The 56,658-nt window shown below is 63.8% G+C and carries 54 protein-coding genes (2 of these 54 only partly in view); 23 read left to right on the top strand and 31 right to left on the bottom strand.

All coding sequences use genetic code 11. From position 1 onward, the window contains the following. The 3 genes from LB513_RS19610 to LB513_RS19600 all read left to right on the top strand — a co-directional run. Window positions 1–1,122: the 3' portion of a hypothetical protein gene (locus LB513_RS19610; protein ID WP_224665159.1), read on the top strand. It extends 2,640 nt beyond the left edge of the window; the window shows 1,122 of its 3,762 coding nt (coding positions 2,641–3,762); its start codon lies beyond the left edge, outside the window; the stop codon is at window positions 1,120–1,122. Between the two features lie 165 nt (window positions 1,123–1,287). Continuing rightward, window positions 1,288–1,965, top strand: coding sequence for a ribulose-phosphate 3-epimerase (gene rpe, locus LB513_RS19605; RefSeq protein WP_224665158.1), 678 nt, complete (start codon window positions 1,288–1,290; stop codon window positions 1,963–1,965). Window positions 1,966–1,983: 18 nt separating this feature from the next. Next, on the top strand, window positions 1,984–3,498 hold the full coding sequence (locus tag LB513_RS19600; protein WP_224665157.1) for a malonate--CoA ligase: 1,515 nt from the start codon (window positions 1,984–1,986) through the stop codon (window positions 3,496–3,498). A 39-nt stretch (window positions 3,499–3,537) separates the two neighbouring features. Here LB513_RS19600 and LB513_RS19595 read toward each other — a convergent pair whose 3' ends face one another. The 5 genes from LB513_RS19595 to LB513_RS19575 form a co-directional block, all read right to left on the bottom strand. Next, window positions 3,538–5,631: an ABC transporter ATP-binding protein/permease gene (locus LB513_RS19595; protein WP_224665156.1), complete on the bottom strand. Its 2,094-nt coding sequence runs from the start codon at window positions 5,629–5,631 to the stop codon at window positions 3,538–3,540. Window positions 5,632–5,728: 97 nt separating this feature from the next. Further along, window positions 5,729–6,901 (bottom strand): N-acetylglucosamine-6-phosphate deacetylase, encoded by a 1,173-nt coding sequence (gene nagA, locus LB513_RS19590; protein WP_224665155.1) that lies wholly within the window; start codon window positions 6,899–6,901, stop codon window positions 5,729–5,731. Further along, window positions 6,898–7,938, bottom strand: coding sequence for an SIS domain-containing protein (locus LB513_RS19585; RefSeq protein WP_224665154.1), 1,041 nt, complete (start codon window positions 7,936–7,938; stop codon window positions 6,898–6,900). Before LB513_RS19585 ends, nagA begins: the two co-directional genes overlap by 4 nt. Continuing rightward, window positions 7,935–8,717 carry a GntR family transcriptional regulator gene (locus LB513_RS19580; RefSeq protein ID WP_224665153.1) on the bottom strand — a complete coding sequence of 261 codons (783 nt, stop codon included), beginning with the start codon at window positions 8,715–8,717 and terminating at the stop codon, window positions 7,935–7,937. The genes LB513_RS19585 and LB513_RS19580 overlap by 4 nt, the downstream gene beginning before the upstream one ends. Further along, window positions 8,714–9,595 (bottom strand): BadF/BadG/BcrA/BcrD ATPase family protein, encoded by an 882-nt coding sequence (locus tag LB513_RS19575; protein ID WP_224665152.1) that lies wholly within the window; start codon window positions 9,593–9,595, stop codon window positions 8,714–8,716. Before LB513_RS19575 ends, LB513_RS19580 begins: the two co-directional genes overlap by 4 nt. 197 nt (window positions 9,596–9,792) lie before the next feature. Between LB513_RS19575 and LB513_RS19570 the strand changes: the two genes are divergently transcribed. From LB513_RS19570 to LB513_RS19545, 6 genes are all read left to right on the top strand, one after another. Beyond that, on the top strand, window positions 9,793–10,743 hold the full coding sequence (locus LB513_RS19570; RefSeq protein WP_224665151.1) for an N-acetylmuramic acid 6-phosphate etherase: 951 nt from the start codon (window positions 9,793–9,795) through the stop codon (window positions 10,741–10,743). 114 nt (window positions 10,744–10,857) lie between these two features. Beyond that, window positions 10,858–12,132 carry an ABC transporter substrate-binding protein gene (locus tag LB513_RS19565; RefSeq protein ID WP_224665150.1) on the top strand — a complete coding sequence of 425 codons (1,275 nt, stop codon included), beginning with the start codon at window positions 10,858–10,860 and terminating at the stop codon, window positions 12,130–12,132. A gap of 241 nt (window positions 12,133–12,373) precedes the next feature. After that, window positions 12,374–13,303: a carbohydrate ABC transporter permease gene (locus tag LB513_RS19560; RefSeq protein WP_224665149.1), complete on the top strand. Its 930-nt coding sequence runs from the start codon at window positions 12,374–12,376 to the stop codon at window positions 13,301–13,303. A gap of 226 nt (window positions 13,304–13,529) precedes the next feature. Further along, window positions 13,530–14,369 (top strand): carbohydrate ABC transporter permease, encoded by an 840-nt coding sequence (locus tag LB513_RS19555; RefSeq protein WP_224665148.1) that lies wholly within the window; start codon window positions 13,530–13,532, stop codon window positions 14,367–14,369. Then, window positions 14,366–15,424, top strand: coding sequence for a Gfo/Idh/MocA family protein (locus LB513_RS19550; protein ID WP_224665147.1), 1,059 nt, complete (start codon window positions 14,366–14,368; stop codon window positions 15,422–15,424). The genes LB513_RS19555 and LB513_RS19550 overlap by 4 nt, the downstream gene beginning before the upstream one ends. Before the next feature lie 67 nt (window positions 15,425–15,491). Then, the gene (locus tag LB513_RS19545) at window positions 15,492–16,490 is read left to right on the top strand and encodes an ABC transporter ATP-binding protein (protein WP_224665146.1); all 999 of its coding nucleotides are present in this window, start codon (window positions 15,492–15,494) and stop codon (window positions 16,488–16,490) included. Window positions 16,491–16,744: 254 nt separating this feature from the next. On the opposite strand, the gene LB513_RS19540 is transcribed toward LB513_RS19545, so the two are convergent. The 5 genes from LB513_RS19540 to LB513_RS19520 form a co-directional block, all read right to left on the bottom strand. Continuing rightward, window positions 16,745–17,590 (bottom strand): fumarylacetoacetate hydrolase family protein, encoded by an 846-nt coding sequence (locus LB513_RS19540; RefSeq protein ID WP_224665145.1) that lies wholly within the window; start codon window positions 17,588–17,590, stop codon window positions 16,745–16,747. 242 nt (window positions 17,591–17,832) lie between these two features. Then, entirely contained in the window at window positions 17,833–18,564 is a 732-nt protein-coding gene (locus tag LB513_RS19535) for an SDR family oxidoreductase (protein ID WP_224665144.1), read from the bottom strand. Between the two features lie 182 nt (window positions 18,565–18,746). Continuing rightward, window positions 18,747–21,119: an aldehyde dehydrogenase family protein gene (locus LB513_RS19530; RefSeq protein ID WP_224665143.1), complete on the bottom strand. Its 2,373-nt coding sequence runs from the start codon at window positions 21,117–21,119 to the stop codon at window positions 18,747–18,749. A gap of 237 nt (window positions 21,120–21,356) precedes the next feature. Further along, the gene (gene deoC, locus LB513_RS19525; protein ID WP_224665142.1) at window positions 21,357–22,406 is read right to left on the bottom strand and encodes a deoxyribose-phosphate aldolase; all 1,050 of its coding nucleotides are present in this window, start codon (window positions 22,404–22,406) and stop codon (window positions 21,357–21,359) included. A 153-nt stretch (window positions 22,407–22,559) separates the two neighbouring features. Further along, a complete protein-coding gene (locus LB513_RS19520; RefSeq protein WP_224665141.1) occupies window positions 22,560–23,387 on the bottom strand; it encodes a ferredoxin--NADP reductase in 828 nt (275 codons plus the stop codon). Window positions 23,388–23,598: 211 nt separating this feature from the next. On the opposite strand from LB513_RS19520, the gene LB513_RS19515 reads away from it, so the two are divergent. The 4 genes from LB513_RS19515 (at window position 23,599) to LB513_RS19500 (ending at window position 29,629) form a co-directional block, all read left to right on the top strand. Beyond that, complete coding sequence (locus LB513_RS19515; protein ID WP_224665140.1) at window positions 23,599–25,683, top strand: hydantoinase/oxoprolinase family protein; 2,085 nt, start codon at window positions 23,599–23,601, stop codon at window positions 25,681–25,683. 1 nt (window position 25,684) lies between these two features. Continuing rightward, the gene (locus LB513_RS19510) at window positions 25,685–27,454 is read left to right on the top strand and encodes a hydantoinase B/oxoprolinase family protein (RefSeq protein WP_224665139.1); all 1,770 of its coding nucleotides are present in this window, start codon (window positions 25,685–25,687) and stop codon (window positions 27,452–27,454) included. A 114-nt stretch (window positions 27,455–27,568) separates the two neighbouring features. Next, entirely contained in the window at window positions 27,569–28,345 is a 777-nt protein-coding gene (locus tag LB513_RS19505; protein WP_224665138.1) for an ABC transporter substrate-binding protein, read from the top strand. A 168-nt stretch (window positions 28,346–28,513) separates the two neighbouring features. After that, entirely contained in the window at window positions 28,514–29,629 is a 1,116-nt protein-coding gene (locus LB513_RS19500; protein ID WP_224665137.1) for an aminomethyltransferase family protein, read from the top strand. A gap of 276 nt (window positions 29,630–29,905) precedes the next feature. Here LB513_RS19500 and LB513_RS19495 read toward each other — a convergent pair whose 3' ends face one another. From LB513_RS19495 to LB513_RS19480, 4 genes are all read right to left on the bottom strand, one after another. Then, entirely contained in the window at window positions 29,906–30,562 is a 657-nt protein-coding gene (locus LB513_RS19495; RefSeq protein ID WP_224665136.1) for a methionine ABC transporter permease, read from the bottom strand. After that, window positions 30,543–31,640: a methionine ABC transporter ATP-binding protein gene (locus LB513_RS19490; protein WP_224665135.1), complete on the bottom strand. Its 1,098-nt coding sequence runs from the start codon at window positions 31,638–31,640 to the stop codon at window positions 30,543–30,545. The genes LB513_RS19495 and LB513_RS19490 overlap by 20 nt, the downstream gene beginning before the upstream one ends. Before the next feature lie 95 nt (window positions 31,641–31,735). Further along, window positions 31,736–32,587 (bottom strand): MetQ/NlpA family lipoprotein, encoded by an 852-nt coding sequence (locus LB513_RS19485; RefSeq protein WP_224665134.1) that lies wholly within the window; start codon window positions 32,585–32,587, stop codon window positions 31,736–31,738. Between the two features lie 188 nt (window positions 32,588–32,775). Continuing rightward, window positions 32,776–34,284 (bottom strand): winged helix-turn-helix domain-containing tetratricopeptide repeat protein, encoded by a 1,509-nt coding sequence (locus LB513_RS19480; protein WP_224665133.1) that lies wholly within the window; start codon window positions 34,282–34,284, stop codon window positions 32,776–32,778. A 154-nt stretch (window positions 34,285–34,438) separates the two neighbouring features. Between LB513_RS19480 and LB513_RS19475 the strand changes: the two genes are divergently transcribed. After that, the gene (locus LB513_RS19475) at window positions 34,439–34,699 is read left to right on the top strand and encodes a DUF1127 domain-containing protein (protein ID WP_411962726.1); all 261 of its coding nucleotides are present in this window, start codon (window positions 34,439–34,441) and stop codon (window positions 34,697–34,699) included. A gap of 152 nt (window positions 34,700–34,851) precedes the next feature. After that, entirely contained in the window at window positions 34,852–35,067 is a 216-nt protein-coding gene (locus LB513_RS19470; protein WP_224665132.1) for a hypothetical protein, read from the top strand. A 41-nt stretch (window positions 35,068–35,108) separates the two neighbouring features. Here the strand turns inward: LB513_RS19470 and LB513_RS19465 are convergent, their stop codons facing one another. Continuing rightward, entirely contained in the window at window positions 35,109–35,414 is a 306-nt protein-coding gene (locus LB513_RS19465) for a hypothetical protein (RefSeq protein ID WP_224665131.1), read from the bottom strand. A gap of 187 nt (window positions 35,415–35,601) precedes the next feature. Then, window positions 35,602–35,811, bottom strand: coding sequence for a hypothetical protein (locus LB513_RS19460; RefSeq protein ID WP_224665130.1), 210 nt, complete (start codon window positions 35,809–35,811; stop codon window positions 35,602–35,604). A gap of 1,228 nt (window positions 35,812–37,039) precedes the next feature. On the opposite strand from LB513_RS19460, the gene LB513_RS19455 reads away from it, so the two are divergent. Beyond that, the gene (locus LB513_RS19455) at window positions 37,040–37,777 is read left to right on the top strand and encodes a GGDEF domain-containing protein (protein ID WP_224665129.1); all 738 of its coding nucleotides are present in this window, start codon (window positions 37,040–37,042) and stop codon (window positions 37,775–37,777) included. 553 nt (window positions 37,778–38,330) lie between these two features. Here the strand turns inward: LB513_RS19455 and LB513_RS19450 are convergent. After that, window positions 38,331–38,723, bottom strand: coding sequence for a GFA family protein (locus tag LB513_RS19450; RefSeq protein WP_224665128.1), 393 nt, complete (start codon window positions 38,721–38,723; stop codon window positions 38,331–38,333). Window positions 38,724–39,007: 284 nt separating this feature from the next. On the opposite strand from LB513_RS19450, the gene LB513_RS19445 reads away from it, so the two are divergent. From LB513_RS19445 to LB513_RS19435, 3 genes are read left to right on the top strand one after another with little or no spacing between them, the layout of a single operon-like run. After that, entirely contained in the window at window positions 39,008–39,619 is a 612-nt protein-coding gene (locus tag LB513_RS19445; protein WP_224665127.1) for a hypothetical protein, read from the top strand. A gap of 26 nt (window positions 39,620–39,645) precedes the next feature. After that, complete coding sequence (locus LB513_RS19440; protein ID WP_224665214.1) at window positions 39,646–40,011, top strand: phage holin family protein; 366 nt, start codon at window positions 39,646–39,648, stop codon at window positions 40,009–40,011. 53 nt (window positions 40,012–40,064) lie between these two features. Then, a complete protein-coding gene (locus LB513_RS19435; RefSeq protein WP_224665126.1) occupies window positions 40,065–40,922 on the top strand; it encodes a hypothetical protein in 858 nt (285 codons plus the stop codon). A 116-nt stretch (window positions 40,923–41,038) separates the two neighbouring features. Here the strand turns inward: LB513_RS19435 and LB513_RS19430 are convergent, their stop codons facing one another. Further along, on the bottom strand, window positions 41,039–41,929 hold the full coding sequence (locus tag LB513_RS19430; protein ID WP_224665213.1) for a LysR family transcriptional regulator: 891 nt from the start codon (window positions 41,927–41,929) through the stop codon (window positions 41,039–41,041). A 117-nt stretch (window positions 41,930–42,046) separates the two neighbouring features. Between LB513_RS19430 and LB513_RS19425 the strand changes: the two genes are divergently transcribed. From LB513_RS19425 to LB513_RS19415, 3 genes are all read left to right on the top strand, one after another. After that, the gene (locus LB513_RS19425) at window positions 42,047–42,715 is read left to right on the top strand and encodes an NAD(P)-dependent oxidoreductase (RefSeq protein WP_224665125.1); all 669 of its coding nucleotides are present in this window, start codon (window positions 42,047–42,049) and stop codon (window positions 42,713–42,715) included. A 289-nt stretch (window positions 42,716–43,004) separates the two neighbouring features. Next, entirely contained in the window at window positions 43,005–43,868 is an 864-nt protein-coding gene (locus tag LB513_RS19420; RefSeq protein ID WP_224665124.1) for an SDR family oxidoreductase, read from the top strand. Between the two features lie 38 nt (window positions 43,869–43,906). After that, a complete protein-coding gene (locus LB513_RS19415) occupies window positions 43,907–44,386 on the top strand; it encodes an AtaL-like protein (protein ID WP_224665123.1) in 480 nt (159 codons plus the stop codon). 46 nt (window positions 44,387–44,432) lie between these two features. Here LB513_RS19415 and LB513_RS19410 read toward each other — a convergent pair whose 3' ends face one another. The 7 genes from LB513_RS19410 to LB513_RS19380 form a co-directional block, all read right to left on the bottom strand. Beyond that, window positions 44,433–45,722, bottom strand: a complete 1,290-nt coding sequence (locus tag LB513_RS19410) for an NAD(P)/FAD-dependent oxidoreductase (protein ID WP_224665122.1) — start codon at window positions 45,720–45,722, stop codon at window positions 44,433–44,435. After that, window positions 45,715–46,464, bottom strand: coding sequence for an ABC transporter ATP-binding protein (locus tag LB513_RS19405; protein WP_224665121.1), 750 nt, complete (start codon window positions 46,462–46,464; stop codon window positions 45,715–45,717). Before LB513_RS19405 ends, LB513_RS19410 begins: the two co-directional genes overlap by 8 nt. After that, a complete protein-coding gene (locus LB513_RS19400; RefSeq protein WP_224665120.1) occupies window positions 46,388–47,218 on the bottom strand; it encodes an ABC transporter ATP-binding protein in 831 nt (276 codons plus the stop codon). The genes LB513_RS19405 and LB513_RS19400 overlap by 77 nt, the downstream gene beginning before the upstream one ends. After that, window positions 47,215–48,210 (bottom strand): branched-chain amino acid ABC transporter permease, encoded by a 996-nt coding sequence (locus tag LB513_RS19395; protein ID WP_224665119.1) that lies wholly within the window; start codon window positions 48,208–48,210, stop codon window positions 47,215–47,217. Before LB513_RS19395 ends, LB513_RS19400 begins: the two co-directional genes overlap by 4 nt. Beyond that, window positions 48,210–49,160: a branched-chain amino acid ABC transporter permease gene (locus LB513_RS19390; protein ID WP_224665118.1), complete on the bottom strand. Its 951-nt coding sequence runs from the start codon at window positions 49,158–49,160 to the stop codon at window positions 48,210–48,212. Before LB513_RS19390 ends, LB513_RS19395 begins: the two co-directional genes overlap by 1 nt. Window positions 49,161–49,309: 149 nt before the next feature. Next, a complete protein-coding gene (locus LB513_RS19385; protein WP_224665117.1) occupies window positions 49,310–50,422 on the bottom strand; it encodes a branched-chain amino acid ABC transporter substrate-binding protein in 1,113 nt (370 codons plus the stop codon). A 141-nt stretch (window positions 50,423–50,563) separates the two neighbouring features. Then, the gene (locus LB513_RS19380; RefSeq protein WP_224665116.1) at window positions 50,564–51,337 is read right to left on the bottom strand and encodes a GntR family transcriptional regulator; all 774 of its coding nucleotides are present in this window, start codon (window positions 51,335–51,337) and stop codon (window positions 50,564–50,566) included. A 110-nt stretch (window positions 51,338–51,447) separates the two neighbouring features. On the opposite strand from LB513_RS19380, the gene LB513_RS19375 reads away from it, so the two are divergent. Next, window positions 51,448–52,200: a pyrroline-5-carboxylate reductase family protein gene (locus tag LB513_RS19375; protein WP_224665115.1), complete on the top strand. Its 753-nt coding sequence runs from the start codon at window positions 51,448–51,450 to the stop codon at window positions 52,198–52,200. 21 nt (window positions 52,201–52,221) lie between these two features. Here LB513_RS19375 and LB513_RS19370 read toward each other — a convergent pair whose 3' ends face one another. The 6 genes from LB513_RS19370 to LB513_RS19345 form a co-directional block, all read right to left on the bottom strand. Beyond that, entirely contained in the window at window positions 52,222–52,971 is a 750-nt protein-coding gene (locus LB513_RS19370; protein WP_224665114.1) for an SDR family oxidoreductase, read from the bottom strand. 19 nt (window positions 52,972–52,990) lie between these two features. Then, window positions 52,991–53,914 (bottom strand): 3-hydroxyacyl-CoA dehydrogenase NAD-binding domain-containing protein, encoded by a 924-nt coding sequence (locus LB513_RS19365; RefSeq protein ID WP_224665113.1) that lies wholly within the window; start codon window positions 53,912–53,914, stop codon window positions 52,991–52,993. Then, a complete protein-coding gene (locus LB513_RS19360; protein ID WP_224665112.1) occupies window positions 53,914–54,780 on the bottom strand; it encodes a hypothetical protein in 867 nt (288 codons plus the stop codon). The genes LB513_RS19365 and LB513_RS19360 overlap by 1 nt, the downstream gene beginning before the upstream one ends. Before the next feature lies 1 nt (window position 54,781). Further along, window positions 54,782–55,105, bottom strand: coding sequence for an NIPSNAP family protein (locus LB513_RS19355; protein ID WP_224665111.1), 324 nt, complete (start codon window positions 55,103–55,105; stop codon window positions 54,782–54,784). A gap of 80 nt (window positions 55,106–55,185) precedes the next feature. Then, window positions 55,186–56,484: an acetoin dehydrogenase dihydrolipoyllysine-residue acetyltransferase subunit gene (locus LB513_RS19350; protein ID WP_224665110.1), complete on the bottom strand. Its 1,299-nt coding sequence runs from the start codon at window positions 56,482–56,484 to the stop codon at window positions 55,186–55,188. Between the two features lie 11 nt (window positions 56,485–56,495). Next, on the bottom strand, window positions 56,496–56,658 hold the final stretch of the coding sequence (locus LB513_RS19345; RefSeq protein ID WP_224665109.1) for an alpha-ketoacid dehydrogenase subunit beta. 812 nt of this gene lie beyond the right edge of the window; the window shows 163 of its 975 coding nt (coding positions 813–975); the start codon falls outside the window, past its right edge; the stop codon is at window positions 56,496–56,498.

The raw sequence follows: 56,658 nt of genomic DNA, 5'->3' as shown, positions 1-56,658 counted from the left end.
GCAAGCCAGTCGCACCACGTGACGGTGGTCATCCCCGACGATGGCCGCCTGGCCGATTTGCACGGCAAGGTGAATGGCCAGAACTGCGTCGGCGTGCTGTCTCCCGACACCAGGGTGCAGGGTGGCGTCGGCGACCTGCCAAAGGACGCAGCCAATGGGCAGGGCGACCGCGGCAAGGCCTATGCTTGCCATCCCTTCATCATCACGCATGAGGTGAAGAAGGAATGCTCGCCGGGCTTCGTCATGAACGACGCCGGTCGCTGCGTCTGCCCGGAAGGCACCAGCTTCCGCAACGGCCAGTGCACCGGTGGCGGTACCACCGTCCTGCCAACGCCGCCGCCACCGAAGCGCTGCGTTCTGCTCGAAGGCCAGATCCGCACCGAGGACGGACGCTGTGTCTGCCCGCGCAGCACGAGACTCGAGCATGGCGCCTGCGTCAGGACGGATAGGCCAGAGCAATGCACCATCCGCGGCCAGGTCCACAATTCGGACGGCGACTGCGTCTGCCCGAGGGGCACGGAAGTCCGGGGCAAAGCCTGCCGACCGATCCAGCCGAAACCGGACCAGTGCACCATCCGTGGACAGATCCACGACGCCGATGGCGACTGCGTCTGCCCGCAGGGGACGGAGCTGCGCAACGGGGCCTGCCGGCCGATTCGGCCGAAACCCGACCAGTGCACGATCCGTGGCCAGGTCCACGAATCCAACGGCGATTGTGTCTGCCCGAGGGGGACCGAGGTGCAGGGCAATGCCTGCCGTCGCAAGCAGCCGCCGCAGGAGCAGTGCGACATACGCGGCCAGGTCCACAACAAGCGCGGCGAGTGCGTCTGCCCGCGTGGAACCGAGGTGATCAATGGCGCATGCCGCAAGCCCCGACAGGATGCGGAATGCGCGCCGGGTTCGCTGATGATCGATGGCCAGTGCCAGCCGATCATCAGGCGGCGCTGCCCGGAAGGCACGATCGGGCGGTACCCGAACTGCCGTCCTGTCCGCCGCCAGCCCTCGCTGGAGCTTGACCCAGGGCTGCTGATGCAACAGGTCCTGCCGCGGCGCAGGCTGCAGACCGATCAGGACCAGGGCGCTGCTCCAAACAGGATCCTGAGGCTCCCGCAGCCGCAGTGACCATCTGCGCAACATCCGAAAGGGAGCCCGCTGGAGCAATCCGGCGGGTTTTCTCTACCCCCTGTAGAGCGGTCGAGTTCGCACTCTCGACAAGTTCCCCGCCGCGCATTAGGCAGTCGGTCGAGGGCGAGCGGTCACGCAAGGCGCGCCCGGAAAGGCCGCGAGATGAGCAAGCAGACCCTGATCGCACCATCGGTGCTGGCGTCGGACTTTTCCAGGCTCGGCGACGAGGTCGAGGCTGTGGTGGCGGCGGGAGCCGACTGGGTGCATCTCGACGTGATGGATGGCCATTTCGTGCCCAACATCACCTTCGGTCCGCCGGTGATCAAGGCGATCCGCAACCGCACCAAGGCCTTTTTCGACTGCCATCTGATGATTGCTCCGGCCGACCCCTACCTGGCCGCCTTCGCCGAGGCCGGCTGCGACGGCATGAGCGTGCATGCCGAGGCCGGGCCGCATCTCGACCGCTCGCTGCAGACGATCAGGAACCTTGGCAAGAAGGCGGGTGTGTCGCTCAATCCGGCAACGCCCGAAAGCGCCATCGAATATGTGCTCGACCGGCTCGACCTGATCCTGATCATGACCGTCAATCCGGGCTTCGGCGGTCAGGCCTTCATTCCGGGCATCGTCGACAAGGTTAAGCGGGTCAAGGCGCTGATCGGCGATCGTCCCATCCATATCGAGATCGACGGCGGCGTTTCGCCCGAGACCGCGCCGCTGGTCACGGCTGCCGGGGCGAACGTCCTGGTCGCCGGCGCCGCCATCTTCAAGGGCGGCAGTGTCGAGGCCTATCGCGCAAACATCGACGCCATCAGGTCGGCGGCCGACAGTAATGCCCGCTGAGGGCAGAGCGAGGGCGAGATGAGCAATCACCTGTTCGACGCTTTCCGCTCTCGCATGCCTGCCCAGGAGCGTCTTCTGCTGGAAGCCGACGATGGACGGCGCCTGACCTATGGCGACATGCTGGCGCGGTCGGCTCAATTCGCTCATGCCCTGCTGCAGCTGCATGTCAGACCGGGCGATCGCGTCGCCGTCCAGGTCGACAAGAGCCCCGAGGCTCTGCTGCTCTATCTCGCCTGCCTGCGTGCCGGCGCCGTCTTCCTGCCGCTCAACACCGCCTACACGCTGACCGAACTGGAGTATTTCTTCGGCGACGCCGAGCCACGGCTGGTGGTTTGCGATCCGGCCAAGGCAACGGAGATCGCTGCGCTAGCGGAGAAATCCGGCGCCGTGACCGTAACGCTGAACGGCAGCGGCCACGGCTCGTTGACGGAACAGGCGTCGCGGCTGCCCTCGGGCTTCCACGACGTCGCGCGCGGCCCCGAGGATCTCGCGGCGATCCTCTATACCTCGGGCACGACCGGCCGTTCGAAGGGCGCCATGCTCAGCCACGAGAACCTCGCCTCCAATGCGCGGGTGCTGGTCGATCACTGGCGGTTCACCCGCGACGACGTGCTCATCCACGCGCTGCCGATTTTCCACACCCACGGCCTGTTCGTCGCCACCAACGTCGTCCTGATGGCCGGCGCTTCTATGCTGTTCGAGCAGAAGTTCGATCCAACCCGCATCGTCTCGCTCCTGCCGCGCGCTACCGCGCTGATGGGCGTGCCGACCTTCTATGTGCGTCTGCTGCGGCAGCAGGGTCTCGACCGCCAGGCGGCGAAAAACATCCGCCTGTTCGTGTCCGGGTCGGCGCCGCTGCTGGCCGAGACGCACAAGGCCTGGCGTGAGCGGACCGGCCACGCCATCCTCGAACGCTATGGCATGACCGAGACCAATATGAACACGTCCAACCCCTATGAGGGGGAACGGCGAGCCGGCACGGTCGGCTTCGCCTTGCCGGGGGTCGCGCTCCGCATCGCGGATCCCGAGAGTGGCGAGCCCTTGGCGCAAGGCGAGATCGGCATGATCGAGATCAGCGGACCCAACGTGTTCGGCGGCTATTGGCGGATGCCGGAAAAGACCAAGGCCGAATTCCGCGCCGACGGCTTCTTCGTCACCGGCGATCTCGGCCGCGTCGACGCGGACGGCTATGTCCACATCGTCGGGCGCGGCAAGGATCTCATCATTTCGGGCGGCTACAACATCTATCCGAAGGAGCTCGAAAGCGAGATCGATGCGCTTGAAGGGGTCATGGAAAGCGCCGTCATCGGCGTTGCACATCCGGATTTCGGCGAGGGGGTGACCGCAATCGTCGTGCGCACGCCGGCTTCGGCCATCACCGCCGCCGAAATCCTCAGCGCCATCGCCGAACGCGTGGCGAGGTACAAGCACCCGAAGCGGGTGATCTTTGTCGACGAACTGCCGCGCAACACCATGGGCAAGGTGCAGAAGAATCTCTTGCGCGAGACCTATAGGGATCTTTACGCGTCCTGAGAATGCATCCGGAGATACGATCCCTGGAAAGGCATCGCTTCACTTGGGCTTGCGCGGGCTTTCGGCTCCCTTGCTGGAGCCCCACAAGGCGCGTTGCAGCATGTTGCGTCTGTGCTTGCGCGGCTCGAGGTCGATATCGCTGACCAGTTTCGCGCCGCCCTGCCGCCGCTCGAGCGTGATTTTGCGTGTGTGGAACGCCTCAAGCTCGGCGCGGTGAGCCACGCTGACGATGGTGACTTCAGGCAGGTCGCGGATCACCGTTTCCATCATCTGATCCTGGCTCTTTTCGTCGAGCGCCGACGTCGCCTCGTCCAGCACCACGATATCCGGGCGGTGCAGCAAGAGGCGCGCGAAGGCCACCCGCTGCTTCTCGCCACCCGACAAGGTCTGATCCCAAGGAGCGTCGTCCTCGATCTGTCCGGCGAGATGGCGCAGGCCGACCTTGTCGAGAGCTGCCTTGATCTGCTCCACACTCCAGCTGTCGGCGGCCGCCGGATAGGCGACGACGCGGCGCAGCGTGCCCGAAGGGACATACGGCCGTTGCGGCAGCATGAACAATCGGCGGTCGGGATGGAAATCGACGCCGCCGCTTCCCCATGGCCACAGGCCGGCGATCGCCCGCACCAGCGTCGACTTTCCCGAGCCTGATTCGCCTGAAACCATCAGGCGCTCGCCCGGTTCCACCACGACTTCGGTCTCTTTGACCACCGCAGTGCCGTCGTCGAGCGTCACGGACAGATCGTCGAGGGAGAGCATCGCATCGCCCTCGGTCTGGCCATGACGGATCCGCCCCAGATCATTGCTTTTTTCGGCGCGTTCCAGCCCGTCGAGCGACATCATCAGCGATGCGATGCGCCGGGCCGAGGCGTTCCAGTCGGCCAGCCGCGGATAGTTGTCGACCAGCCAGCCGAACGCGCCCTGCACGATGGCGAAGGCGGAAGCCGCCTGCATGACCTGCCCGAGCGACATCGACCCATCGAGAAACTTCGGCGCGCACAGGAGAACCGGCACGACCGGGGCGAACAGGCTCGAACCTTGCGAGACCACCGCCGTACGCATGTGCTGGCCGGTCAGCCGCGCCCATTGCCTGAGCACGCCGCCAAAGGTCTTGTCGATGCCGCTCCTTTCCTCCTCTTCGCCGCCCAGAAGCGCGATGCTCTCGCCGTTTTCCCGCACCCGCGTCAGCACGTAGCGGAATTCCGCTTCCGCCTGGTTCTTCTTTTCGGAGAGCGCGACAAAATCGCGGCCGATGAGGAACATGGAGGTCGAGGTGATCGCGGCATAGATGACGGCGGTGATGACAAGGAAGCCCGGCACGGTGAAGGTCGAGCCCGCCAAGGTGAAGCTCAGTGCACCGCCGATGGTCCACAGCACGACGATGAAGGTCGAGGCCGAGAGAAAAGCGTTGATGACCCCGGCGACGAAATCGACCGGCGATTCGGTGGCGACGCGAAGATCCTCCGAGATGCGGGCCTCCGGATTCTCATGGTCGCCCTTGACCAGGTTGAGCTGATAATAGCGGCCATTGGCGAGCCAGCGCGCGACGACCGACGTGGTCAGCCAGGCGCGCCAGCGGCGCTGCATGGTCATGCGCAGATAGACCTGCGCCACGACAAGGCTCATGCTGCCGAGCACGAGAGGCACGAACACGGCGCTCAGGAAATAGACCGTATGGGCGTCGCGCTTTTCGATGGCATCGAATATGTTGCGGTTCCAGACATTGATCCCGTACTGGAAACCGACATTGACGCAAATCAGGACCAGCAGGCCGATCGTCAGCGGCCAGGACAGCTTGTCGCCATGCCGGCTCCAATAGCCGCGCCCGCTGGTCCAGAACCGCCGCAACAGATATTTCTTGCGCGCCTGTTCGGCCTGCTCGGGCGTCAATTTCGAATCCGGTTCGACGACGTCCGGCGGCGGAGCCTCGCCAATGACTTCGGACGCCGCTGCTCCGGCGGCCACGGCCTCTGAGGCCACTGCCTTCTTGTCGTCCCGGTTCTTCTTCGGCGTGGCCGCGTCGCGCGATGTCTTGTCGGCTGGCGCTGTCCGTCGCGCCTTGGTCTGGCGCGGCTTGCCAGGGCCGCGCCGCTTGCGGGCATCGGCCGGTTTCGACCTGGGTTTCGCGTCGGACATGCGTCCCGACAACGGCCTCGAAATCAAAAGGTTTCATGGCGTTCGCTTGACTGAACGCACGGCAGCCCGCCCAAAGCGATCCTGCATCTTGGTCGTTCTAGCTTGAGGCGTTGACCCCGAAAACCTTTTTGCCGCCGATCCAGACGCTGCTTATGTCGAGACCATCCGACAACGCGACGATATCGGCCGCCGTGCCATTGGCGAAGCGGCCCAGCCTGTGCGACTGACCGATGGCTTGCGCGGGATAGAGCGAAGCCATGCGCAACACTTCCGACAGGTCCAGCCCGATGACCCGATGGACGTATCGAACGGCCGAGATCATGTCCAGATCGGCGCCCGCCAGCGTGCCGTCGGCAAGCCTGAGACTCCCCTCCTTGCGGTAAATGGTGCGGCCGTTCAACGTGAACGCAGTCATGTCGGTGCCGATGGTCGCCATGGCGTCGGTGACCAGCACGATCTTGCCCGGTCCCTGCTTGGCGCTGAGCGCGATCCTGATGGTGGCGGGGTCCACATGGATGCCGTCAGCGATCAGCCCGGCGAAGAAGGCGCCGATGTCGATGGCCGCACCGGCCAGGCCCGGCTCGCGGTTGCCGATCTGGCTCATCGCGTTGAACAGATGCGTGACCACGCTGGCGCCGGCTGCGGCGAAGGTGGTTGCAACGGCGTAGCCGCTGTCCGAATGGCCGAGGCTGACGATGACGCCGGCCTCGGTCAATGCCGAAACGCGCTGCGGGTCGACGGATTCCGGTGCCACGGTGGTGAGCAGCACCGGCAGTTTTTGGCGCGCCGCGATAAGCGCCGCCTGGTCGGCGTCGAGCATCGGCCGGATCAGCGCCGGATCATGCGCACCCTTGCGGGCGATCGACAGATGCGGCCCCTCGAGATGGAGGCCGAGGAAACCCGGCACCCGCCGCGAGGTGGCTTCTTCGCCGGCGGCGACGGCGGCGGCTGTGATTTCCGGCGTGTCGGTGATCAGCGTCACCAGCAGCGCCGTCGTGCCGAAAGGCGCGTGCGCCCTGCAGATGGTTTCGATCGAGGCGGCATCGGGATGATCGTTGAGCATCACCCCGCCGCCGCCATTGACCTGGATGTCGACGAACCCCGGCGCCAGCATGCCGCCGCCCATGTCGACAGCGCCAATGTCGGAAGGCATGGCGCCCGTGGGCAATATGGCCTCGACGAGGCCGTCGCGCACGACGAGCGCGTGGTCCTCGTGCCAGTCGTCGCCATCGAAGATCCTGGCGCCGGTCAGGGCAAAGCGATCGCTCATACCGTCTCCGTGACCTTACGGAGATTGGGCGGGGTGTCGGGGTCGAGGCCGCGATGGCGGGCAAAGGCCTCGACGAACATGTAGAAGGAGACGATGAGCGCCAGCGGATCGGTCAGCGGGTGGCCGGTGGCGACGTGAGGCAGGCGAACCGCGCGATCGGAGAGTGCCGAAGTCACGAACACCGGCGCGCCCTTGTCCGCCAGCCTGTCGGCGGCTTCGGCGACGGACGGCTCCGACGCATCGCGGGCGGCCAGCGCCAGCACCGGGAAATCCGGGCCGATCAGCGCCAGCGGGCCATGCATGACTTCGGCGGCGCTGTAGGCCTCGGCATGCATGCCGCATGTCTCCTTGAATTTCAGCGCGGCCTCATTGGCCATCGCCGCGGACGGGCCGCGGCCGAGGATGAAGAGCGACTGCTGCTTCTCGATAGTCGCGGCGAGCACGCTCATCCAGTCGCAGGCGATCGCGCTTCCGAAATGCTCCGGCAATCGGTCAAGCGCAGCAAGCAAGGCATCGTCGCCTGTGGAATGCGCCATCAGGGCGAGGCCCGCAACCGCGGAATTGATGAAGGTCTTGGTCGCCGCGACACTGCGTTCGGGCCCGGCCAGAATGTCGATCGCATGATCCGAGGCGCGCGCCAGCGGCGAATCGGCATTGTTGGTGATGGCGACGGTCAGTGCGCCGCCGGCACGTGCGGCTTCAGCCATCGCGACGATATCGGGGCTCTTGCCCGACTGCGAGATTGCCAGGCAGGCGGAGCCGCCGAGCCGGAGCTTCTTGCCATAGATGGAGGCAATGGACGGACCGACCGAGGCAACGGCCAGGCCGGCGGTCAGCTCGACGGCATACTTCATGAAGGTGGCGGCATGATCGGACGAGCCGCGCGCCACCGTAACGATAAAATGCGGATCGCGTTGGCGGATGCCGCGCCCGGCCTCGGCCAGCACGGCGCCCGAGCCGTCGAGTAGGCGGGCGACGGCTTGTGGGATCTCCTCGATCTCGCGCCGCATATGGGTGATGTTCGTTACTGTGCTCATGATCGGCCCTCGTCGCCTGGCCCCGTCAGCCGCAATTCGGCGACGAAGTCGTACGCATCGCCCCTGTAGATGGAGCGGGTAAACTCGATCACCTTGCCGCTCGCCAGATAGGAAATGCGCTCGATATGCAAACCGGCGCTGCCGGACGGGACCTCCAGCAGGCGCGCGTCGCTCTCACCCAGATTGGCGGCGGAAATGCGCTGCACCGCCCGTACCGGCCGGTTGCCGATCAGCTGCAGCGCCGCATAGAGCGAAGAACCGATGCCGTCAGGATCGGGCAGGACGCTGGCCGACAGCGAGGCGCGTTCGATCGCCAGCGGCGTGTCGTTGGCGATGCGCAGGCGCGCCACGCGCGCCACCAGTTCGTTGGACGACAGGCCGAGCACCATCATCTCGTCGGGCGAGGGCGCGTAGAGGCCGCGGTCCAGCCAGGTCGACCGCACCGCCATTCCGCGCCGCGCCATGTCCTCGGTGAAAGAGGTCAGCAGCGACAGCGATTGCTCGACACGCTCCATGCGCGGCGCCACGAAGGTGCCGGAGCCATGGCGTTGCACCAGTATGCCGCCCTTGACCAGGTCCTGAACCGCCTTGCGCACGGTGACCCGCGAAATATCGGCCTTGCTGGCGATGTCGCGCTCGGAGGGCAGCGCGTCGCCCGGGCCGATCAGGCCGCGATTGACGGCATCCTCTATGCTCTTGCGAAGCTGCAGGTAAAGCGGCGCGCCGCTTTGCGAGGATTGTTTCAGCGTGGCGAAGATCTGCTCGGCGGCATCGCTCATCGAGCCGCCTCCGCTGGTCTGGCAAACAGACGGACAGCCATCTGCACCGCTCCGCCCAGCGCATCGTCGAGTGGCTGCTTCAAGAGCGCCCGGTAGCGTGCCGACAGGCGTGGCGCGTAGAGCGACGCCAACCCACCAAGCAGGCAGAGCGGCGCATTGTCGGAGAGGTCGAGCGCGCCGAGCGAGGCTTCGACATCGGCGACCACCCGGTCGACGATCCAGTTGGCGACGGTATCGCCTTTTTCAGCGTGTTCGAACACCTTGGGCGCGAAGCCGCCGAAATCGCCCGGCTTCGCATTGGTGGTGAATTCCACCACGTCCTCCGGATTGTTTCGGAAGATTGCCATCATGGCATCGGTCAAGGGCGAGCCTTCGCGGACGCCGTCATAGGCAAGCAATGTCTGTTCGAGCAGGTCGCGGCCAATGCGCGCGCCGCTGCCCTGGTCACCGACCTGGAAGCCCCAGCCGCCAATGGCGCGCGATCTGCCGTTCCTGCGCGCCATATAGGCGGTGCCCGTGCCGAGGATCGCCATGGCGCCGTCACCGGAGCCGACTGCCCCTTCGAGCGCGATTTCAGCATCGGTCTCGACGCGACTGACGCTGAACGGCAGGATGGCTTCGAGCTGTTGCCTGTAGGTGCCGACATTGGCGCCGGCGAGACCGAGAATGGCCGGCGTGTTCGCGATCTGCTCGGGGTGCTGTCCAGCGGCGATGAACGCCTGCCGCGCGGCCTCGACGATGTTCGCGCGGGCGCCTGTGAGATCGGTGCGGATATTGGCGGCGCCGCTCTTGGCCCGAGCCAAGACAGTGCCGTCCGCCGTTGCCAGCGCCGCCTTGCAGCTTGTGCCGCCGCCGTCGATACCGAGCACGAAAGTCACAGATTGTCTCCTCGGGTCGGATGATACCAATAAAATACCAATAGCCAAGGGCTAATTTCCGATCGAAAAAGATCGAGGCGTATTTAATTGAAAACAAAGGGCTTTTGACGACGTTTTTAGTTCAGCGGGTTGTGGCCCGTTAATACGTGTGGACAAGTGGTATTTTTTTGGTATTGTTCGCAGATCGGAGGATAGCGATGGCCGAAACGCGCACCGAGGCGCTTCACCAAAATGCGACGGGGCTGGATATCCAGGCACCCGACGCCATCCTTTCCCATCTCGTCGGCGCGCAGGTCGAAGCCGCGAAAATCGTCCGCAACGCCATTCCCTCGATCGCTATCGCTGCCGAAATCATTGCCGACAGGCTGAGAAGCGGCGGCAAGCTTGCCTATGCCGCGGCCGGAAGCTCCGGCCTGATGGCGCTGGCCGATGCCCTGGAACTGCCGGGCACGTTCGGCATCCGGCGCGATCGCATCGCCATCCTGATTGCCGGCGGCGACGAGGCTTTCAAGACCATGGCAGGGGGGCCCGAGGACGATGGCGAAGAGGCAGCAAAGGCGGTCGCCAATGCGGGCCTGGGCGAGGGCGATTGCCTGATTGCGATTTCCGCCAGTGGCAGCACCCCTTACGCGGTGCGAGCCGTCGAGGAAGCCGCACGCCGGGGCGCAGCCACCATCGGCATCGCCAACAATCCAAATTCGGTTCTGCTGCGTAGGGCAGAAACCTCCATCCTGCTCGAAACACCGCCGGAGCTGATCGCCGGCTCGACCCGCATGGGGGCCGGCACCGCGCAGAAAATCGCGCTCAACATGCTGTCGACACTGACAGCCATCCATCTCGGCCACGTCCATGACGGCTATATGGTCAATCTCATGGCCGACAACATCAAGCTGCGCGACCGCGCTACGCGGATCGTCGCTGCCATCACAGGCCGCGGCAAGGACGAGGCGGCGCGGCTTCTCGAAAAGAGCCGCGGCGCGGTCAAGACAGCCATTCTGCTCGCCGCCGGCGCCGACAGCGCCGAAACGGCCGAGAAGATACTGGAAGAGGCAGGCCAGAAGCTGCGGCCGGCCCTTTCCGTGCTGGGGCACGATCCCGAAAAGTGGGAGCCGCCTTTCGGAACAGATCATGCCCGAACAAAGCAATAGGCCCGCATCATCTCGATTCAACGGGGTGGGACGGGCTTGCGAGGGGAGCAAGGGGCGCTAGGCCCCCGATCTCATCAAAACCGAACCTGAAAAAGGTCAACAGGGAGACTGAGCATGACAACGAAACGATTGACTGGGAAACTACTCACGGCACTGCTTCTGGGCACCAGCATTCTCGGCTCCGCCGGGGCGGCTTTTGCCGAAGACGTAACGCTCAACATCGAAAGCTGGCGCGGCGACGACCTTGCCATCTGGAAGGACAAGCTGATCCCCGCCTTCGAAGCCAAGAACCCCGGCATCAAGGTGGTGTTCGCGCCATCGGCGCCTACCGAGTACGACGCCGCCCTCGGCGCCAAGCTCGCCGCCGGCTCGGCGGGCGACCTGATCACCTGCCGCCCGTTCGACAAGTCGCTCGAACTGTTCAAGAAGGGCAACCTTGCCGACCTCTCGGCGCTGCCCGGCATGGAGAACTTCTCGCCCGTCGCCAAGTCAGCCTGGCAGACCGATGACGGCAAGGCGTCCTTCTGCGTGCCGATGGCCTCCGTCATCCACGGCTTCATCTACAACAAGGATGCTTTCGACAAGCTCGGCATCAAGGTGCCGGAGACCCGCGACGAGTTCTTTGCCGCGCTCGACAAGATCAAGGCCGACGGCACCTATATTCCGATGGCCATGGGCACCAAGGATCTCTGGGAAGCGGCGACGATGGGCTACCAGAACATCGGCCCCAACTACTGGAAAGGCGAGGATGGCCGCGCCGCGCTGATCAAAGGCGAGCAGAAGCTGACCGACAAGGATTGGGTCGCGCCCTATGAGGAACTGGCCAAGTGGAAGCCTTACCTGGGCGACGGTTTCGAAGCCCAGACCTATCCCGACAGCCAGAACCTGTTCACGCTCGGCCGCGCCGCCATCTATCCGGCCGGCTCATGGGAAATCGGCCTGTTCAATACCCAGGCCCAGTTCAAGATGGGCGCCTTCCCGCCGCCGGTCGAGAAGGCCGGCGACACCTGCTACATCTCGGACCATACCGACATCGGCATGGGCTTGAATGCGGCTTCGAAGAACGCCGACGCCGCCAAGACCTTCCTGTCCTGGGTCGCCTCGCCGGATTTCGCCACCATCTACGCCAACGCGCTGCCGGGCTTCTTCAGCCTGAACTCCTCGCCGGTGAAGATGGAAGACCCGTTGGCGCAGGAATTCGTCTCCTGGCGCGGCAAGTGCAAGTCGACGATCCGCTCGACCTATCAGATCCTGTCGCGCGGCACGCCGAACCTTGAGAACGAGACCTGGGTTGAATCGGCCAACGTGATCAACGGCACCGACACGCCGGAAGCCGCGGCCAAGAAGCTGCAGACCGGGCTCGACAGCTGGTACAAGCCGGCCAAGTAACATCCCGGCACCAGTGGGGCCGCCCAAGATCGGGCGGCTCCGCGTTTTTCGATAGCATCGACTGCGAACGACAGCGCCGCCCCTCACCGCCTGCCGGCACCTTCTCCCCGCAGGATCGCGGGGGAGAAGCAGCGCCGCAAGCCGGCGACCCCTTCCCGTCCCTGACGGACAGCGGGTAAGGCTCGCGGTGGCGCCGTCCTCGAAAGCACTTGCCAAGACCTGACCGGCGGGAACCGAACGCATGGCCGCAGATATCAGACCGAAAAGACCGTTTCGCTGGCACATCGGCGTCTTCCTGGCGCCGGCCGTGCTGGTCTATACGGCAATCATGATCCTGCCGCTGGCCGGCACGCTGCAGCTGTCGCTGTTCCGCAACGTCGAACAGCACCAGGTCTTCGTCGGGCTTGCCAATTTCCGCACCTTGTTCGGCGATCCCAACTGGTCGGTGGGCTTCTGGAACGCGCTTAGGAACAACACCTGGTTCTTCATCATCCACATGCTGGTGCAGAACCCGATCGGGGTCATGCTGGCGGCCCTGCTGTCCAGCCCGAGGTTGAGGTTCGCAGCCTTCTATCGCACGGCCATCTTCGTGCCGACCATCCTGTCCTTCGTCATCGTCGGCTTCGCCTGGAAGCTGATCCTGTCGCCGCTCTGGGGCGTGGCGCCGCATCTGATGGATCTCGTCGGGTTGAAAAGCCTGTTCACGCCATGGCTGGGCAAGGAGCAGTACGCGCTGACCGCGCTCAGCCTGATCTCGGTCTGGCAATTCGTCGGCATCCCGATGATGCTGATCTACGCGGCCTTGCTGTCGATCCCCGAAGAGGTGATCGAGGCCGCCGAATGCGACGGCATCACCGGCCTGGCGCAGTTCTGGAAGATCAAGCTGCCGCTCATCCTGCCGTCGATCGGCATCATCTCGATCCTTACCTTCGTCGGCAATTTCAACGCCTTTGACCTGATCTACACCGCGCAGGGCGCGCTGGCCGGGCCGAACTACTCGACCGATATTCTCGGCACCTTCCTCTACCGCGCCTTCTTCGGTTTCCAGCTGCAGACCGGCGACCCCAACATGGGCGCGGCCATTGCCACGATGATGTTCCTGATCATCCTCGGCGGCGTCTGCGTCTACCTCTTCCTCGTCCAGACGCGCCTGCGTCGCTACCAGTTCTGAGGGGGGAGATGTTACGGCTAAACACCCCCCTCTGGCCTGCCGGCCATCTCCCCCGCAAGGGGGGAGATTGGAGGTCATTTCGGCCTTCGCCAATCTCCACCGTCGCAGGATGTGCGGCAACGCCAGAGCTGCCAATCTCCCCCCTTGCGGGGGAGATGTCCGGCAGGACAGAGGGGGGTGCCTGGGCGCCGACCTCTCTGGCCGCTGCTCATCAGGAGACCTTCCAATGAGCACCGCCACCCGATCGCTCCCCCGCACCATCGGCGCCCACGCGATCTTGCTGACTTATACGGCGATCGCGCTTGCCCCTGTGATCCTGGTGATCATGAATTCCTTCAAATCCCGCGCCGGCATCTTCGGTGCGCCGCTGACGCCGCCGACGCCCAAGACATTCGACTTGATCGGCTATACCACCGTGATCGGCCAGGGCGATTTCATCCACTATTTCCAAAACAGCCTCGTGGTGACCGTCGCCTCGCTGTTCTTCGTCCTGCTGTTCGGCGCCATGGCCGCTTTCGCCCTGTCGGAATACCGGTTCCGCGGCAATTCGCTGATGGGGCTCTATCTGGCGCTGGGCATCATGATCCCGATCCGGCTCGGCACAGTCGCCATCCTGCAACTGATGGTGGCGAGCGGGCTGGTCAATACGCTGACGGCGCTGATCCTGGTCTACACCGCGCAAGGCCTGCCGCTCGCCGTCTTCATCCTGTCCGAATTCATGAAGCAGGTGTCCGACGATTTGAAGAATGCCGGCCGCATCGACGGGTTATCGGAATACACCATCTTCTTCCGCCTGGTGCTGCCGCTGGTCAGGCCGTCGATGGCAACCGTCGCCGTCTTCACCATGATCCCGATCTGGAACGATCTATGGTTTCCGCTGATCCTGGCGCCGTCGGAAGAGACCAAGACGGTCACGCTCGGCGCGCAGCTCTTCCTCGGCCAGTTCGTCACCAATTGGAACGCCATCCTGGCGGCGCTGTCGCTGGCGATCATGCCGGTGCTGATCCTCTACATCATCTTCTCGCGGCAGTTGATCCGCGGCATTACTTCCGGAGCCGTCAAGTGAGTTCAAATCCTCTTCGCGTTGTCGTGGCCGGTCTCGGCAATATGGGCCGCAGCCATGCGCTGGCCTATCACACCAATCCGGGCTTCGAGATCGCAGCACTGATCAACCGTTCCGACGTGCCATTGCCGGAGGGGCTTTCCGGCTATGGTATCGGGCGTTCCTTCGATGACGCACTGCGCGACGAAAAGCCTGACGTCGCCTGCATCGCCACCTATTCCGATAGCCATGCCGACTATGCGGTCAGGGCCTTCGAGGCAGGCTGCCACGTCTTCGTCGAGAAACCGCTGGCCACTACGGTGGCGGATGCCCAACGTGCCGTTGCCGCCGCCAAGGCCAATGGCCGGAAGCTGGTCATCGGCTACATACTGCGCCACCATCCGTCCTGGATCAGGCTGATCGCCGAGGCGCGCAAGCTCGGCGGCCCCTATGTCTTCCGCATGAACCTCAACCAGCAATCCTCGGGCCACACCTGGGAGACGCACAAGCAACTGATGCAGACGACCTCGCCGATTGTCGACTGCGGCGTGCATTATCTCGACGTCATGCTGCAGATCACCGACGCCAGACCGGTCGAGGTGCGCGGCATGGGCGTGCGGCTGACCGAAGAGGTTGCGCCGGCAATGTACAATTACGGCCATTTGCAGGTGCTGTTCGATGACGGTTCGGTCGGCTGGTACGAAGCCGGCTGGGGCCCGATGATCTCAGAGACAGCGTTCTTCGTGAAGGATGTCATCTCGCCCAAAGGCTGCGTGTCGATCGTCATGAAGGAAGGCGTCAAGTCCGACGACATCGACACCCACACCAAGACCTCGACCATCCGCCTGCACAGCGCCGCGACGGGCCCGGGCGGCAAATTCGTCAGGCCGGACGAGATGCTGTCGATGGAGGGCGAACCCGGACACCAGGACCTTTGCGACCTCGAACAGGCCTTCCTGCTCAAGGCGATCCGCGAGGATCTGGATCTCACCAAACATATGGACGACGCCGTGAAGTCGCTAGCCGTTTGCCTCGCCGCCGACGAGAGCGTGCGCAGCGGAAAGGCGGTGCGGCTGTGACCAGAAAATCGGAAAGGGTTGCCCGCATCCGGCCGGTCGCGCTCCCCTACGAACTCGGAGGACTGCCATGGGCTCGCTGAACATCGAGAGCGTGAAGAAGGCCTTCGGACCGGTCGAGGTGTTGAAGGGCATCAACCTCGAAGTCAACGATGGCGAATTCGTCGTCTTCGTCGGCCCTTCGGGCTGCGGCAAGTCGACCTTGCTCAGGGTCATCGCCGGGCTGGAGGATTCGACCTCGGGCCGGGTGGTCATCGACGGCCAGGACGTCTCCGCCACGCCGCCCGCCAAGCGCGGCATCGCCATGGTGTTTCAGACCTACGCGCTCTATCCGCATCTGACAGTCAGGAACAATATGGGCCTGGGCCTCAAGCAGGCCGGCACGCCCGGGGCCGAGATTGAGCGGCGGATCGGCATCGCCTCGTCCATGCTGTCGCTTGAACCCTATCTCGAGCGGCGCCCCGCCGAACTCTCCGGTGGCCAGCGCCAGCGCGTTGCTATCGGCCGCGCCGTGGTGCGCGAGCCGAAGCTGTTCCTGTTCGACGAGCCGCTGTCGAATCTCGACGCCGCACTGCGCGTCAACACAAGGCTGGAAATCGCACAATTGCATCGCCGGCTGAAAGCGACGATGATCTATGTCACACATGACCAGGTCGAGGCGATGACGCTGGCCGACAAGATCGTTGTTCTCAATGCCGGCCGCATTGAGCAGATCGGCGGTCCGATGGAGCTTTACAATTCGCCGGCAAACGAATTCGTCGCCGGCTTCATCGGCTCGCCGAAGATGAACTTCGTCGACGGCGCGCGGCTCGGCGAAACGGCCAAGACCATAGGCGTGCGGCCCGAACACCTGACGGTCGATCCGACATCAGGGAGCTGGAAGGGGACAGTCGTCCATGCCGAGCATCTCGGCGCCGACACCAACCTCTATCTCGACTGCGAAAAGGCGGGGCTGATCACGGTGCGCATTTTCGGGGTCTACGACGCCGAGCCGGGCGCGACACTATACGCGACGCCGGATCCGGCGAAGACCTATCGGTTCGGAGCCGATGGCAAGGTGTTGAAGTAGCCGCGGCGGCGCCTTCTTTCCTCTCCCTCCGGAGGGGGGAGAGGTGGCGCCGCGAAGCGGCGACGGAGTGGGGGAAGGCGCTCTTACAAGCGGAAGCATTGAAGGCAGGCCTACCACAGCGAATCCGTCCATCGCCGAGCAGTCGACCCCCACTCCGTCGAGCTGCGCTCGACACCTCTCCCCTGATCGACCGGGGAGAGGAAAGGTGCGACCGTCGTCCTTTCGGAGCACCACACGGAAAGATATAGTGCCGCCTACGCGTCCGCCTTGAATGTCTGCTTCTGCTGGCCGAGCCCCTCGATGCCGAGCTCCACCACGTCGCCAGCCTTCAGGAACACCGGTGGCTTCATGCCCAGCCCGACGCCAGGCGGCGTGCCGGTGGAGATGATGTCGCCGGGGTGCAGCGACATGAACTGGCTGAGATAGGACACCAGGTAAGCCACGCCATAGACCATCGTCTTGGTCGAGCCGTCCTGCATCGTCTTGCCGTTGACGGTCAGCCACATCTTGATGTTCTGCGGGTCCGGGACCTCGTCCTTGGTCACCAGCCACGGGCCGATCGGTCCGAACGTGTCGCAGGACTTGCCCTTGGTCCACTGGCCCTGCCGCTCGGCCTGGAAGGCGCGCTCGGAGACGTCGTGTGAAACGCAATAGCCGGCGACATAGTCCAGCGCGTCGGCCTCGCTGACATACTTCGCCGTCTTGCCGATGACGACGCCGAGCTCGACCTCCCAGTCGGTCTTGACCGAGCCGCGCGGGATCAGCACGTCGTCATCCGGCCCAACGATCGCCGAGCTTGCCTTCATGAAGATGATCGGCTCAGACGGCACGGTTGCGCCGGTTTCTGCGGCATGGTCGGAGTAATTGAGGCCGATGCAGATGAACTTGCCCGTCCCGGCGACGCAGGCGCCGATGCGCGGCTCGCCGGAAACTGCCGGCAGCGATTTCGGATCGAGCTTCGCCAGCATCTCGAGCGAGGCCGGATGCAGCGTGGTGCCCGCGATATCGCCGACATGGGCGGAGAGATCGCGGATGGTTCCGTCCGCGTCGAGCAGACCTGGGCGCTCGCTTCCCGCCTCGCCATAGCGCAGCAATTTCATTGATATCCTCCTGATTGCGGCCGAAAGCCGTTACAAATTCGCATCGCCGTTTCTGCGGCGGTCATGAACCGAGCGAAACCTAGCCAGTGAGGCACGGACCGGCAAGCGGATGCCGCGTCGTCCGGCGGCTGCGCCGTGATTTTCAGACCTTGGGAACGTACCGTCCCATACCGGTGCGTCCATACCGTGCGGTTTCCGGACGCGTTCGTCGCTGCTGTCACGTCGGTCGGCCGCAACGGTCCCTAGATCGACCAGCCGCCGTCGATATTATAGGCCTGCCCGGACGTATAGGTGGCGCCGGCCAGATAGACGGCGAGGTCGGCGATTTCCTCAGGCGTGCCCAGCCGGCCCATCGGCTGGCGGGCGATGAAGGCGGCGCGGGCGGCCTCATAGTCGCCTTGCGCATGCATGCGGTCCTGCAGCGACGGGCTCTCGACCGTGCCGGGGCAGATGGCGTTGCAGCGTATGCCCTTGCCGACATAGTCGGCGGCGACCGACTTGGTCAGCCCGATCACGGCGGCCTTGGTCAGGCCGTAGACGAAACGGTTCGGCACACCCTTGGTCGAGCTTGCCAGCGAAGCCATGTTGATGATCGAGCCGTCGCCGCGCTCCAGCATGCCCGGTAGCACGGCGCGAATGGTCCGCACCATGGCGCGGACATTGAGGTTCAGCGCGAAGTCGAGATCGCCGTCCTTCATGTCGAGGATCGAGCCGGCATGGACGAAGCCGGCGCAGTTGAACAGGACGTCGACGGTGCCGATCGCCGCGAAAGCCGCGTTCACCTCCGCGTCGTTGAGCACGTCGAGCTTGCGGGTCTTTACGCCTGGCGTGCGGGCGAGTTCGGCAAGCAACGTCTCGTTGATGTCGGTGGCATGGACGGTGGCTCCGGCCTTGGCGAAGGCCAGTGCGCTCGCCTTGCCTATGCCTTGCGCCGCCGCCGTGACGACGACGACCTTGCCTGCCAGATCCGCCATGCTGTTCTCCTCGCCCGTTTGGTTTGCAATTATCGGCCAATGGCCATGAAGTCATGGGCCAGTCGGCCGGCATTGTGCGGCCTGAATGCTGATCGGCCACCGAAAAATGTTTTTTCTCGTTAAAGAACACCCATTAGGGCGTCAAGTCCGACACCATCACCATCTAGATCAAAGTCGCCTGTTCAGTCGCCGTAAGGCACCCAGACATTCTTGACCTCCACGGCTCGGCGCAGAAAGACGTCGCCCGCCGCCTCGCTCGACGCCCAATCCAGCGTGTGCCCATTGCCGCTCCAGACCCGCTTGAGATTGCCGATCGACTCGGCTTCGGTCTTGGCGCAGGTGTCCGCATCGGCAAACACCCAGAGCCCGTCGACATCGTCATGCTTGGCCAGCACGGCGGCGAGTTCGGCCGTGCGGCCGGTGACGATGTTGATGGCGCCGGCCGGCACGTCGGAATATTCGATGACCTGGTAGAGATCGGTGGCCAGCAGCGGGTAGCGTTCGGACGGCACCGCGACCACCGTGTTGCCCATGGCCAGCGCCGGCGCGATCAGCGAGATCAGCCCCAGCAGCGGCGATCCGTAGGAGGCCACAATGCCGACGACGCCGACCGGCTCGTGCATCGCCAGGGTGACAGCGCGCGCCGGGGGCTGGTGCACCCGGCCTTCGAACTTGTCGGCCAACCCCGCATAGAGGAACAGCCGTTCAATCGACAGGTCCACTTCGTCGCGCGCCATTTTGGACGAGGCGCCGGTCAGTTCAGTCAGCCGGGCGGCGAACTCGCCGGCGCGGCCCGAAAGGTTCTCGGCCAAATAATAGAGCACCTGCGAGCGGTTATAGGCGGTCGCCTCCGGCCAGCCCTTGCAGGCGCGCGCCGCCGACACCGCGTCGCGGATATCCTTGCGGCTGCCGAGACCGACCTCGCCTGCCAGCCTGCCCTTGGCGTCAGCGATCGGCAGCGAGTAGTTGCCGTCGGGCCGCACCTGCTTGCCGCCAATGAACAACTTGGCCGTGCGGTCAATCGTATCGCCGTCCGGTTGCTCGACCGGTTCGGCCGAAAGCGTCGCCGGCTTGATCTCCGGGCCGAGCGGAAGGTTGGCGGCGAGATATTCGAACATGCCTTCGCGGCCGCCTTCCCGTCCGAAGCCGCTCTCGCGGTAGCCGCCGAAGCCGCAGGCCGCGTCGAACATGTTGGTACCGTTGATCCAGACCACGCCAGCCTTCAGCTGCGGCGCGACATGGAGCGCGAGGTTGACATTCTCGCTCCACACGCTCGCCGCAAGCCCATAGCGGGTGTTGTTGGCAAGCTCGATCGCCTCCTCGGTGTTGCGGAAGGTCATTGTCGCCAGCACCGGGCCAAAGACCTCTTCCTGCGCCAGGATGTTAGCCGGCGAAACGCCAGTGGCCAAGGTCGGCAGGTGGTAGTAGCCGGAGGACGGAAGCGTTGCATCGGGCTGCCAGCAGATTGCGCCTTGCTTGGCGCCTTCCGCGATCAGCCCCTTGACCCGGTCGAGCTGGGTCAGGTCGACCAGCGGCCCGATATCGGTATTCTTGTCGAGCGGGCTGCCGACGCGCAGCCGGCTCATCCGCGTCTTGACCTTGGCGATCAGGGCGTCGGCGATCCCTTCCTGCACCAGCAGCCGCGAGCCGGCGCAGCAGACCTGGCCCTGGTTGAACCAGATGCCGTCGACCAAACCCTCGACGGCGCTGTCGAGGTCGGCGTCCTCGAAGACGATGAAGGCCGACTTGCCGCCGAGTTCAAGCGACAGCTTCTTGCCGGACCCCGCGGTCGCCTTGCGGATGATCTTGCCGACCTCCGAGGACCCGGTGAAGGCGATTTTCTGGATGCCGGGATGGTTGACGATTGCCGCGCCCGCCTCTGGCCCGCCCTGGACGATGTTGACGACGCCTTTCGGCACGCCCGCGCGTTCGCAGATTTCAGCGAAAAGGATAGCGGTGAGCGGCGTGAACTCGGCCGGCTTCAGCACCACTGTGCAGCCGGCGGCCAGCGCCGGCGCGACCTTCCAGGCCAGCATCAGCAGCGGGAAGTTCCACGGTATGATCTGGCCGACGACGCCGACGCCTTTGTGGCCGGGGAAGTCCTTGTCCAGAGCCTGCGCCCAGCCGGCATGGTGGATGAAATGGCGGATCGCCAGCGGCACGTCGATGTCGCGGCTTTCACGGATCGGCTTGCCATTGTCGATTGTCTCAAGCACCGCGAACAGGCGTTGATGGCGCTGCATGGCGCGGCCGATGGCATAGAGCACCTTGGCGCGCTGATAGCCCGATGATGCCGACCATTTCGGCAGCGCCTTGGCGGCAGCCGCGACCGCCGCATCGATGTCGGCCGCATTGGCGTCGGATAACGTTGCCAGCGTCTTGCCGGAAGAGGGGTCGCTGGTCTCGAAAGTCTTGCCGCTAGAAGCGGCTTTCCAGCCACCGCCGATGAACAGCGCCTTGCCGAAATCGCGCGCAGCCAGCCACGCATCGGCTTCGTTGCGGGCTTCCGGCGCCGGACCGTATTCCATGGCGTGATAGCGTTCGAGGATGTTCATGGGACGCTCCGTTGGGAGGAGATAAGCTTTATCGGGAGTGCTGTACGGCGCCCCCCTCTGGCCTGCCGGCCATCTCCCCCACAAGGAGGGAGATTGGCTGGCGGCAATGACTTCGCCAATCGCCGACGTTGCGGAATGGCGGCCAACAGTCGTGAAGGCTGATCTCCCCCCTTGTGGGGGAGATGTCCGGCAGGACAGAGGGGGGCGCCGTAGAACTCCACGTTCAACCCCCCGCCATCACGCCATTGCGTGGCGATGGTTCGCCGAATAATGCCCGGTCAAATGATGCTCGAGCTGCCGTTCGATATCGGTCAACAGGCTCGACGCACCGAACCGGAAAAGCTCCGGTTCAAGCCAGGGTCGTCCGAGCTCTTCCTTCATCAGGACCAGCCAGTCTAACGAGGCCTTCGCGGTGGAAATGCCGCCGGCAGGCTTGAAGCCGATGAGATAGCCGGTCTCCTCGAAATAGGCGCGGATGGCGCGCACCATGGCGAGCCCGACCGGCAGGGTCGCATTGACACTTTCCTTGCCTGTCGAGGTCTTGATGAAATCCGCGCCCGCCATCATCGCCACCATCGAGGCCAGCATGACGTTGCGCAGCGTGGCGAGGTCGCCGGTGCCGAGAATGACCTTGAGATGCGCATCGCCGCAGGCGGCCCGCATCGAGACGATCTCATTGTAAAGCTCCCGCCATTTGGCGCCGAATACCAGACCGCGCGGAATGACGACGTCGATCTCGTCGGCGCCGTCCTTCACCGAGGCTTCGATCTCCTGCAGGCGGGTCGAGAGCGGCGCCAGTCCGTGCGGAAACGCGGTGGAAACGGCGGCGACATGGACGCCGGTGCCGCGCAGCGCTTCGACGGCTGTGGCGACAAAGGGGTGATAGACGCAGATCGCCGCCGGGCGGATCTTTTCGCCTGCAATGCCGAGCCCTTCGGCGATGTCGCGACGAAAAGGGTTCAGCGCCTTGGCGCAAAGCCGGCGCACGCGCTCCTCGGTGTCGTTCGAATTCAGCGTCGTCAGATCCATGCAGGCGACAGCGCGCAGCAGCCAGGCAGCCTGGTTATCGGCCTTGATCGAGCGCCGCTTGGTCAGGCTGGCGACGCGGCGCTCCAGCGCCGAACGGTTGACGCTGCGCACCGATTCCATGAAGCCGAGATCGAGCTTCATGCCGGGGTTGCGCGCGACGCGGTGGTCTATCGCAACGGGGGTGTTGGCGGCGGCACGCGCGGGCAGCGGCGTCACCTTGGACAAGCCGAGTTCGGCTTCGCGGATCGTGCTGCTCATCTCCTGCCCTTCCATTTCACCGACCTGCGTCGAAAGACCGTCCGTGAAGTGGCGTTTCGCGGACCTTTCGAACGTCATAACTGAAAATGGCGGCGAAAGCAGCCGACTTTTGGCTGCGTGGTCAAGACGCCGATGCCGGATGCCAGGCCGGCCTCAGCCGACGAAGGCGCGTTCGACGACGAAACTCGCCGGATGACTGAGCGAGCCTTCCTCGAAGCCGAGGCTTTCCGCCAGTTCTTTGACGTCCTTCAGCATATGCATCGAACCGCAGATCATGATGCGGTCCGTCTGCGGATCGAGCGTCTCGATACCGAGGTCGGCGTAGAACTTGCCCGAGCCGATCAGCGCGGTGATGCGGCCCATGCGCGCCGAGTCTTCGCGTGTCGTCGAGTTGTAGAGCGTGACGCGCCCGGTGGTCAGTTCGCCGATCAGCGGGTCGCTTTCGAGCGCCGCCACAAGCTCCTGGCCATAGGTGAGCTCGGCATTGTCGCGGCAGGTGTGGGTCAAGATCACCTGCTCAAATTTCTCGTAGGTGTCGGGGTCGCGCAGCAGGCTGGCGAACGGCGCGATGCCGGTGCCGGTCGAGATCATGAACAGCCGCTTTGCGGGCGTCAGTGCATCCAGCACCAGCGTGCCGGTCGACTTCTGGCGCATGATGACCGTAGCGCCGACCTGGATCTTCTGCAGTTCCGAGGTCAGCGGGCCATCCGGCACCTTGATCGAGAAGAATTCCAGCTCGTCGTCCCAGGCCGGGCTCGCCACCGAATAGGCGCGGAAGACAGGCTTCTCGGCATTGGGCAGCCCGATCATGACGAACTCGCCCGACCGGAAGCGCAGCGACTGCGGGCGCGTGATGCGAAACGAGAACAGCCGGTCGGTATAATGCTTCACCGAGACGACGGTTTCGGCATGGACATTGGCCGGAATGGGGAACTGCAACGGACGGGCGCCGGCGGTGTCGAGCGCGGGTGTGGTGTTCATAAAAATCCAACCTTCCGGCGCAAATTCCGGCTGTTTGCGTCACACAGTCTCTCGCGCGTCCTGGCCGTTGAAGTGCCCGGCACGCTTCGAAGTGCAAGCTCTTGTGTGCGGAATTTATTAGTATACAAACGATATTTGCGTCAAGATGCAGGCTTAAAACGCCTTTCCAAATGGCGCCGTATCCGTAGTCCGGGCATTTCGGGTTTCGACGATGAAAGAGAATTTTCCGGCGCATGCGCGTGATTCCCTTGGAAATGTCGTTGCCGGAATCGATGTCGGCGGCACCTTCACCGACCTGCTGCTGATCGATGGCCGAGACGGCGGCAAGGTTTACATCGCCAAGACGCCGACCACGGTCGAAAACCAGGCGTTCGGCGTCGTCTCGGCGCTTGGCGCCACCGGATTTCCTATCGCCGGCATTGACCTGATCGTGCACGGCACCACAACCACCACCAATGCGGTGCTGGAGCGTCGGCTGGCGAAAACCGGCATGATCACCACACGTGGCTTTCGCGACGTGATCGAGCTCGGGCGGCGCACGCGGCCGCAAGCCTATGGCATGACCGGCACCTTTGTCCCGATCATACCGCGCAATCTCCGGCTCGAAGTGTCGGAGCGCGTCGAAGCGTCCGGAACTGTCCGCACGGCGCTCGATGAAGCCGAAATGCGCGAGGCCGTGAAAGCACTGATCGCGGCCGGTTGCGAATCCCTCGTCATCCATTTCCTGCATTCCTATGCCAATCCCGCGCATGAGCGTCGCGCCGTCGAAATCGCCGCCGGTCTCTGGCCGAACGCCCACATCACGGCGGGCCACGAGCTGCTCTCGGAGGCGCGCGAATTCGAGCGCGGCGTCACCGCCTCGGTCAACGCCTCCGTGCAGCCGATCCTCGAGCGCTATGTCGAGCGGCTGCGCAAGGAGCTCGCAGCCAAGGGCTATATCAGAGATTTCCTGATCATGAACGGCAATGGCGGCATGATCTCGGCCCGCTTCGTCACACGTGAATCAGCCAAGACGGTCATGTCCGGTCCGGCGTCGGGGGTCATTGCCGCTGCCTACACCGGAAAACGCGCCGGCTTCGAAAACCTCGTTACCTATGACATGGGCGGCACCTCGACCGACGTGGCGCTGATCCGCAACGCCGAACCGGCGGTGTCGAACGAGATCGAGATCGAATATGCCATGCCGATCCATGTGCCAATGGTGGCGGTGCACACGGTCGGCGCCGGCGGCGGCTCGATCGCCCGTGTCGACGCGGCCGGCCTGATCCAGATCGGCCCGGAAAGTGCCGGCGCCAATCCGGGCCCGATCTGCTATGGGCGCGGCGGCTGCGAGCCGACCATCACCGATGCCAACCTTGTGCTCGGCCGGCTGGCGCCGAAGAAACTGCTTGCGGTCGACAATCCGGTCACGGTTGAGCGCGTCACCAATATCTTCGAGGATCGCATCGGCAAGGCAACGGGCCTGTCGGGCGTCGAGGCGGCCGGCGCTGTGCTCCGGCTAGGCAATATGAAGATGGCCGGCGCCATCCGCATGGTCTCGGTGTCGCGCGGCCATGACCCGCGCGATTTCGCGCTGTTCGCCTTCGGCGGCGCCGGGCCGCTGCACGCCACGGCGCTTGCGCGCGAACTCGGCCTGCCACGGGTTCTGGTGCCGGCACGTCCCGGCATCACCAACGCGCTCGGCTGCGTCGTCGCCGACCTTCGCCATGACTTCGTCAACACCATCAATCAGCCGGTGGCCATGCTCGATGAAGTCCAGCTCCATGCGGTTTTGAAACGGCACCGAATCGAAGGCGAGGAGCTGATCGCCAAGGAAGCGGTGAAGCCGGAGACCATCCGGGTCAGCCATTCAGCCGACATGCAGTTCGTCGGCCAGACACATATCATCAACGTGCCGCTGCCGTCTTCGTCGGTGGCCCGCAACGAGTTGCAGGCCCTGTTCGAGAAAGCCTATTTCGCCCGTTTCAAGGTCGAGTTGCCGGAAATCCGCGCCAACCTCGTCAACCTCAACACTTCGGTCACCGGTGTGCGGCCGGCGATCGACCTGTCCCGGCTTATCGACCCGGCGGGGCGGGCGGAGACGTTGGACGAAGCGCGGCGCGAGGTCCGGCCGGTCTGGTACGCCGGCCAGTGGCACGACACGCCGGTCTATATCAGGGAAAGGCTGCCGCTCGACGCCGTCATCGAGGGGCCGGCGGTCCTCGAACAGATGGACGCCACCACCGTGCTCGAGCCCGGCGACTGCGCACGCTCGGACGCCGACGGCAACATCATCATCGACATTGGCGAGGCCTGACATGCCTGATCTTGAGACCATCAAGCTCGACGCCATCACGCTTTCGGTCCTCCAGGCCGCGCTGCAGCAGGTCTGCGACGAGATGGACCTGACCTTTTCCCGCGCGGCCTTCTCGCCTGTCATTGCCGAAGCCAATGACCGCTCGGACGGCATCTATTCGGCCGTGGACGGTTCGCTGATCGCACAAGGAAGCCAGGGCCTGCCGGTTTTCGTCGGAGTCATGCAATATTCGACCAGGACCGTGATCGAAATGATTGCCGACGGTCGTTGCCTGCCGCCGGAGCCCGGCGACATCTACATCGTCAACGATCCCTATCTCGGTGGCACCCATTTGATGGATGTGCGCTTCGCCATGCCGGTCTATCGGGACGGGAAGATCTTCTGCTGGCTGTCCAACACAGGTCATTGGCCCGATATCGGCGGTTCGGTGCCGGGCGGCTTCTCCGCCTCCGCGACCGCGGTCGAGCAGGAAGGCCTGCGGCTGCCGCCGGTGAAACTGTTCAAGAAGGGCGTGCTCGATCCCGAAATCTACGCCATCATCTGTTCCAACATCCGCGTCGCCGACCAGCGCATCGGCGACATCAGGGCGCAGGCAGCCGCCCTGCTGATCGGCCAGGATCGGCTCAACAATATCCTGGATCGTTACGGTGACGAAACTGTCATGGAGGCAATCGCCGAACTGCGCCGCCGCGCCGCCGCGCAAATGCGCGCCAACATAGCGGCAATCCCCGACGGCGCCTACCGCTCGGAGGCCTTTGTCGATTCCGACGGCGTGGTCAACGAGCCGCTGACCATCGCGCTTGCCGTCGAGAAACAGGGCGATACGCTGACCTTCGATTTCTCCGGGTCGTCGAAGCCTTGCGCCGGCCCGATGAACAGCGTGCTGGCAACGACCCTGTCCTCCGTCTATCTCGCCATGCGTCATATCTTTCCGGATGTGCCGATCAGCGCCGGCGCCTTCGAGCCGCTGATCGTCAAGCGGCCGGAAGGCACGTTCCTGGATGCCCGGTACCCGCGTCCGGTCTCGGGCTGCGCGGCGGAAGTCTCGCAGCGTATCGCCGAGGCAGTGTTCGCGGCCATGGTGCAGGCATTGCCCGACAAGGTGACGGCCGCACCCGCCGGCTCCAGCGGCAATTTCGCGCTTGGCGGCAACGATCCCGCGCGCGGCCGCGACTATGTCATGTACCAGATCTCCGGCGGCGGTTATGGCGGCAATTCCGGTCATGACGGCCTGACCAATGGCTGCTCGACCATTGGCATCTCCAAGTCGCCTCCGGTCGAGATCATGGAACAGGCTTTTCCCGTGCTCTACCGGCACTACGCCCTGCGCGAAGGCTCCGGAGGCGCCGGCAGGCATCGCGGCGGTTTCGGCCTCGCCTACGAGGTGGAAATCCTGCGCGGCGAAGCGCGCGCGTCCTTCGTCATGGATCATGGCCGTTTCGGCCCGCAGGGCGCGCTCGGCGGCAGCGATGGGGCGGTCAATAGGGTGACCGTCTTCCGCAACGGCGAGGAACACGTGCCGCCGCATCTGTCCAAGGAGCAGGACATCGCCTTGAAGGCCGGGGACCGAGTGCGCGTCGGCACGCCGGGCGGCGGCGGCTATGGCGACCCGCGCGAGCGTGACGACGATCTGGTGTTGCGTGACGTCGCCATGGGGTATTACACGCCAGACGAGGCGGCGGAGAAATTCGGCGTTGTCCTGTCGGCTGGCGGGGTTGCCATCGACCGCAAGGCGACAGAGGCGCTGCGCGCCGGCCGGTCCATGGATTAGGCGGCGGCCGCGCCGATCACGCCTCGCGCCGTGATTGCCGCATCGCATGTCGTTTCCGTCTCCGCCGACTGGCCGAAAGCCCGTAGACTTCCGACATCAACGGAGGTCTGGATCATGCGCCTTTTCGGTCGTTTCGTGCTTGCCGCTTCCGTCGCTCTCACGCTGGCCACGGGTGCCGCGTCTGCCCAGGACAAGAAGCTCAGGATCGGCACCGAAGGCGCCTATCCCCCCTTCAACTACGCCAATTCGGACGGCACTCTGGGCGGCTTCGACATCGACCTCGGCAAGGCGCTGTGCGCTGAGATGAAGGCCGATTGCGAATTCATCGTGCAGGATTTCGATGGTTCGATCCCGGCCCTCCAGGCAGGAAAATTCGACGCCATCATCAACATCACCATCACGCCCGAGCGGGCCGAGAAGGTCGAGTTCACCCACAAATATTACCAGACACCGCCGGCCATCGCCGTGCCGAAGGAGTCGACCATCGCCGGTACCTCGCCGGATGATCTGAAGGGCAAGGCTCTCGGCGTCCAAACCGCGACGATCCACCAGAAATTCGCGGAGCAGAAATATGCGGGCTCGACCGTAAAAGCCTACCCGACCGGCGACGACGCCCGGGCCGACATGGCCAATGGCCGGCTCGACGCGGTGATGGACGGATCGATCATCCTCACCGAATGGCTGAAGAAACCCGACGGCGCCTGCTGCAAGCTGCTTGGCACGCTGACCGCCGATCCTGACATCCATGGTCCCGGCGTCGGCATTGCCTTGCAGAAGGGTAACAAGGAACTGACCGACAGGTTCAACGCCGCTATCGACGCGCTCCGCGCCAACGGAAAGTACAAGGAAATCAACGACAAGTACTTTGCCTTCGACGTCTACGGCAACTGAGACCGTTTGGAAACTCTACCCTGGCGGCCATCTGAAGGCGTTTTCTGCGCTTCCGGTGCTCACGGACCCGAATGTCCGCTGCGCTCCGGTTCTCGAAACCACCATCATATGACTCGCCAGAGCGAATTTCGAAACGGTCTCGGGACCGCACTAAAACAGGAGATTTTCTTGGCTGAGCGGCGTTCGCCCTTCTACAGCAGCATTGTCGGACTGGGCGCGACCATGGGGCGGGTCGGTGGCGATTTCATCTCTGCCAAATACTACTCTGGTATCGAAGACGAGCACCTGAACACGCGCGAGAATGTCGGCGTCCAGGACCTCAGCACCATGGGCAAGATGGACATCAAGGGGCCGGATGCCGAGGCGCTGGTCAACCATGTCATCGTCAATGATGCCTCGGCGATGAAACCGGGCCAGGTCCGGTACTCCACGGTCTGCCGTGAGGACGGCGGCATCATGGACGACCTCACCGTGTTTCGGCTCGGGCCGGAACATTTCATGCTGGTCACCGGCTCGGTCAACCGCCTGAAGATGCTGCCCTGGCTTCAGCATCATGCCCAGGGGCGCAAGGCCTATGTCACCGATATCACGGCGGCAATCGCCTTCCCGACCATCCAGGGTCCGCGCTCGCGCGAGTTGTTGAAGGCAATGATCGCCGATGCCGATCTCGATGGCTTGAGGCGCTGGGCGTTCACCTCGGGCCATGTCGGAGACACTCGGGTCTTGATCTCGCGCACCGGCGTCACCGGCGAACTCGGCTTCGAACTGTTCGTACCGGCCGACGAGGCGGTTTCGGTCTGGCAGGCGCTGATGCGGACAGGGGCGGATTTCGGCCTCAAGCCCTACGGCGTGCTGGCCATGTTCACGCTCGGCCTGGAAAAGGCCTATCCGGCGCATGGCATCGACATGGACGAGACCCGCACGCCGTTCCATGTCGGCCTCGACCGCTGGATCAAGTTCGACAAGGGCGACTTCGTCGGCCGCGAAGCCCTGCTCAAGACGCGCGACAAGGGGATCCACGAGCGCTGGACCGGGCTGATCCTGGACGGCGACAGGCCGGCCGCGATGAATGCGGATGTAACCGCCGACGGCGAGCATGCCGGCATCGTCACCTACAGCGACCACGGCTATTCCCTCGGCAAAGTGCTGGCGACGGCCCATCTGCGGCTGCCCTTCACGGCGGTCGGCACCGAACTCAGCATCGATGTCGACGGCGTTCCGACCCGCGCGGTCGTGTCACCGATCCCGTTCTTCGATCCGGAGGGGGTGAGGTTGCGGGGCTAGCCTGGTGTGTGCGAGTCCCACAGCGTCATAGCGGCCAACCCTCCGCGCTGCCCATCACCTGCCTGCCGGCATCCTCTCCCCGTATAGAGACGGGGAGAGGGGCGCTCCGTCGCAGATTTCGCCAATCATCGGCGTTGCAAGAAGGGCGCCGGCGTCACGGCCAGCTTCTCTCTCCCCGTTCTACGGGGAGAGATGTCCGGCAGGACAGTGAGGGGCGGCGCCAACGGTAAGATTGTCTAGTCAGAAGGTTCGGCCGGACCTGACTATTCACCCGCCTCACCCCCGCCGGTCGAGCCGCGCCACAAGACGATCCCCCACCCACTGGATGCCGCAGACCAGCACAATCAGCACGATCACCACGGCGATCATCACCGACGTCTCGAAACGCTGGTAGCCGTACCGTATGGCGAGGTCGCCCAAGCCTCCGGCGCCGATGGCTCCGGCCATCGCCGAGGCGCCGATCAGCGTCACCAGGGTCACGGTGAAGCCGGCGACGATGCCGGGCAGGGCTTCCGGCACCAGCACCTCGCGGATGATGGTCCAGCGGTTGCCGCCCATGGCGCGCGCCGCCTCGATTAACCCGTGGTCGACCTCGCGCAGCGACACTTCGGCGATGCGTGCGTAATAGGGTGTGGCGGCGATCGACAGCGGCACGATCGCGGCCCATGTGCCGATCGAGGTGCCGACGATCAGCCGCGTCACCGGGACCAGCGCCACCAGGAGGATGATGAACGGCACCGATCGGAAGCCGTTGATGACGGCACCGAGCGCGCTATTCACCCACCGGCTTTCGGCGATGCCGCCGCGATCGGTGGCGACCAGGGCGAGGCCGAGCGGCAGGCCGAACACCAGTGAGATCAGGCCAGAGGCGGCCGTCATCAGGATCGTTTCCCAGATCGAGCGCAGCAGAAGCTCAAACAGAACCGGCGACATGGCCAAGCACCTCCACCCGCGCCTGGCGGGTCTTCAGGAATGTAATAATATCGCCGAGATGACTTGCATCGCTGCCGGGTACGGACAGGAACAGCGTTCCGACGGGCTGCTGCTGGATGTGGTCGATGCCGCCGTGGACGAGGCGAAAAGCCCCCGGGACGGCAGTGGCGAGGTCGGACAGCAGCGGGCCGCGTGCGGCGTCGCCGGCGATGTCGACGCGCAGGATGGTCTCCGCACCGGCCCCCGGTGCCAGCCGCGACGCAAGTTCCGCCGGCAGTTGCGGCCGGATCGCGCGGAGCAGGCTTCTCGTGACGTCCGACCGCGGATCGGCGAACACCGACCAGACCGGCCCTTGCTCGACGATACGGCCGGCATCGATCACCGCAACGCGGTCGGCGATCGAGCGGACCACCTCCATCTCATGGGTGATCAAAAGGATGGTCAGGCCAAGCTGCCGGTTGATGTCTTTCAGCAAGGCAAGAATCGAGCGTGTCGTCTCCGGATCAAGCGCCGAAGTCGCTTCGTCCGACAGCAGCAGCGCCGGGCGCGCCGCGAGCGCCCGGGCAATGCCGACGCGCTGCTTCTGCCCACCCGACAAGGACGCCGGATAAGCCCTGGCTTTCTCAGATAGGCCGACGAGATCGAGCAATTCGGCCGCTCGCGCCAATCGCTCCCCCTTCGGACGGCCCTCGATCTTCAGCGGCAACGCCACATTGTCCTCGACGGTCTTGGCCGACAAAAGGTTGAAATGCTGGAAGATCATGCCGATGCGCCGCCGCAGCGGCTGCAGGTCGCGCTCGCCGAGCCGGCTGATTTCGCGGCCCTCGATAAACACCTCGCCGGAATCAGGACGCTCCAATCCGTTCAGGCAGCGGATCAGCGTCGACTTGCCGGCGCCGCTGCGGCCGATAATGCCGAGGATCTCGCCCTTGCGAACCGTGAGCGACACACCGTCTAGCGCCGCCGTGGCGCCGAAACGGCGCTTCAGGTCGACGAGGCGCACCACGTCCTGAGACGCGTCTGGCTGGCCTCGGGTCTGGTCGGCGGTGCCCGCGACTGCCGTGAAATGCTGGTTCATGGGTATTCGTGCTCTCGTGATCCGAAAAGGCAGAATGCGGCCCGCGCTCGAGCGCGGACCGCCAGGGCTGTCGGACCATACGACCGGTCCGGTTCTCAATAGGCGCTGAGGCCAGTGCCCTTGTAGACCTTGTCGAACTCGGCCTTCACTGCCTCGTTCTGATAGGAAGCGACCAGCGTCTTTACCCAGGGTTCGTTCTCGCTGCCAGCCTTCACCGCGATGAAGTTGCGGTAGGGATTGTCCGCGATGGGCTCCTGCGCGATGCGGTTTTCCGGCGTCAGCCCGCTTTTCAGCGCCCAGTCCGTGTTGACCACGGCGGCGTCGAGATCCTCGACCGAGCGGCCGACGATGCCGGCGTCCAGTTCCTTGATCTGCACCTTCTTCGCATTTTCGGCGATGTCGGCGGTAGTGGCCAGGATGCCGGTGCCCTCTTTCAGCTTGATCACGCCCTCGTTCTGCAACAGGCGTAGCGCCCGCCCTTCATTGGAGGGATCGTTCGGCACGCCGATGACCGCGCCTTCCGGCAGGTCGGCTACCTTGGTGTATTTCTTTGAGTAGAGGCCGATCGGCCAGACGCCGGTGTAGCCGACGCGCACGATGTGGTAGCCCTGCGTCTTGATCTGGTTGTCGAGATAGGGCTGGTGTTGGAACGCATTGGCGTCGATCTCGCCGCGCTCCAGCGCTTCGTTGGGCTGGGTATAGTCGTTGAACACGACCGGCTCGATGGCCAAGCCCCTTTCGGCCGCCTGCGCCACGACGACGCGCCAGACATCCTCGTCCTCGCCGCTGATGATGCCGACCTTGATCGACTTCTTGTCCTCGGCGAAGGACGCATGAGGTTCCATCAGGCCGATGGCGAGGGCCGACGCAAGCAGCAGAGCCAGACTACCTCGCCGATTGAGGGTTGACCGAACGGAATATGGCAAAGTGTTTTTGAAGTCGGGCATGATGATCTCTGCGGTTGTGAAGTCATAAGGCCAAGCGGACTGTCTTGCCTTGTTGTATCCTCAGAAATCCCACCGAATTTATCAAAGAATGCATTTCGGCGTTGTCGCCTGGACCGGGAATATTCTCTCAAAGATTCCTGGCGCCGGAGCACGACAGGTCGCACGATCTGCCAAGGCCACCCCTGCCGTCACTCCGGCAGACCGGCCTTCCGGAAGCCGTCGACGAAATGGTCCAGCGTGGCCGCGTCGCGAATAGGCTCCGTCGTTGCCCAGTGACGGATGGTGAAATGCGGGTTGCCGACCAGGAACAATTCGGCCTCGGCGCGCGCCTCGTCGAGCCGGCCGAGTTGCGCAAGGCTTGCCGCCAGGAAGCGGCGCGAGCTTGTGCGATAGGTTTCGTCCCTGCGCAGGGTGACGATCGCGGCTTGGTAGTCGCGCGCCGCATATTGTGCCTGGCCGAGTGTCAGATAGTACCAGCTCGCCGGAAACGGGTTAAGCCGGAACGCCTTGTGGATGTGCGCGAGGCCTTCCTCGAGCCGCCCGGCCAAGACTGCGATGTCTGACAAGGCCGCCCAGGTGTCGGCCTCGTTTGGATCGAGTTCGATCGCCCTGGCGAATTCCGCATCCGCCTCGGCGAAATTTCGCTCATAGGCAAGCAGGTAGGCCAGGATCCAGCGGCAGCCCGCATCGTTGGGATCGATCGACACCGCCTTGCGCGCCAGGTCCAGCGCAACGGCCCGATCGGCTTGCGTCGGCCCGCCGGAATGCACCCATCCCATCCAGTGGTTCATGGCAAGCCAGCGATAGGCCTCGGCATAATCGGGATCGAGTGAGATCGCGCGCGTCAGCAGGAGATGCGCCTCCTGCGCCATCTGCGGCGAATCGTCGACCAGCTTGCGGGCCCGCACGCACAGATCATAAGCCTCGAGACTTTTTGGACGGTTGCGCGTCGGTGTCGCATGCAGCCTGCCGAGCAGTGCCTCGACGATCCGCGCCGTCACCTCGTCCTGGACGGCGAAAATATCGTCCAGGCCGCGGTCGAAGCGCTCCGCCCAAAGCTGCTCGCCGCTTTCCGCGTCGACCAGCTGGGCATTGACGCGCACCCGGCCCGAAGCGCGGCGCGCACTTCCCTCTAGCAGGTAGCGCACGCCGAGTTCGCGCGCGATGTCGCGCACGTCCATCGCCTTTCCCTTGTAGGAGAAGGCAGAGTTGCGGGCGATTACGAACAGCCCGGGAATCCTCGACAGGTCGGTAATCAGGTCTTCGGTCAACCCGTCGCAAAAAGAGTCCTGCTCGCGATCAGTGCCGAAATTGACGAAGGGCAGCACGGCTATCGATGGTTTGTCCGGCAGCGGTAACGGTTTGCGCCTGGCGTCCTCAGGCTGTTCGACGGCTCCCGTGAAACGGTAGCCGACGCGCGGGACCGTCGAGATCCATTCCCCGCCGTCAGCGGGCGGACCAAGCAGCTTGCGCAACTGCGCGATCTGGACCGTGAGATTGCCTTCCTCGACGGCGGTGTCCGGCCATGCCGCATCCATCAACTCGGCTTTGCCCAGAATGACGCCCGGTCGCTCTACCAGCGCGGCGAGGAGCTTCAGCGCGCGATATCCGACGGCAATAGGGACATCGTCCCGAAGCAGTGTTCCCGCATCCGGATCAAGCACGAACGGACCGAAGGCAAAGCGCGCTCCCTGCATACGCCCCCATCTATAAAGCAAATCCAGGAAAGGTGCGAAGCGGTCTTCCGAGTTTGCAACTTTTGAGAACTATTTGGACAGGCTTAATTACGGGGCCGGCCGTAACGCGCAGAATTCAACCTCATCAACGTCGTGGTCCTCGGACCCCTGACCCATGGAGGTTGTCATGAATAACTGTCTTGCCGCGAGCTCGCGCCGCACAACGCGGCTGATGCCACCAACGAAGAGGATACTGCGCCGGCCGTACAGCTTGACCGCTTGGTTGACGGCTATCGCAGCCTGGCGCGAGCAGAGACGATTTCGCTGGGCTCTCAAGCGAATGGCCAAGGACAACCCGCATCTGATCGATGATATCGGGCTGACCGACAGCCAGGCCGAGGAAGAGATCGCCAAGCTTCCCTTCTGGCAACGATAGGAGGAATCCGTCATCAAGCCGCTTGCTCTACCGGCACGGCGGGCGTTGCCACCTCGGCATTGAGCAAGGGCGGGTGGAAGAGATGAACCGCGCCCAGCCGTGCTATACTGCTCCTGAACATAAAGGGCGGTGCATTCGAACTGGAGGCTGAGATGGCGATTGTTCAGGAAGACCTTTCTCCCACAGTCCCTCCCCATCCCGAGAAAATCAAGTCGGTCTTCGATCTTCGCCTGGGCAAGCATATCACTTTGCAAGGCAGTGCCAGCATAACGCCGGCAGGCGTGATCAGCGCCGGTATCGCGGCCGCGGTCATGACACTGGCGCTGGCTTGTCTTGCCTCGTCGACCAGGCGTCGCAGCCAGCGGTAATTCTCAGCTTCGCGTGAGCGCCACTCAGCGATTTGACTTACCTATCCACAGCTTGCGCTAACGACACGGCCGGTTGCTGGGTCGGTGGCGATCGTGACGCGATTCTGGCGCAGATCGTGAGTGGCTGCAGCGCCAGGCACGATCTGGCGTACGATAGTCGCACCTGTCAGACGCATGGCCTCCGCGTCGGTGGGCTTGGCCCGCCCGACCAGGCTCTGGGCGGCGGCGGGGAGGCAGACGCCCGAAGCGGAAGCTTCCGAAGTCTGCTCTGTCGTGCAGCCCACGACGGCGAGCAGCGCGGCGGCCGCCATGAAGGATGGTTTGGATGTGGTGGAAAGTCTGGGCATGCAACTCCTTCGACCACGGACCCTGCACGGACCTGTTCCGCGCTAACCTGTCTTCACCTTGAAGCTTGGGTTGACGTCAAAAATCAGGCAAACCGCCTTGCGGCGGACCTGTCCGCTCCGCAGGCAGATGCAACGACGCACCTCTGGCTGCGGATGACTTCCGTCTCCGCCAGGGTCCTGACGGCCGCTAGCGACCGAGTGGTTGCCGGGAGAGCGATACCAGTTCGGCTTCGTCGACCACGCCGGCCATATAGTTCGCGATAATGCGCGACGCGATGGCGTCACGCGTGTCCTCCGCCTGGCCATCGAGTCTCAATTGATCGAAGACCCTTCCCAGCAAGGCAAGCTCGGACGGCTGGAGAATGCCGGCCTCGGTGGCTTTGCGTCGTATCGGCATGGGTTATTGCCCTCCATGATCGGGCAACCATACGATCAGATCGTTGCGACGCAAGCCAAAGCTCGGTCAGTCCCTATCGGACCCCCCATCGCAGCCAACTTCTCGTCCTCGTCTCCACGGCAAGTAGCACTCCATGGGAGCGGGATGGCCGGCGGCACAGATTGACCAATGATGAAGCGATGGCCTCGCCGGGCGACACGGCGATGCTTGAAGTTTGGCGACCTGTGCCAAATCGGCGCGCCGCACTCCCTTCCACCCACCTGCTGTGGCGCCGACCAATGCTCTCTGTCCTCTTTGACCGAGGGCTATCCGGCGTCCCAAGCGTTCACGCGACCAAGGATCTTGGTAAGCAGCGCCTTACCAGGCTACCTGAAGGATCGTCTCAAAGTCACCCATGCCGCACCCTGACCGTTCCGATCGACGCTTTGCGCGGCACAATAACGGCCAGGGAGACGCTTGGCGACCTCACATTCCTTATGGTCGGACGCTGCTTTCCTTCGACGCTGCCTCCTGTTGGCGGAGCCGCATTTCCCTGAGCCGGGCGGTTTTCATTTCACGCTCCTGCCGCTCCGCATCCAGTACGATCCTGGATTCTCGATCGGCTCGCTCGATTTTCTCCTTGTCCACTCTACGACGTTTCAAGACGGTCTCCTTTGTTCCGAAGGCCCGAATGCGGGCTTGGCGTCATGGTCCCAGACCCAAAGCCGATCCTCAATTTCAAATGATATGCTCTCAAATGTTCGCTGCGGCGCATCGGAGTGATCGAGCGACGGACGCGGCCACTGAAAACCAAGGCCCGCCAATGGGCGGCCGGTGAGCCTTCACAGGAGCGTCAATCTTGAACGTGATCGGTCGCTATACACATGGACTGGGCCACGACGGAGACCGATCAGCCGCGCCTCAAAAGACGCGGCTTCTGCAGGTCTTTCTCACGGCCGCACCCCAGCCGTTCACCGCCCCACAGGAAACTGTCTTGCACCTACAGCTTCGGTCAAACAGTAATGAGGGCCCGCCACCGAGAACGCGGTGACGGGCCCTTGTTGTGCCCGGTTGAGGGACATCCGGACAGATAATGAATTTGGCTTGCGGCAGTTTGTTCCAACGATTTCTTGCCACAAGAAGGGCCTGCGCTGGAACAGGCCGTTAATATTAGCTCGGTAGTCTCCCTTCCATGAAAGCGTTTAGATCCTGGAGCATTACTGATTTTTCTCCCCGCTCGTGGAATCGAGTGATCCTTCTGACCATCCTCGGAACCGTCTGCTGCATCGCCATGGCGTTCGCGCTCGACAGCTACTCTTTCGAGGACGGTCGCTGGCGCCTCGGAGACACTCCCCTCAACAATTTCGTCCTTCCCTTGATCATCGCGCCTCCGTTTTTCTTCTATCTGCTGAGCAAACTTCGCCAATTGGCCATTGCCCATGACCTGCTCATGCGGGTGGCGACAACCGACGGCTTGACCTCGTGCCTGACCAGGGTGGCGTTCACCACCTTGGTGGATGCGTATCTGGGAAGTGTAACCGGGGAGAAGGAACGATTGGATGGCGCGCTGTTGGTAGTCGACGTCGACCATTTCAAGCGCGTCAATGACAGGTTCGGGCACGACAATGGCGATGAAGCGCTCAGGCTGATCGTCAGCAGTATGAGGTCATCCCTTCGGGATATAGACCTTATCGGCCGCATGGGTGGCGAGGAGTTCGGCGTGTTTCTGCCCGGTGTTCCGCCTCCGCGGGCCGCGATGGTTGCCCAGCGTCTGCGCGTCGCTGTAACCGAGACCAGCTTCGTTCCCGACGGGTTCCCGTATCAACTGTCGGTCAGCGTGGGCGTGGTGACCTTCATGCGCAGAACAACATTTTCCGAGCTCTACAAGATCGCCGATGTCCGCCTCTACGACGCAAAGCGGAGTGGGCGCAACCGTGTCGAGATCAGCCATCTCGAAGCGTCTTCGGGCCCATCACCACCGCACTAGGCAACGGCTCTAACCCGGCCATAAGCCGGTCCATCATTGCAAGAGGACGTGCTCCACCGCATGGTCGGCTTCTTGGCCTCGCCACCCCGGCATTGTGCAGGCCGACGGGAGCGGGATGGCTGAACTCCAAAAAAAGCCCGCCTGTCGAAGGCGGGCCAGGGTCTGGAGTGCTGGGATCTCTGCCAGCCTGGGTCAACGAGCGGCGGAAGGGTTGGTTGCAGGCAACCGCACCTTCATCGGCCAGCGCTACCGCCTTACCGCGACCGACGAAAATCCACCGGTTAAGCTGGATGAGGTTCCGATGGAAGAGCCCGCACCACCTGGCGAGATGATGCGGGCCTACCGAGGGTGAATTCCCCCGGTCGCAGCGGAGGGGTTGCTGCTCCTCCCAACCTGCCGAAAAATTTCGGGTTCCGCCGATGACCAAAAAAGACCTGCGCTCTCCGTCATCTGTTGCGAACACGCACACAACGCCCCCTGCCGATCAATTTCATCGGCGGATTTATTCCGCAAGTCGCCGTCGAACTGTCCTTCCCGCCGGCCGCGGGTCGGCCTACCACTTTTCTTCAGTGGACCTTCTCGGCAAGTCCTTGCCTGCGTCGAACCATGGCAGTTGGCTTTCGACACCGTAGTGATACTGCGCGGCTAGCTCGGCGCGTTGGTCAAGCGTGGCCAAATGGAGGCCGATTTCACTGGCATCGTCGTAGAGCAGCGCGATCGGCGAGCCGCATCTGCCGCAAAAGCTTCTGGCCGCGATGGGAGAGGACCGATACTCCATAGGTAACGCGCCTTCCCACTGCAGTGCTGCGCGGGGAACCCAAGCAAGCACGGCCGCCGGCCCACCGGTGGATTTCTGACACATCGTGCAATGGCAATAATGGACTCTGGGGCTGGCGCTCAGCGTGAACCGAACCGAGCCGCAGAGACATTTACCGGCAAGTTCCACGAGACGGGTCCTTTATCACATGCAGGTGCCACAACGAGCGGTGACGGCGTTGGTTGCGGACTTCCCATACCGCTTGGCGTTCATCGCGATCTCGGCGGCTCGAACCGTCGCGCCGAGGCATGAAGTCAAAAAAATTAGCAGTGGCGCGATTTCGGTCGGAACAGGATGGATGATTGCAAGTTGGCTTGTCTGGAGGAACTCGCACCATGAACAGTGTCATCTATCTCATAGGCCTTGTTGTCGTCGTGCTGGCGATCCTTTCGTTCCTTGGCTTGCACTAACGCATGGCCACCGACCCGTTGGAGATTGAAATGCAAGATGACCAGGATAGAGCCCAGGACAGGGCAAAGACTGATTTTTCGGATATGCAGTCTGGATTGGCCGACGGCGGAAAGAAGCTTAGCCAGGCTATTGGCGAGGCTAAGGACGGCCTCGCCGGCAAAGCGAAAGACATAGCGTCCGAAGGCACGGAAGCCCTGACCAGCCAGGCCGAAGCCGTGCAGAAGAATATCAGCAGCGCCATCACTGCCTTTAGCGAAGCAATCCGGGCCGCAAGTGAACACCTGGCCAACAGCGACCAGAAAGGTGCGTCCCGCTTCGCTCTCGAAGCCGCCGGCGGGCTGGAGCGGATGTCCGCTTCCCTGAAGGACAAGCCTTTTCAAGACGTCTTGGCGGAGATCAGGGCGTTCGGAACGCAAAATCCGGGCGTACTGGTCGGAGGCTCGGTCATTGCCGGACTGGCGCTCGGCCGGTTCATCAAGAGTTCGTCGCCGAGCGGCAGCGCCGAAGCGAGCAACGCCTCGGATGAGCCCGATGCGAACAGGACCTCGGAGGAACCTGCTTCCTCCCCGGGCTACGAGCCCTTTGGCTCCTCGGTTGCGGGGTCAGAAATATGACGCCCGGTCAGGACGATAGAAGCTTGATGGGGTTGATCAGCGACCTCTCCCAGCAAGTGACGACGTTGCTGCAGACCGAAGGCAAGCTGCTCAGAACCGAATTATACGAAAAGGCCGAAAAGGCCGGCGCAGGCGCGGCGGAAGTGCTGGGCGGCGCCATATGCCTGATGGCCGCGCTGCTGATACTGCTGCAGGCCTTGGTGATCGCATTGGCGAATGCGGGCCTTGGCGCGGGCTGGTCGTCGCTTCTCGTGGGCATTGTGGTTGCGCTGGTGGGGGCCTTACTGGTGCGCACCGGCGCCGCGAACATGAAGCCTTCTCAACTCACCCCCGACCGGACAACCGGTCAGCTCAAGCGCGATGCGAGCGTCATCAAGGATCAAGTCAAATGACCGACAAAACATCTGCCGAACTCCAACACGACGCCGAACTCGCAAGGGCAAGAGTGTCCGATACCGCCGAGTCCATTCGCAACAAGATGACGCCTGGCCAACTTATCGACGAATTTTCCGGCATGTTCACCGGCGACGGATCCATGCTGACCACCCTGAAGTCGCAGGTGCAGGGGAATCCTCTGCCTGTCGCGTTGGTAGGCGTCGGCCTTGCCTGGCTGATGGCCGGTCAAGGTGGCTCGGCAGCCACCTCCCCGGCCCGCCCATATCCCACCGGTTCGGCACCTACGCCACGTCCCGCTGGCTCTTACGGATATTCCGGAAGCGACAGCACCGGTGACAATGAGGGCGTGATGGATTCCATCAAGGACAAGGCTGCGGGCCTGGCCTCGGCGGCATCATCCATGGCCGGAAGCGCAGCCGAGAAAGTCTCCACGACCGCGCACGACGCGGCGCATACCTTGTCGGGGCAGGCGAGCAGCTACGTTTCTGCCACGTCAGGTCAGGCAGCCAAAGCCGCGACCGCCACTGCCGACATGCTTCGCCAGGAACCTTTGGTCCTTGCCGCACTGGGGCTCGCTCTGGGCACCGCGATCGGTGCGCTTCTGCCGCGCACGGACATCGAGGACGCGCAGGTCGGAGACTTGAGTGATAAACTGCGCGACCAGGCCAGCCAGCTTCTCCAACAGGGGGTTGAGGGCGCCAAGGACGTAGCGGCCCAAGCCTATCAGAGCGTGAAGGACGAAGCCGACAAGAAGGGCTTGACGGGCGACGGCGGCGGCCTGGTCGATCAAATCAAGGATGTCGTTCAGGCAACAGCGGCGCAAACCGAGTCAAACGTCCGCGAAAAGCTCAAAACCGTGGCGGACAAGCTGCCGGGCTCCGAGTCCGACACCGGCGCGGATAGATAACCCGGCAGGTTCGGGCATCTTTGGAACACGGCCGTCCTGACGTTTCCGAAGGGAGCGGAAAGACGGCCGTGCCGTGTCTACTGAGCTGTTGTGGTGGTGCGCAGCCGCATCGCCCATTAAGGGTCCATATAGGCGGCCAGCTCGTCAGGCGCCCCCGTCGGGAAGGCCTCCTTGAGATAATTCAGAAACGCTGACACTCGGGCGCTCAACAGCCGCCTGGACGGATAGAGCGTCCAAAGGACGATGTCGGGTCCATCGATCTCGCCCCAGTTCACCAGCGTGCCGCGGGCCAGGTCATGGCTGACGAGCGACAAGGGGAGGCGGCCGGCGCCGACGCCGGCGCGCACTGCGTCGCGGACCATGACGAGCGATGATAGCGTGAGAACAGGCTCGACCATGATCGCGCTCGGTCCGGCGGCGGTTGTCACTTGCCAGGTCAGTCGGTCGCCCGCTGTTCGTATGACGGCGGGCGCTCTCGGGTTTCCCGTCGGCCGGGCCAGAGCCGGGCTCGCGGCAACCAACAGTCGATCGCGCAGGAACGCCCTTCCCACAAGCGTCTCATCCGGGTCCGGATTGACCCGGATCACCAGGTCGAACCCTTCCTCGATCATGTCCACAGCGCGGTCTTCCGTGGAGACCTCGAGCCTCACTTCCGGGTACTTCAGCACAAAACCAGCGGCAATCTTGCCCATCGCGGTCTGAGAGAAGAGCAGCGGAGCGCTGATCCTGAGCTTGCCGCGCGGTCTCTGTCCGCCCGAAGCAATCGCTGCCGCCGTTTCGTCGATCTCCGCCAGCAAATGACCTGCACGCTCGTAAAGCGCTCGACCCTCCTCGGTCAGTTTGAGCGCGCGCGCCCCTCGCTCGACAAGTCGTAAACCCAAGCCAGCCTCCAGTTCCGCGACCCGTCGCGACAAAGTCGCCTTGGGGCGGGTCGCAGCGCGTGCTGCGCGGCCGAAGCCGCCGTGCCGGGCCACGAGCACAAAATCGGCGAGAGCCAGCAAATCCATGTGTTCCACCAGTGAGACGTCGTGTCCAATAGTAACGTCTATCGCATCAAATGTGAACCAATCATATTCACGAAAACAACCTGCCCAACGCAAATGTCTCACCTGAGGAACAAAGCCATGACCCAGTCCACGAACCCTAACCTCCAAGCCCCGCACACCAAGGTCTTGGTTCTCGGCGCGACAGGGCCCACTGGCCGCCTCGTCGTCAGCCAGGCGCTGGCACTTGGGTATGAGGTGACGGCACTGGTCCGGTCGCCCGAGAAAGCGGCTGATATGAACGGCATCCGGCTTGTTATCGGTGATGCCCGCGACGAGAAGAGCCTGCGCCAAGCCGTTACAGGCCAGGATGCCGTCATCAGTGCCCTCGGCACCCCGGCCAGCCCGTTCAAGCAGGTCACGCTGCTCTCCGCCGCGACCCGTGCACTCGTCAAGGCAATGAAGGCGGAGCACGTCTCGCGCCTGGTCGCCATTACCGGGATGGGCGCCGGCGACAGCGCCGGCCATGGCGGGTTCCTGTTCGACAGGGTGATATTCCCGCTTCTGCTGCGCAACGTCTACGCTGACAAGAACCGGCAGGAAGCCGTCATCAGGGAGTCCGGTCTCGATTGGACGATCGTCCGGCCATCGATTCTGAACAACAAGGCAGGCCGCGGCACCCTCCGCACGCTGACCGATCTGTCCGGCTTCCATGGCGGCAGCATCTCGCGGGAGGACGTTGCGAAGTTTGTCCTCGACCAGGTCGAGAGCGACGCCTGGCGGCATCGCTCTCCATTGATCAGCTGGTGAGCCGATAGCGCTGCGGCGCCACCCTTCGCCGGAGCGGTTGAGGCGAGCCCTGCAGGTCGCTGGCATGCTCAGCTGGGCGTAGCGCACCGCGCCGCCGCGATGGACAAGCGGCGTCCGGACGGACGCAGTTACCTCATCGCGCAGCGCTTGCCGCTACCGCCTCCTTCTCCGATCTGCGCCTCCACCGTTCCACCAGTGAGACGGAGCGTTCAAAACACGCGGCTATTGGATATGAATCTGGGCCGCTAGATTTCTACCAGACTTAACAACCCAAGCAGGAGTAACCCAAATGACCATCCTCGTAACCGGCGCTACCGGCAATGTCGGCCGCAACGTTGTCGAACACCTCGTGAACCGTGGCGCCGATGTGCGCGTTCTGGTCCGCGACCCATCCAAGGCCAATTTTCCGGCCGGCGTCGAAGTCGCCCAAGGCGACCTGCTCGACGTCGATTCCCTGCGGCGCGCCTTCTCGGGCGTATCCACGCTCTTCCTGCTGAACGGGGTGGTGGCCGACGAATACACTCAGGCGCTGGTCGCGCTGGCGGTCGCTCGCGAAGCCGGCATCGAGCGGATCGTCTATCTCTCGGTGATCCACAGCGACCTCTACGTGAACGTGCCGCATTTCGCGGGCAAGTTCGGCGTCGAGCGGATGATCGAACAGATGGGCCTCAACGCCACCATCCTGCGCCCCGCCTACTTCATGGACAATGAGCTGAGCATCAAGGACGTCATCACCAACTACGGCATCTACCCGATGCCGATCGGCGGCAAGGGTCTCGCCATGATCGATGCGCGCGACGTCGGCGAGATCGCCGCGATCGAACTGGTCCGCCGCGAGCAATCGTCCACGCCACTGCCGCTCAACCGCATCAACCTGGTCGGCCCCGACACGCTGACAGGCGCGGACGCCGCGGCGATCTGGACGGACATCCTCGGCCGCGCGATCGCCTACCCCGGCGACGACACGGCGGGATTCGAACAGAGCCTGCGGCAATTCATGCCGAGCTGGATGGCACTCGACATGCGGCTGATGGCCGAGCGCTTCGTGACCGACGGCATGATCCCGGAGGCCGGGGATGTCGATCGCCTGGTCGCCCTGCTGGGCCGCCCGCTGCGCTCCTATCGCGACTACGCCGCCCAGATCGCTGCCTAAGGCCTGTTGTCAAGAAACCCAATCCAGGGAGCCACATCATGATCTATTCAACCGCCACCGTTCCGGTGAATGCCGTCGGTGAAACCAAGCTCACGCGCGAGCAGGTGTGGAAGGGCCTCGAGCTGAAGGCGCGCGACGCGCGCCTGTTCCTTCCGCCGGGCCTCTGCACACGCTGTGACGTGGTGGAGGAGAGCAAGAGCCACTTCGTGCGCGAAGCCACCATCGCGGGTTCAGATTTGCGCGAGATCATCACGCTCGAAGGCAACGGCAAGGTCACGTTTTTCCAGGCCGCGGGGCCGCGTGAAGGCGCCATCGTCAACGAACTCTTCGAGGATGAGGATGGCGCTCTTCAGCTAAAATTCTATTGCTATCTCGGCCTGCGCGACAGGGAGCCGAATGGTCCCGAAGAACGGGCCGAGCAGGCGCAGCTGGACAGCGAGAAGGGCTACAAAGCCGCTCTGCTGTCGACGCTCAAGCGCACCCGCGAGCTGCTTGCCGAAGGCAGGCTCGATGCGTGAGCGCAGGACCGCTGAGACGACACGTCGCCCCTCCGCCTGTAAGTCATCAAGAGCTTCGATCCTTGAAGCGGTTCCAGATATGCATACGGTTGGCGGCCTGTACGGCGACCGGATGGAAAGGAATTGGTTTCATGTTGGTGACCGGCAAGGGCATCTGCTCGTCGCGGCGCCGGCCCGCTGCCCAGCGGCCTATCTCCTGGCCAAGCGACATGGCGAGCGCTACGCCGCGGCCGGAATAGACGCCGCCAAACACAAGGCCGGGCGCCAGGCGATAGAGGCGAGGCCGGCGATCGGGCACCACGGCAAAAGCGCCATGCCAGTATTCCCTGATCGCCGGTTCGCCGCCGAATGCGCGGAACGCCTTGCCCAGCATGCTCGACGCCTTGGCGCGACCGCGCTCGGCCTCGTCGAACCAGAATGTATGCGTGCCGCCGCTCACCAGCCGGCCGTCGACATCGTAGTGGAAATAGCGCAGGTCGTTGCGCATGTCGGACACTGCCGGATTGCCGACAAGGATCTTGGCGCGCATGCCTTCCGGCAACGGGTCTGTGGCGGCCTGGAAGACCTTGAACGGCACCAGTGTCCGCTTTAGCCCGGGCCAGAGGTCGCCGGTAAGCGCATTCGTGGCAAGCACCACCTCCGGCGCCGTGACGCTCCCCGCTGCGGTGAAGACACGCCAACCGCGTTCCACCTTCTCGAGGCGTTTCGCCGAGGAGTTCTCGAAGATGGTCACGCCTTCGCGCTCAAGTGCGCCGGCAAGGCCAATGGTCATGGCGAACGGATTGATGTGGCCGGAATTGTGCACCATCCAGCCGCCGAGATAGGGGCTGCCGATGCGCGCGGTGGCCTCGCCCCGGTCGAGCCACGAGACATTGGCGCCGAACGCTTTCCACTCCTCGTAGAACTGGCGCGCGCGTGCCAGCGTGGCCTCGGTGTGCGCGGGCTGGATCCAGCCTTCCTGAACCTGATGGGCGTCGATGTTGAAGCGCTGCATCAGCCCGAAGGCGACGCCGGCCGCATCCGCGACCATGCGATTGTAGCGCTCGCCGGTCCTCTTGCCGTAGACGGCCTCGAACTCCGCCGGCGACGCCTTGGAATGGTGAGAAATGACAAGGCCGTTATTGCGGCCCGAAGCAGCCGATCCGATCTCGTTGCTTTCAAGCAGGATGACGTTGACGCCGCTGTCGCGCGCACCGAGGGCCGCGGCCATGCCGGTAAAGCCGCCGCCGACCACCAGCACGTCCGTCTGCAGGTCGCCTTGCAGCGCCGGTGCGGCCGGGCGCTTGTCCGCGGTCTTGCGCCACAGATGCGGCGTCTTCCAGTCGACCTCAAACATGAAGGACGTCCTCGCTGGCGCCGCCGAGATAGTGTTCCCGCAGGGCCGAATGCGCGGCCATTTCCTGCGCCGGGCCATGCAGCTTCACCTTGCCCGTGTTGAGCAGGTAGGCGTAGTCGCCGCATTCGAGCGCCAGCTGAACGTTCTGTTCGACAAGCAGGATCGAAATGCCGTTGCGCGACAGGTCGAGAATGATGCGGAAGATCTGGTGAACGATTTTCGGGGCGAGACCAAGAGACGGTTCGTCGAGCATCAGAAGCTTCGGCTCCGCCATAAGTGCCCGCCCGATCGCCAGCATCTGCTGCTGGCCGCCGGACATACGGCTCGCCATGCCGTTGCGCCTCTCCTTAAGAACCGGGAACAGCTCGAACACCTCGGCGCGCAATGCTTCGAAACTTTTCTCGCCGCGGCCGATATGGGCCGCGACCATGTTTTCCTCTACCGTCAGGCGCTGGAAGATCTGCCGGCCTTCCGGGCAGTGGGTGATGCCGAGCCGCACGACCTGTTCGGGGCGCATCCCGGTGATGTCGCGGCCTTCGAAGGCGATGCTGCCGGCGGTAGGCCGCGCCACGCCGGAAATCGAGTTGAGAAGCGTCGTCTTGCCGGCGCCGTTCGGACCCAGGATGACGACGATCTCGTGCGGATCGACGTCAATGCTGATGTCCTCAAGAACGCCGACGCGCCCGTATCCCGAGCTGAGCCCGGCGATCCTGAGCAGCGGCTCGGATGTCGTCGATGTCATTGGCGGTTCCCAGATAGGCGAGTTGGACGTCGGTGCTTGCCTGCACCTCTGCGGGCGTGCCCCGGAAGAGCAGTTTCCCATGATGCATGACGACGATGCTGTCACAGAGCGTCATGACGAGATCCATGTCGTGCTCGACGACGATCATGATCCGCTCGGGCGAACGCAACGCGGTGAGTTTTGCCGTCAGCTCCGCCGTCTCGTGATGGTTCAATCCGGCGGCCGGCTCGTCGAGCAGCAGGACGCGCGGATTGGTGACCAGGGCGCGGGCGATCTCCAGCATGCGTTGTCGGCCATAGGGCAGGCCGCCCGCATCGACGTCGGCATAGCTCTGAAGGTCAAAGAAGCGCAGGATCTCCATGCATTTTTCACGCCGGCGCCGGCGTTGGGCACTGGCATAGGGCGGCCAGATCACTTCCCTCCAGGCAGCCGCAACCTCCGCCGGATAGAAACACACTTCGAGGTTTTCGATAGCCGTCATCTGGTCGAAGAGGCGGATGTTCTGATAGGTGCGGGCAATTCCCGAATTGGCGATCTGGTATTTCTTGAGCTTGTCGAGGCGCTTGCCATCGAGGGCGATCGAGCCGGAAGACACCGTGTAGGAGCCGGCGGTCATGTTGATAAGCGTCGACTTGCCGGCGCCGTTCGGTCCGATGACGCCGTGGATCATGCCGGGCGCGAAGGAGGTCGACACGTCGTCGATGGCGACGACCTCGCCATACACTTTGCGAAGGCTCTGAAAGACCAGCGTCATTTTCCGAAGAGCCCCCGGATCAGTTTCTCAGGGCCGAAGCTTCGCGGGACAATGCCGGCCGGGCGAGCGATGATGAGCGTGATCATCAAGAGACCGAGAAAGAGGATACGCCATTCGGCGAATTCGCGCAGCAATTCAGGCAGCAGGATCAGGATTGCCGCGCCGGCGACGATGCCGAAGATGTTGCCGATGCCGCCGACAACGATCATCAGCACGATCAGCACCGATTCCTGCAGCGTGAAGCTTTCCGGGCTGACGAAACGCTGCGATGCGGCGAAGATCACGCCGGCGATGGAGCCGATCGTGGCCGAAGTGGCGAAAGCGGCGAGCTTAGCATTGGTGGTGTTGATGCCGATGCCGCGCGCCGCGTCCTGGTCCTCGCGAATTGCCGCCCACCCCTTGCCGAGGATGGATCGCTCGAGCCGCCAGACAACGGTGCCGACGACGAGCACTGTGATCAGGAGCAGCCAGAAGAAGTCGATCGGCCGGGCAATCTGAATGCCCAGGATCGAGGCCTTGTCCAGGCGGGCAATGCCTTGGGGACCTCCCGTCAGCCAATCGAGATTGTTGATGATGATGCGGATGATCTCGCCGAAGCCAAGCGTGACGATCGCCAGATAGTCGCCGCGCAACCGCAGCACCGGAATGCCGAGCAATATGCCCGTGACCGCGCCAAGGCAGGCGCCGACGAGCAGGATGAGAAGGAACGGCATATGCAGGCCGAGTTGCGGGCTTGCCAACAACCCGTAGCTATAGGCCCCGACCGCGTAGAAGGCGACAAAGCCCAGATCCAGAAGCCCCGTATAGCCTATAACGATGTTCAGGCCGATGCCGAGCAAAACGTAGATCAGCAGGCTGTTGAGGACACGGACATGATAGTTGGGCAGGAATGGAGTGGCCGCGATCAGCGCAATCACAAGGGCGAAGACGAGCCAGGATATCGCCCGGTTCGCACGCGGCCGGGCCGGGGCGAGGATGTCGGCGGCCGCCATCAGAATTCTCTCTTGTAAACGATGCTTTCCTCGGAGACGGCCTCGCCGAGTAAGCCGGCGGGACGCACCAGAAGCACGAGGATGAGGATCGCAAAGGCGAGAACGTCGCGATACTCGGTGCCGAGCACGCCGTTCGTGACGATAGGCAGCAGCGCTGTCCCCCACACTTCGATGAAAGCCAGGATGAAGGCGCCGAGCATGGCGCCGGGGATCGATCCGATGCCGCCGAGGATGGCCGCGGTGAAGGCTTTCAGCCCGATGACGGCGCCCATGCTAGGCGACATGATGCCATAATAGCTCGAATAGAGGATGCCGCCGGCCGCGCCGAGCAGCGGCCCGACGAAAAACACCATCGAGATGGCGCCGTTGACGTTGATGCCAAGCAGTTGCGCGGTCGGGCGGCTTTCGGAAACGGCGCGCACGATGATGCCGATACGGCTCCGGTTGACCAGGACATGCAGGCCGAACATCAGCGCGAAGGCGGCGATCAGGATGCCGATCTGCATCAAGCTGATCGTGCCGCCCATCACCTCATAGCGGATGACGGGAAAGAAGCTGGGAAAGGCGACCGGCTGTGGACCGGCCAGGATCTGCACACCCGTGACGAGCGACAAGGAGACGCCGAGCGAGGAGAGCATGGGCGCCAGCCGGGTGGAGCTTCTCAGCGGTTTATAGGCCACCCTTTCGATACCGACGCCGATCAGGCCGACAAGGAAGATCGCCACGAGAAAGGCCGCGGTAAGGGCCAGCGCGCCCGACATCCCGACATCGCCGACCAACAGGCTGAGCGCAAGAAACGCGACATAGGCGCCGAGCATGAACATTTCGCCATGGGCGAAGTTGATCATGCGCAAGACGCCGTAGACCATCGTGTAGCCGAGCGCGATCAGGGCGTAGATCGAGCCGATGGTCAGCGCATTGACCGTCTGTTGGAGAAGGTGTCCCAGCATGGGCCGGCGTCCTGTGCCTGCAACCCCATGGACCGGCCGAACCGGAAGGGGAATGGTCGACGAGGCCGCCCGTACTTGCGGCGGGCACGCCCGTCAACAGGTTAAGGAGCCGCTTCGCGCCTGGCGATGCGGCTCCGGCGGTCAGGCTGCTACTTCGAACCGACGAGCTTGAAGCCCGTTCCCTCCACCTTGTAGAGGTAGGAGGGGGCGACCTTCAATTCGCCGGTTTCGTCGAATTCCAGTTCGCCGACGACCGTCTTTGCCTTGACCGCATGCAAGGCCGCGTTGATGTCCTCGCGCGTCAGGCCTTTGGTCGTCTTCAGCACCTGTTCCAGGATCTGGCCCTGCACATAGCCGTAGATGGAATAGGGGCCGGCTTCCTCGCCATACTTCGCCTTGTAGAGCTTGGCGAAATCGGCGATCTCGGGGGAGGCGTCCATTGGCGGCACCTGGATCGCCACAAGCGTGCCCTGTACGTTGGCTTCGCCGGCCTGCTTGATGAGGTCCGGGGTGTAGCCGCCATCCGGCACCATCAGCGCAGCGGTGATGCCCTGCTCGTGCATCTGCTTGGCAAACAAGGCAAGCTGCGGCATGACGGCGCCGAGATAGATCGCGTCGGGCTTCTTGGACTTGATCTGGGCCAGCACGGCGGTGAAGTCCACGTCGGACGGCGTCACGGCAATGGTATCGAGGACCTTGCCGCCGCCAGCTTCGAAGTTCTTGGCGAAGATTTCTGAAATGCCCTGGCCGAAGACCTGCTTGTCGTTGACGATCACAGCGGTCTTGGCGCCGAGCTTGCCCAGCGCGTATTCTGCCGGCAGCAATGCGCCGGCGAGATCGTTGGCCACCGGGCGCACCATGAACTTGTAGCCCTGCTTGGTGAGCGACGGATTGGAGCCGAATGTCATGGTTGGCAGCGTGCAGTCTTCATAGATCGGCAGCGTCGACTGGGCGACGCCGGAATTGAAGTTCACAAGGCCAAGCACGACCTTGTCATTGTCGCAGAATTTCTGGGCCACCAGCGTTCCTTCGCGCGGGTCCGCTTTGTCGTCCTGCTGGTCATAGGCGATGGTGACGCCATTGACGCCGCCATCGGCGTTCAGCTTGTCGACGTAGAGCTTGAAGCCATTGTGCCAGGTGCTGCCGAAATAAGCCTGCGCGCCCGAAAGTGGCGCGGACAGTCCGACCGTGATCTCCTCGGCCATGGCCGGCGCTGCAAAAAACGAGGCGCCGAGAAGAAGTGCGGCGATAGATTTTTTCATCGTGGTTCCCCTTAGCTGCTGACTACGACAGGAGAGGCCGTTCCGGTCTTCTTCCCCGTGTAAGCCCATCGAAGCAGACAAAGAGAGCGCCGTCAAGAAAGTGTCGACACTATTGCGTTCAATTTTGTGCTCAGCTATCGATTAGCCTTCGCGACCCCTTCGCCGGCGCTTTAACTCGGCACCATTGTCGGGCGCGAAAACCTTGAGCAGCGCGTCCTTGAGCGCCTGCTGTGTGGCGGAGACGGTCATTTCAATATGTTCGCGCAACAGTTTCGCGCCGTTCTCGGCGTCACGCTTGACGGCGGCTTCGACGATGGCCGAATGCGAGGTGATCTGTGCCTTGTCGTGCGACGGATGCTCGATCTGGATGCGCCGGATGAAGCGGATGCGGGCGTTGATGGAGCTGAGCTGTCCGACGAGTTCGGGATTTCCGGACAGTTCGGCGATGAGCAGGTGGAAGCCTTCGTCCTCGGCCAGGATGATGTCCGGGGGCTGGTTCGGGTAGACATCGACAATTGCTTCCCAGTACTGCCGCAAACGATCGATCTCGCTATCGTCCGCGCGCTCGCACATCAGCTTGAAGGCCGCGCATTCGATGATGGAGCGCAGCTCGTAGAGGTCGAGCAGACCCTCGGTGCTGAGGCTCCTGACGAAGAAACCGCGATTGGGTGTGAGCGAAACGAAGCCCTCGGAAGCAAGCCGGTTCAGCGCCTCGCGGATCGGCGTGCGCGACACGCCGAGGCTGCGCGAAAGCTGGACCTCGTTGATGCGTTCGCCAGGCTTCAGCTTGAACTCGACAAGAAGCTTGCGGATACTGAGGTACGCGCGCTCGCTGCTGTCGGCGGTGCGGCGTGTCTCCGCCTCACTGGCGAAGGACGGATCGTTGTCGGCGCCAATCTCGGCACGTTCGGTCATGAAAGTTCCAATCCGGTTTGTCTGCATGCCGTGTCGACACTTTATGGTGCGCCTTTCTTTCCCAACTTCGCGGCGATGGCAAGCCACAGGATACAGTCCTGGAGACAAGCATGATCATCGGTATTCTTGGCGTCGGACATCTCGCGGCATCCATGGTGGCCGGGTTCCTGCGTTCCGGGCTTGACCCCGCCGCAGTCATCCTGTCGCCGCGCGGCAAGGCAACGGCACTTGCCGCCCGCCATGGCTTTCGATTGGCGGTGGACAATCGCGATCTCGTCGAACGCGCCGACGTCGTCATACTGTCCGTTCGGCCCGCCCATGCGGCGGACGCGGTTCAAGGCTTGCCTTGGCGGGAGGGTCAGGTGTTGATTTCGGTCTGCGCCGGCGTTCCGCTGTCACGGCTCGATGTCGCTCCCGCGAGGGCCGTGCGCGCCATGCCGTTCACGGCTTCGGAGATTGCCTCCAGTCCGACGGTCTATTTCCCCGATCTAGAGCAGGCGCGGACGGTTCTTGACCGGCTCGGCCCCTCGATCGCTCTAGCCGGCGAAACGGACTTCGAGGTGGCTACGGTCAGCGCCGCCGTATACGGCTGGGCGCAGGATCTGATCCGCAGTACGGCTGACTGGTCAAGCGCCAGAGGTCTCGACCCGGCAATCGCGCGTCGGCTGGCGGCAATGACCTTCGTGGCCGCTGGGCGGCTGATTGCGGAGAAGAGCTCGCCGATGGATCAAATGCTCGAAGAGCTGGTCACACCCGGCGGCATCACCGAGCTGGGCCTGCAAGTCCTTTCGGCGCGCGGCGTGCCCGAGGCCTGGGAGGAGGCCTGCACGGCCGTGCTCGCCAAATTGACCCGCTCCGGTTGACACGGCTCCGCTGAGACCCGGTCACCGCTGCGGGGCTGGCGGATAGATGTGTCCGCCGGTTGCCTGCTCGCTCGGCGAGACAGTAAGTTCGGCTATGTCGACATGGTCCGGCATCCGCAACGCGGTAACAAGCACTGTTGCAACATCAGCCGGATCGAGGGGGCGCTGCTCGCTGTGCATCCGTTTGCGCAGACCCTCGCGGTCGCCGTTGAAGGCCTTCAGGTAAAAATCCGTTTGCACACGGCCGGGCGCGATCTCGGTCAGTCGAACGCCGGTGCCGGCGAGATCGAATCGCAGGATACGGCCGGCCTGGGAGAGGCCTGCCTTGGCGGCGCCATAGGTCGTCGTGCCGGGAAACACGGCGCCGGCGACCGTGCTGGTCAGGTTGAAGATGTGGCCACGCTTGCGCGCTATCATGCCCGGCAGCAGCAGGCGGATGAGCTGCAACGGCGCGGTGAGGTTCAGCGCCACCGCCTCGGCTGTTTCCTCGGCGCTCTGCTCATGAAGGGGACGCACCGTGGCAAGACCGCCGGCATTGTTCACCAGCACATCGATTTCCGTCGAACCGAGTGCCGAAGCGATCGCCTGATGGTCCCGCACATCGGCGACCAGTGGCTTGACCTGGGCTCCGAGCTGTTGCTGCAAAGCCTGCAGAGCGTCATTGCTGCGCGCCAGCGCATGGACGGTCAATCCTTCCGCCACCAGGCCATCGACGATGGCCGCGCCGATGCCCTTCGAGGCGCCGGTGACGAGGGCGGTTCGGTAATCCATGCTTGCTCTCCTGAAGCGCTCAAAGCGCGCCGCGTTGGGCCACCGTTTTCAGGATATCGACAAGGCCGGCCTCGCGTGCCGCCTTGAGTTCATCCTGGCTGCGTCCGTTAACGGCTGCACTCGTGGACGCGCTAACCGTGCGAATTGTCTCGTCGTCGAGCCTGGCATCGAGCAGCGTGTCCCAGATCGCCTGATAGGTTGGGCCATATTTTTGCAGGAAATCGCCTATGCCGCCGGCGTTGAGGCTGTTGGAAATGAACGAGCCCTGCAGCGTCCATTTCGGCCCCGGCCCATACATGAAGGCTCGATCGACGTCCTCGACGGAGGCGACACCGTCGCGCACCAGCGCGATCGCTTCGCGCCACATGGCGGCCATCAGGCGCAGGGCGATATGACCTGTCACTTCCCGGTTGAGAGTCACCGGCTTCTTGCCGATCGCCTCATAGAGTGCGCGTGCCTCGCCGAGAGCTCTTGGATAGGTCGCCGTGCCGCCGACGATCTCGACCAGTGGCATCAGATGTGCGGGGTTGAAGGGATGACCAAGCACGATGCGGCCGGGCAGGCGGCATTCCGCCTGCATGTCGGACACCAGCAGCGCCGAGGAGGAAGAGGCGATGATGACCTCATCACCGACATGGTCCTCGATTTCGGCGAGCAGCCGGCGCTTGAGGGCCAGGTTTTCCGGGCCGTTCTCCTGCACGAACCCGACGCCTTCGAGCGTCTCTGCGAGCGTCGGGAAAAGACGCACGGCACCGGGAGCCGGCGAAGGCCCCTTCAGCGCGTCGAGATCGCCCATGAGGCCGGGCAACACTTCGCTGAATGCCGTCTCGCGCCGATCCGTCGGCTCGAAGACGCGAACCGGGTGGCCGGCATGGGCGAAACAAGCCGCCCAGCGCTGACCGATCACGCCGAAGCCGACAATGCCGACCCTCACCTTTTCCATCAACTGGCCTTCCTGCCATCGAGCGCGCCGCGAAAAGCCTCGTTGAGGTCGTTCCATGGGATGAGGAGATCGAGCCAGGCGCCGATCCGACCAGCGGCCAGGATTGCCTCGTCGATCAGGAGATCGAAGGGATGGACGTCACCCATCGCCGCCTCGAGCCGGAACAGCAAAGCCGGCGTTTCTTCCATATGGCAGAAGTCGCGCAGCCGGGTGCCGGTCTTGTTGAGCGCAAGCGCGGCCATCTGCCGCCGCACGGCCTCATCCCGGCCGCGCGCCGCGCGGATCCACCACAGCAGCTCGTGCAGCACCCGCGCTTCCGACTCCGCCGTAAGAACGGGACCTGCGGGATGCATGATCGCGCGCGACGCGGTGACGTTGCTGATATCGGCGGGACAAGCCGCCCACAACGCCTTGCGCGCAGCGATGATATCCTGGGGCAACGGCGATTGCGCCGACGGCTCGGCTGCGCCGCCACCCGATTGGACCAGCGTGCCTTCCAGAATGCGTCTTCCCTGATCCCGCTTCAAGGTCGCGGCGAGTTCGGCAACGCCTTCCACCGGTGCGTCAAGATGGCCGAGAACGGTGATCTCGGCATTTTCGGCCTGAAGCGGCGCGAAGGTGATTTCCAGGAACTGCCGCACCGGCCAATAGATAAAGGCGCCTGCGGTCGCGGCAAGCACATGTGTGGCTCCCTCAACGTCCTCGACGAAGGGTGCATGCCAGTAGATATGGCTGCCGGCGATCTTGGGCGTATGCAGTTGCAGGCGCATTGGCAGCGCCGAAAGCAAGGCACGGCGGGTACGGCCGGCATTGCCGGTGAGCCGCAGCGGCCAGCTTTGCCCCTCGGCCGAGAAAATCAGATCCATCTTATTTTCCCGGATTGAAGAACGAAACGGGCTTGAGGATCTGGTTGCGCATATCGAGCAGATAGTCGGTTTCGATCACCTTGCGCCGGTAGGCCTGCCATTCGGGATCGGCCTCCATGCGGTCGCGCCGCTCTTCCCGGTCGGCAAGGCTGTCATATTTCCACAGATGCACGGTGCGCGAGAGATCACCGATATGCGTCTGGAAAAAGCCGAAGGGCTCGCCCAGATACTGCCGCTGCATGGGCAGGCCGACCTCCTCGTAGAGGTTGAGGAAATGCGACAGCTTGTTCGGGCGAGCGGTGTAAGTGCGGTGGTCGAAGATCATCTTGGGCGCTCCTTCTGGCATCTGCTGCGGCGCCCCGGGCGCCCGTCTACTGGTGGTCTGCGTGCTTCCGCCGCCGCGGCTCAGCCGGCGCTTCGCACCGTCTCGGTTATCAGCCGTGCGGTCAGCGCCGGCGCCTCGATCTGCGCGACATGCCCCACGCCGTCGAGAAGGTGGACAGCGGCAAAGCCTGGCGAGCGGTCCGCATGGGTCACAGGGATGATACGGTCGAGCCTGCCCCAGATGAGCCGCGTCGGCACGGCGAGTTCCGCGAGCGCCCCGGCAAGATCGAAGCCCTGCGTCCCGTCGGGGAACAGGCTTTCCCCCATCGCGGCGAGCGTGCTGCGATTGCCGTTCTTTTCGATCTGCCGCAGCACGGCCTGCGCGTAGCCTTGCGGCAAGGCCGAGGGGTCGCCGACCGTGACCGCCAACCAGCGCTCCAGTGCCTGCACGGTTGTTGCGCGGGCGAGCCCGGCAATGAAGCCGGCATTGATCTCGGGCCCGAGCCCGCCGGGAGCCAGAAGCGTGACGGAACGGACCGCTAGCCGGCCAAGCCGGGCAAGCGCGAGAGCCGCCGCGCCGCCAAGCGAATGGCCGACGAGATGCGCATCGCCCACGCCCATGTCCTCCAGCCGGTCGGAAAGGAGGAAAGCGATCTCCTCGATGCTGCTCGCCGTTGCTCCGGCTTGACCGCCGTGGCCGGGCAGGTCGAGAGCGATTGTCTCGATTCCGGGCCCGAGCAGCGGGATGACCTGCCGCCACACGGAGCGGTCCGCCCCGAAGCCATGGATGAAAACCATCGGCACGGTCTGTCTGGCCGGCGCCGGCGCGGCAAGGGACGATATCTGGCCCCGGGCCGGCGTCGGTTGGACCGCGCTATCCCGTTCGTTCGTGCGCGCGGCAAGGGCGGCATCGATGTCGCGCTGCTTGATGCGTCCGCGCGGCCCGCTTCCCGAAATGGTGGCAAGATCGAGCCCCGCCGTCGCGGCAAGCCGCCGGGCAAGGGGGCTGACGATCGGGCGGCTGCCGGCCTGCCTGACGGAGGGAGAGGCTTCGCCGGCCACAGGCTCGCGCGGCTTGGCTGCCGTGGCGGCTGCTGGCGCCGGCTCGACTGAAGCGGGTTGGTCAGCCTTAGGCTTCTCGTCCGCGATCGTGCCGAGCACGGCGCCCACCGGCGCTTCCTGGCCTTCGCCGAAGAAGATGTCAGCCAGCCAGCCGTCGCGGTCTGCCTCGATATCTGTCGCGGCCTTGGCCGTTTCGACGGTGACGACCAGATCGCCGGCCTTGACCGGATCGCCGGGCTTCACCGCCCAGGCGATCACGAGCACGGCTTCCATGTATTCGCCGCCGGCGCTGTCGATCGTGATCGGATGGGTTGTCATCGCCGCCTCCGTCAGTTCAGCGTCTTCAGCGCCGCAGTACGGATCTTTTCTGCATTCGGCAGCATCGCCGTTTCCAGCGGTTCGGCGTAGGGGATCGGCATGTCAGGCAGGGTGACGCGCGCGACCGGTGCATCGAGCTCGTCAAAAGCGTGGTCCATGATCGTTGCCGAGAGC

Origin of the sequence: Mesorhizobium sp. ES1-1 (assembly GCF_020164785.1) — a bacterium.
Classification (GTDB): domain Bacteria; phylum Pseudomonadota; class Alphaproteobacteria; order Rhizobiales; family Rhizobiaceae; genus Mesorhizobium.
Note: the sequence above shows the minus strand (reverse complement) of the source record. Positions and strands in the feature narration are given on the sequence as shown.

Bases quoted from the DNA above. Each gene is read 5' to 3' on its own strand.
- rpe (WP_224665158.1), top strand. From the start codon at position 1,288: ATGAGCAAGCAGACCCTGATCGCACCATCGGTGCTGGCGTCGGACTTT.
- LB513_RS19600 (WP_224665157.1), top strand. From the start codon at position 1,984: ATGAGCAATCACCTGTTCGACGCTTTCCGCTCTCGCATGCCTGCCCAG.
- LB513_RS19595 (WP_224665156.1), bottom strand. From the start codon at position 5,631: ATGTCCGACGCGAAACCCAGGTCGAAACCGGCCGATGCCCGCAAGCGG.
- nagA (WP_224665155.1), bottom strand. From the start codon at position 6,901: ATGAGCGATCGCTTTGCCCTGACCGGCGCCAGGATCTTCGATGGCGAC.
- LB513_RS19585 (WP_224665154.1), bottom strand. From the start codon at position 7,938: ATGAGCACAGTAACGAACATCACCCATATGCGGCGCGAGATCGAGGAG.
- LB513_RS19580 (WP_224665153.1), bottom strand. From the start codon at position 8,717: ATGAGCGATGCCGCCGAGCAGATCTTCGCCACGCTGAAACAATCCTCG.
- LB513_RS19570 (WP_224665151.1), top strand. From the start codon at position 9,793: ATGGCCGAAACGCGCACCGAGGCGCTTCACCAAAATGCGACGGGGCTG.
- LB513_RS19565 (WP_224665150.1), top strand. From the start codon at position 10,858: ATGACAACGAAACGATTGACTGGGAAACTACTCACGGCACTGCTTCTG.
- LB513_RS19560 (WP_224665149.1), top strand. From the start codon at position 12,374: ATGGCCGCAGATATCAGACCGAAAAGACCGTTTCGCTGGCACATCGGC.
- LB513_RS19555 (WP_224665148.1), top strand. From the start codon at position 13,530: ATGAGCACCGCCACCCGATCGCTCCCCCGCACCATCGGCGCCCACGCG.
- LB513_RS19545 (WP_224665146.1), top strand. From the start codon at position 15,492: ATGGGCTCGCTGAACATCGAGAGCGTGAAGAAGGCCTTCGGACCGGTC.
- LB513_RS19540 (WP_224665145.1), bottom strand. From the start codon at position 17,590: ATGAAATTGCTGCGCTATGGCGAGGCGGGAAGCGAGCGCCCAGGTCTG.
- LB513_RS19535 (WP_224665144.1), bottom strand. From the start codon at position 18,564: ATGGCGGATCTGGCAGGCAAGGTCGTCGTCGTCACGGCGGCGGCGCAA.
- LB513_RS19530 (WP_224665143.1), bottom strand. From the start codon at position 21,119: ATGAACATCCTCGAACGCTATCACGCCATGGAATACGGTCCGGCGCCG.
- deoC (WP_224665142.1), bottom strand. From the start codon at position 22,406: ATGAGCAGCACGATCCGCGAAGCCGAACTCGGCTTGTCCAAGGTGACG.
- LB513_RS19520 (WP_224665141.1), bottom strand. From the start codon at position 23,387: ATGAACACCACACCCGCGCTCGACACCGCCGGCGCCCGTCCGTTGCAG.
- LB513_RS19515 (WP_224665140.1), top strand. From the start codon at position 23,599: ATGAAAGAGAATTTTCCGGCGCATGCGCGTGATTCCCTTGGAAATGTC.
- LB513_RS19510 (WP_224665139.1), top strand. From the start codon at position 25,685: ATGCCTGATCTTGAGACCATCAAGCTCGACGCCATCACGCTTTCGGTC.
- LB513_RS19505 (WP_224665138.1), top strand. From the start codon at position 27,569: ATGCGCCTTTTCGGTCGTTTCGTGCTTGCCGCTTCCGTCGCTCTCACG.
- LB513_RS19495 (WP_224665136.1), bottom strand. From the start codon at position 30,562: ATGTCGCCGGTTCTGTTTGAGCTTCTGCTGCGCTCGATCTGGGAAACG.
- LB513_RS19490 (WP_224665135.1), bottom strand. From the start codon at position 31,640: ATGAACCAGCATTTCACGGCAGTCGCGGGCACCGCCGACCAGACCCGA.
- LB513_RS19485 (WP_224665134.1), bottom strand. From the start codon at position 32,587: ATGCCCGACTTCAAAAACACTTTGCCATATTCCGTTCGGTCAACCCTC.
- LB513_RS19480 (WP_224665133.1), bottom strand. From the start codon at position 34,284: ATGCAGGGAGCGCGCTTTGCCTTCGGTCCGTTCGTGCTTGATCCGGAT.
- LB513_RS19475 (WP_411962726.1), top strand. From the start codon at position 34,439: ATGGAGGTTGTCATGAATAACTGTCTTGCCGCGAGCTCGCGCCGCACA.
- LB513_RS19470 (WP_224665132.1), top strand. From the start codon at position 34,852: ATGGCGATTGTTCAGGAAGACCTTTCTCCCACAGTCCCTCCCCATCCC.
- LB513_RS19465 (WP_224665131.1), bottom strand. From the start codon at position 35,414: ATGCCCAGACTTTCCACCACATCCAAACCATCCTTCATGGCGGCCGCC.
- LB513_RS19460 (WP_224665130.1), bottom strand. From the start codon at position 35,811: ATGCCGATACGACGCAAAGCCACCGAGGCCGGCATTCTCCAGCCGTCC.
- LB513_RS19445 (WP_224665127.1), top strand. From the start codon at position 39,008: ATGGCCACCGACCCGTTGGAGATTGAAATGCAAGATGACCAGGATAGA.
- LB513_RS19440 (WP_224665214.1), top strand. From the start codon at position 39,646: ATGGGGTTGATCAGCGACCTCTCCCAGCAAGTGACGACGTTGCTGCAG.
- LB513_RS19430 (WP_224665213.1), bottom strand. From the start codon at position 41,929: ATGGATTTGCTGGCTCTCGCCGATTTTGTGCTCGTGGCCCGGCACGGC.
- LB513_RS19425 (WP_224665125.1), top strand. From the start codon at position 42,047: ATGACCCAGTCCACGAACCCTAACCTCCAAGCCCCGCACACCAAGGTC.
- LB513_RS19420 (WP_224665124.1), top strand. From the start codon at position 43,005: ATGACCATCCTCGTAACCGGCGCTACCGGCAATGTCGGCCGCAACGTT.
- LB513_RS19415 (WP_224665123.1), top strand. From the start codon at position 43,907: ATGATCTATTCAACCGCCACCGTTCCGGTGAATGCCGTCGGTGAAACC.
- LB513_RS19410 (WP_224665122.1), bottom strand. From the start codon at position 45,722: ATGTTTGAGGTCGACTGGAAGACGCCGCATCTGTGGCGCAAGACCGCG.
- LB513_RS19405 (WP_224665121.1), bottom strand. From the start codon at position 46,464: ATGACATCGACGACATCCGAGCCGCTGCTCAGGATCGCCGGGCTCAGC.
- LB513_RS19400 (WP_224665120.1), bottom strand. From the start codon at position 47,218: ATGACGCTGGTCTTTCAGAGCCTTCGCAAAGTGTATGGCGAGGTCGTC.
- LB513_RS19395 (WP_224665119.1), bottom strand. From the start codon at position 48,210: ATGGCGGCCGCCGACATCCTCGCCCCGGCCCGGCCGCGTGCGAACCGG.
- LB513_RS19390 (WP_224665118.1), bottom strand. From the start codon at position 49,160: ATGCTGGGACACCTTCTCCAACAGACGGTCAATGCGCTGACCATCGGC.
- LB513_RS19385 (WP_224665117.1), bottom strand. From the start codon at position 50,422: ATGAAAAAATCTATCGCCGCACTTCTTCTCGGCGCCTCGTTTTTTGCA.
- LB513_RS19380 (WP_224665116.1), bottom strand. From the start codon at position 51,337: ATGACCGAACGTGCCGAGATTGGCGCCGACAACGATCCGTCCTTCGCC.
- LB513_RS19375 (WP_224665115.1), top strand. From the start codon at position 51,448: ATGATCATCGGTATTCTTGGCGTCGGACATCTCGCGGCATCCATGGTG.
- LB513_RS19370 (WP_224665114.1), bottom strand. From the start codon at position 52,971: ATGGATTACCGAACCGCCCTCGTCACCGGCGCCTCGAAGGGCATCGGC.
- LB513_RS19365 (WP_224665113.1), bottom strand. From the start codon at position 53,914: ATGGAAAAGGTGAGGGTCGGCATTGTCGGCTTCGGCGTGATCGGTCAG.
- LB513_RS19360 (WP_224665112.1), bottom strand. From the start codon at position 54,780: ATGGATCTGATTTTCTCGGCCGAGGGGCAAAGCTGGCCGCTGCGGCTC.
- LB513_RS19355 (WP_224665111.1), bottom strand. From the start codon at position 55,105: ATGATCTTCGACCACCGCACTTACACCGCTCGCCCGAACAAGCTGTCG.
- LB513_RS19350 (WP_224665110.1), bottom strand. From the start codon at position 56,484: ATGACAACCCATCCGATCACGATCGACAGCGCCGGCGGCGAATACATG.